At 34.2% G+C, this 57671-nt stretch carries 45 protein-coding genes, 5 tRNA genes, 1 other RNA gene and 2 pseudogenes (1 of these 53 running past the window's edge); 21 read left to right on the top strand and 32 right to left on the bottom strand.

What is annotated here, in order from left to right; genetic code table 11:
* From nusG to I130_RS08120, 19 genes are all read right to left on the bottom strand, one after another.
* A protein-coding gene (gene nusG / locus I130_RS08210) for a transcription termination/antitermination protein NusG (RefSeq protein ID WP_034921420.1) crosses the window boundary here: on the bottom strand, positions 1-181 show its start. Its footprint begins 371 nt before the window's first position; the window shows 181 of its 552 coding nt (coding positions 1-181); the start codon lies at positions 179-181; its stop codon lies beyond the left edge, outside the window.
* An 11-nt stretch (positions 182-192) separates the two neighbouring features.
* The gene (gene secE, locus I130_RS08205) at positions 193-390 is read right to left on the bottom strand and encodes a preprotein translocase subunit SecE (protein ID WP_026839340.1); all 198 of its coding nucleotides are present in this window, start codon (positions 388-390) and stop codon (positions 193-195) included.
* Positions 391-524: 134 nt separating this feature from the next.
* Positions 525-597: transfer RNA gene (locus I130_RS08200), tRNA-Trp, on the bottom strand.
* A 59-nt stretch (positions 598-656) separates the two neighbouring features.
* Positions 657-1844: an elongation factor Tu gene (gene tuf / locus I130_RS08195; protein ID WP_026839341.1), complete on the bottom strand. Its 1188-nt coding sequence runs from the start codon at positions 1842-1844 to the stop codon at positions 657-659.
* 58 nt (positions 1845-1902) lie between these two features.
* A tRNA-Thr gene (locus I130_RS08190) sits at positions 1903-1974 on the bottom strand.
* Positions 1975-2170: 196 nt separating this feature from the next.
* A tRNA-Gly gene (locus I130_RS08185) sits at positions 2171-2243 on the bottom strand.
* 55 nt (positions 2244-2298) lie between these two features.
* A tRNA-Tyr gene (locus I130_RS08180) sits at positions 2299-2380 on the bottom strand.
* A gap of 235 nt (positions 2381-2615) precedes the next feature.
* Positions 2616-2689 (bottom strand) — tRNA-Thr (locus I130_RS08175).
* 100 nt (positions 2690-2789) lie between these two features.
* Complete coding sequence (gene hpf / locus I130_RS08170; protein WP_034921417.1) at positions 2790-3092, bottom strand: ribosome hibernation-promoting factor, HPF/YfiA family; 303 nt, start codon at positions 3090-3092, stop codon at positions 2790-2792.
* A gap of 35 nt (positions 3093-3127) precedes the next feature.
* Positions 3128-4015: a tyrosine-type recombinase/integrase gene (locus I130_RS08165; protein WP_034921414.1), complete on the bottom strand. Its 888-nt coding sequence runs from the start codon at positions 4013-4015 to the stop codon at positions 3128-3130.
* A 78-nt stretch (positions 4016-4093) separates the two neighbouring features.
* Positions 4094-5482: an alpha-amylase gene (locus I130_RS08160; protein WP_034921411.1), complete on the bottom strand. Its 1389-nt coding sequence runs from the start codon at positions 5480-5482 to the stop codon at positions 4094-4096.
* Between the two features lie 334 nt (positions 5483-5816).
* A complete protein-coding gene (gene rpsU, locus I130_RS08155; protein ID WP_010229578.1) occupies positions 5817-6011 on the bottom strand; it encodes a 30S ribosomal protein S21 in 195 nt (64 codons plus the stop codon).
* A gap of 108 nt (positions 6012-6119) precedes the next feature.
* Positions 6120-7289 (bottom strand): acyl-CoA dehydrogenase family protein, encoded by a 1170-nt coding sequence (locus I130_RS08150; RefSeq protein ID WP_034921408.1) that lies wholly within the window; start codon positions 7287-7289, stop codon positions 6120-6122.
* 140 nt (positions 7290-7429) lie between these two features.
* The gene (locus I130_RS08145; protein ID WP_034921405.1) at positions 7430-8302 is read right to left on the bottom strand and encodes a ComEA family DNA-binding protein; all 873 of its coding nucleotides are present in this window, start codon (positions 8300-8302) and stop codon (positions 7430-7432) included.
* A 140-nt stretch (positions 8303-8442) separates the two neighbouring features.
* A complete protein-coding gene (locus I130_RS08140) occupies positions 8443-10068 on the bottom strand; it encodes an alanine/glycine:cation symporter family protein (RefSeq protein WP_034921401.1) in 1626 nt (541 codons plus the stop codon).
* Between the two features lie 105 nt (positions 10069-10173).
* Positions 10174-11184, bottom strand: a complete 1011-nt coding sequence (locus tag I130_RS08135; RefSeq protein WP_034921399.1) for a potassium channel family protein — start codon at positions 11182-11184, stop codon at positions 10174-10176.
* The gene (locus tag I130_RS16800) at positions 11181-11411 is read right to left on the bottom strand and encodes a PspC family transcriptional regulator (protein WP_034921396.1); all 231 of its coding nucleotides are present in this window, start codon (positions 11409-11411) and stop codon (positions 11181-11183) included. Before I130_RS16800 ends, I130_RS08135 begins: the two co-directional genes overlap by 4 nt.
* Before the next feature lie 21 nt (positions 11412-11432).
* Positions 11433-12734, bottom strand: a complete 1302-nt coding sequence (locus tag I130_RS08125; RefSeq protein WP_316928454.1) for a DUF2851 family protein — start codon at positions 12732-12734, stop codon at positions 11433-11435.
* 49 nt (positions 12735-12783) lie between these two features.
* Entirely contained in the window at positions 12784-13500 is a 717-nt protein-coding gene (locus I130_RS08120) for an SGNH/GDSL hydrolase family protein (protein WP_034921390.1), read from the bottom strand.
* A 104-nt stretch (positions 13501-13604) separates the two neighbouring features.
* Between I130_RS08120 and I130_RS08115 the strand changes: the two genes are divergently transcribed.
* Positions 13605-14168, top strand: coding sequence for a hypothetical protein (locus tag I130_RS08115; RefSeq protein ID WP_034921694.1), 564 nt, complete (start codon positions 13605-13607; stop codon positions 14166-14168).
* A gap of 178 nt (positions 14169-14346) precedes the next feature.
* Here the strand turns inward: I130_RS08115 and I130_RS08110 are convergent.
* Both I130_RS08110 and I130_RS08105 read right to left on the bottom strand, forming a co-directional pair.
* Positions 14347-15324 (bottom strand): annotated as a pseudogene (locus tag I130_RS08110) (PLP-dependent cysteine synthase family protein); the annotation flags it as partial.
* A gap of 86 nt (positions 15325-15410) precedes the next feature.
* Positions 15411-16646: an ABC transporter permease gene (locus I130_RS08105; protein WP_034921383.1), complete on the bottom strand. Its 1236-nt coding sequence runs from the start codon at positions 16644-16646 to the stop codon at positions 15411-15413.
* Positions 16647-16655: 9 nt separating this feature from the next.
* On the opposite strand from I130_RS08105, the gene I130_RS08100 reads away from it, so the two are divergent.
* Positions 16656-17921 (top strand): exo-beta-N-acetylmuramidase NamZ domain-containing protein, encoded by a 1266-nt coding sequence (locus I130_RS08100; protein ID WP_034921380.1) that lies wholly within the window; start codon positions 16656-16658, stop codon positions 17919-17921.
* Between the two features lie 74 nt (positions 17922-17995).
* Here I130_RS08100 and I130_RS08095 read toward each other — a convergent pair whose 3' ends face one another.
* Positions 17996-18493: a YkgJ family cysteine cluster protein gene (locus I130_RS08095; RefSeq protein ID WP_034921377.1), complete on the bottom strand. Its 498-nt coding sequence runs from the start codon at positions 18491-18493 to the stop codon at positions 17996-17998.
* 12 nt (positions 18494-18505) lie between these two features.
* Here I130_RS08095 and I130_RS08090 point away from each other — a divergent pair, with 12 nt between their 5' ends.
* Together I130_RS08090 and I130_RS08085 are read left to right on the top strand one after the other, a co-directional pair.
* Positions 18506-19243: a class I SAM-dependent methyltransferase gene (locus I130_RS08090; protein ID WP_034921373.1), complete on the top strand. Its 738-nt coding sequence runs from the start codon at positions 18506-18508 to the stop codon at positions 19241-19243.
* A gap of 88 nt (positions 19244-19331) precedes the next feature.
* Positions 19332-20108: a hypothetical protein gene (locus I130_RS08085; RefSeq protein ID WP_034921369.1), complete on the top strand. Its 777-nt coding sequence runs from the start codon at positions 19332-19334 to the stop codon at positions 20106-20108.
* 221 nt (positions 20109-20329) lie between these two features.
* Here the strand turns inward: I130_RS08085 and I130_RS08080 are convergent, their stop codons facing one another.
* The 4 genes from I130_RS08080 to I130_RS08065 form a co-directional block, all read right to left on the bottom strand.
* Positions 20330-21961, bottom strand: coding sequence for an amidohydrolase (locus I130_RS08080; protein WP_034921365.1), 1632 nt, complete (start codon positions 21959-21961; stop codon positions 20330-20332).
* A gap of 174 nt (positions 21962-22135) precedes the next feature.
* Entirely contained in the window at positions 22136-23260 is a 1125-nt protein-coding gene (locus tag I130_RS08075) for a hypothetical protein (protein ID WP_034921362.1), read from the bottom strand.
* Between the two features lie 227 nt (positions 23261-23487).
* A complete protein-coding gene (locus I130_RS08070; RefSeq protein WP_034921360.1) occupies positions 23488-25218 on the bottom strand; it encodes a TonB-dependent receptor domain-containing protein in 1731 nt (576 codons plus the stop codon).
* Between the two features lie 31 nt (positions 25219-25249).
* The gene (locus I130_RS08065) at positions 25250-28270 is read right to left on the bottom strand and encodes a tetratricopeptide repeat protein (protein WP_034921358.1); all 3021 of its coding nucleotides are present in this window, start codon (positions 28268-28270) and stop codon (positions 25250-25252) included.
* A gap of 161 nt (positions 28271-28431) precedes the next feature.
* Here I130_RS08065 and I130_RS08060 point away from each other — a divergent pair, with 161 nt between their 5' ends.
* Positions 28432-29115, top strand: a complete 684-nt coding sequence (locus I130_RS08060; protein WP_034921356.1) for a cell division ATP-binding protein FtsE — start codon at positions 28432-28434, stop codon at positions 29113-29115.
* Between the two features lie 676 nt (positions 29116-29791).
* Here the strand turns inward: I130_RS08060 and typA are convergent.
* Positions 29792-31591 (bottom strand): translational GTPase TypA, encoded by a 1800-nt coding sequence (typA, locus tag I130_RS08055; protein ID WP_034921353.1) that lies wholly within the window; start codon positions 31589-31591, stop codon positions 29792-29794.
* 353 nt (positions 31592-31944) lie between these two features.
* On the opposite strand from typA, the gene kdsA reads away from it, so the two are divergent.
* From kdsA to I130_RS08030, 5 genes are all read left to right on the top strand, one after another.
* Positions 31945-32763 carry a 3-deoxy-8-phosphooctulonate synthase gene (gene kdsA, locus I130_RS08050; RefSeq protein ID WP_034921351.1) on the top strand — a complete coding sequence of 273 codons (819 nt, stop codon included), beginning with the start codon at positions 31945-31947 and terminating at the stop codon, positions 32761-32763.
* A gap of 230 nt (positions 32764-32993) precedes the next feature.
* Positions 32994-34145, top strand: a complete 1152-nt coding sequence (locus tag I130_RS08045) for a hypothetical protein (protein WP_034921693.1) — start codon at positions 32994-32996, stop codon at positions 34143-34145.
* A 69-nt stretch (positions 34146-34214) separates the two neighbouring features.
* Positions 34215-35840 carry a BCCT family transporter gene (locus I130_RS08040; protein ID WP_034921348.1) on the top strand — a complete coding sequence of 542 codons (1626 nt, stop codon included), beginning with the start codon at positions 34215-34217 and terminating at the stop codon, positions 35838-35840.
* Between the two features lie 6 nt (positions 35841-35846).
* Entirely contained in the window at positions 35847-36704 is an 858-nt protein-coding gene (locus I130_RS08035) for a universal stress protein (RefSeq protein ID WP_034921346.1), read from the top strand.
* Positions 36705-37087: 383 nt separating this feature from the next.
* Positions 37088-38404 carry a mechanosensitive ion channel gene (locus I130_RS08030; RefSeq protein WP_034921345.1) on the top strand — a complete coding sequence of 439 codons (1317 nt, stop codon included), beginning with the start codon at positions 37088-37090 and terminating at the stop codon, positions 38402-38404.
* Between the two features lie 68 nt (positions 38405-38472).
* Here the strand turns inward: I130_RS08030 and I130_RS08025 are convergent, their stop codons facing one another.
* Complete coding sequence (locus I130_RS08025; protein ID WP_198012041.1) at positions 38473-39678, bottom strand: NAD(P)-dependent oxidoreductase; 1206 nt, start codon at positions 39676-39678, stop codon at positions 38473-38475.
* Between the two features lie 186 nt (positions 39679-39864).
* Between I130_RS08025 and ssrA the strand changes: the two genes are divergently transcribed.
* Together ssrA and I130_RS08020 are read left to right on the top strand one after the other, a co-directional pair.
* Positions 39865-40266, top strand: a transfer-messenger RNA (tmRNA) gene (gene ssrA / locus I130_RS16440).
* Between the two features lie 257 nt (positions 40267-40523).
* Positions 40524-41783, top strand: a complete 1260-nt coding sequence (locus tag I130_RS08020) for a site-specific integrase (RefSeq protein ID WP_034921689.1) — start codon at positions 40524-40526, stop codon at positions 41781-41783.
* 444 nt (positions 41784-42227) lie between these two features.
* On the opposite strand, the gene I130_RS08015 is transcribed toward I130_RS08020, so the two are convergent.
* Positions 42228-42557: a BfmA/BtgA family mobilization protein gene (locus I130_RS08015; RefSeq protein ID WP_034921343.1), complete on the bottom strand. Its 330-nt coding sequence runs from the start codon at positions 42555-42557 to the stop codon at positions 42228-42230.
* A 932-nt stretch (positions 42558-43489) separates the two neighbouring features.
* Here I130_RS08015 and I130_RS08010 point away from each other — a divergent pair.
* Positions 43490-44575 carry a Fic family protein gene (locus I130_RS08010; RefSeq protein ID WP_034921341.1) on the top strand — a complete coding sequence of 362 codons (1086 nt, stop codon included), beginning with the start codon at positions 43490-43492 and terminating at the stop codon, positions 44573-44575.
* A gap of 402 nt (positions 44576-44977) precedes the next feature.
* Here the strand turns inward: I130_RS08010 and I130_RS08005 are convergent, their stop codons facing one another.
* Both I130_RS08005 and I130_RS08000 read right to left on the bottom strand, forming a co-directional pair.
* A complete protein-coding gene (locus tag I130_RS08005) occupies positions 44978-45676 on the bottom strand; it encodes a hypothetical protein (RefSeq protein WP_034921339.1) in 699 nt (232 codons plus the stop codon).
* 87 nt (positions 45677-45763) lie between these two features.
* On the bottom strand, positions 45764-45973 hold the full coding sequence (locus tag I130_RS08000; RefSeq protein WP_034921337.1) for a hypothetical protein: 210 nt from the start codon (positions 45971-45973) through the stop codon (positions 45764-45766).
* Between the two features lie 189 nt (positions 45974-46162).
* Here I130_RS08000 and I130_RS16890 point away from each other — a divergent pair, with 189 nt between their 5' ends.
* The 6 genes from I130_RS16890 to I130_RS07975 all read left to right on the top strand — a co-directional run bounded on the left by I130_RS16890 (position 46163) and on the right by I130_RS07975 (position 54517).
* Positions 46163-46285: a hypothetical protein gene (locus I130_RS16890; protein ID WP_262489273.1), complete on the top strand. Its 123-nt coding sequence runs from the start codon at positions 46163-46165 to the stop codon at positions 46283-46285.
* 538 nt (positions 46286-46823) lie between these two features.
* A complete protein-coding gene (locus I130_RS07995) occupies positions 46824-49940 on the top strand; it encodes a SusC/RagA family TonB-linked outer membrane protein (RefSeq protein WP_051119659.1) in 3117 nt (1038 codons plus the stop codon).
* 4 nt (positions 49941-49944) lie between these two features.
* Positions 49945-51384: a SusD/RagB family nutrient-binding outer membrane lipoprotein gene (locus I130_RS07990; protein ID WP_083932885.1), complete on the top strand. Its 1440-nt coding sequence runs from the start codon at positions 49945-49947 to the stop codon at positions 51382-51384.
* Positions 51385-51401: 17 nt separating this feature from the next.
* Entirely contained in the window at positions 51402-52976 is a 1575-nt protein-coding gene (locus tag I130_RS07985) for a calcineurin-like phosphoesterase C-terminal domain-containing protein (RefSeq protein WP_034921336.1), read from the top strand.
* 75 nt (positions 52977-53051) lie between these two features.
* Complete coding sequence (locus tag I130_RS07980) at positions 53052-53990, top strand: glycerophosphodiester phosphodiesterase family protein (protein ID WP_034921333.1); 939 nt, start codon at positions 53052-53054, stop codon at positions 53988-53990.
* Positions 53991-54118: 128 nt separating this feature from the next.
* Entirely contained in the window at positions 54119-54517 is a 399-nt protein-coding gene (locus I130_RS07975) for a hypothetical protein (RefSeq protein WP_034921331.1), read from the top strand.
* A 73-nt stretch (positions 54518-54590) separates the two neighbouring features.
* Here I130_RS07975 and I130_RS07970 read toward each other — a convergent pair whose 3' ends face one another.
* Positions 54591-55070 carry a phosphate signaling complex PhoU family protein gene (locus I130_RS07970; protein WP_157480552.1) on the bottom strand — a complete coding sequence of 160 codons (480 nt, stop codon included), beginning with the start codon at positions 55068-55070 and terminating at the stop codon, positions 54591-54593.
* Positions 55071-55843: 773 nt separating this feature from the next.
* Here I130_RS07970 and I130_RS07965 point away from each other — a divergent pair.
* Together I130_RS07965 and I130_RS07955 are read left to right on the top strand one after the other, a co-directional pair.
* Positions 55844-56821 (top strand): alpha/beta hydrolase, encoded by a 978-nt coding sequence (locus I130_RS07965; RefSeq protein ID WP_083932884.1) that lies wholly within the window; start codon positions 55844-55846, stop codon positions 56819-56821.
* Between the two features lie 635 nt (positions 56822-57456).
* A pseudogene (locus tag I130_RS07955) lies at positions 57457-57671 on the top strand (alanine--glyoxylate aminotransferase family protein); the annotation flags it as partial.

The following is a 57671-nucleotide window of genomic DNA, read 5'->3' as shown; positions in this document are numbered from 1 at the left end:
CTTTAGAAATTTTCTTACCATTTCTAATCTGAATCACCTTCTCTGTTGGAACCAGCACCTCACCAATAAAATCTTCTAAACCGTGATGAGAAATCTCTCTTTCAATATATTCCTTAACCTTATTTTCTTGACCACTTACGGCGCGAACCACGTACCATTTTTTATCCTTAACCTCTGCCATAGTCTTAAAATTTAAGATTTAATCCATTCAAAATATTGTTCAATAGCTGAACTAAAAACGGTGTCTACACCCCAAATAGCTAATGAGAAAATAATTGAAAAAACAGCTACAACTACTGTTAACTTTTGAGCCTCAGCCCAACTTGGCCATGTAACGTGATTTCTCAATTCGTTATAAGACTCTGAAATATAATTGACGATTCCTGCCATGGTTTTATTATCTATTTACACAAACTCTAATTATTCTTTCCTCAGGATAAATTCAAAAAAAAGAATTTAAATTATTATTATGTGATTATATATTTTAAAAAACAGTACCTATTCCGGGACTCTTAATTATCAAGCACGGGTTGAGAGACTCGAACTCACGACACCTGGTTTTGGAGACCAGTGCTCTACCAACTGAGCTAAACCCGTAAATATAAGTTTAGGTATCCAACTAAAAAGCAGGATACCTATAAACTTATGTGTGATTCTTAGTCTAAAATTTCTGTAACCTGACCAGCTCCAACAGTTCTACCACCTTCACGAATTGCAAAACGTAAACCTACGTTCATCGCGATAGTTTGTAACAACTCAACATGGATAGTTAAGTTATCTCCAGGCATAACCATCTCAACACCTTCTGGTAAGTTGATAGTTCCTGTAACATCAGTAGTACGAACGTAAAACTGAGGACGGTAGTTATTATGGAATGGAGTATGACGTCCACCTTCTTCTTTTTTCAAGATATAAACCTCTGCTTTAAACTTAGCGTGAGGAGTTACAGATCCTGGCTTAACAATTACCATTCCTCTAGAGATCATTGACTTCTCAATACCTCTTAAAAGAATACCTGCGTTATCTCCAGCTTCACCTCTGTTAAGGATTTGACGGAACATTTCAATACCAGTAATAGTAGATGTCAATTTCTGAGCACCCATACCAATAATTTCTACAGGATCTCCTGTATTAGCTATTCCAGTTTCAATTCTACCAGTTGCAACAGTACCACGACCAGTAATAGAGAATACATCTTCGATAGGCATTAAGAAAGGCTTTTCAACATCACGAACTGGAAGTTCGATCCAAGTATCCACAGCTTCCATTAATTCTAGAACTGTATTCACCCACTTCTCTTCACCGTTAAGTGCTCCTAAAGCAGAACCAGCAATTACAGGTCCATTATCCCCATCATATTCGTAGAAAGAAAGTAAATCTCTTACTTCCATTTCAACTAATTCTAATAATTCTTCATCATCAACCATATCCACTTTGTTCATGAATACAACAATTCTAGGAATACCAACCTGGCGTCCTAAAAGGATGTGCTCACGAGTTTGTGGCATTGGTCCATCAGTAGCCGCAACTACCAAGATAGCACCGTCCATTTGAGCAGCACCAGTAACCATGTTCTTCACGTAATCGGCGTGACCAGGACAATCTACGTGTGCGTAGTGACGCTCTTTTGTAGAGTATTCTACGTGTGAAGAGTTAATTGTAATACCTCTTTCTTTTTCTTCTGGAGCGTTGTCAATCTGATCAAAAGACATAGCTGCTGAATATCCAGCGTCAGCCATTACTTTAGTAATCGCTGCAGTTAAGGTAGTTTTTCCGTGATCTACGTGTCCTATCGTACCTATGTTTAAGTGCGGTTTGGAACGATCAAAAGTTTCCTTTGCCATAATTAATGATTATTTATTCTTAGTTATATATTAGTGTTCAATTTTAAACAAAATTAAGAGCCAACGACGAGAATTGAACTCGTGACCTCTTCCTTACCAAGGAAACGCTCTACCCCTGAGCTACGTCGGCAAAAAAGGCTATCCCCCACAAGCCTACGCCTGTTGGAGATAAAGAACAGTTTTTAAAACCGTTGTTGTCCTAGAGCTAGAAGTCACGCAAATGCTCGACATCTTTTTCTTAGAGAGAAATATCACGCTTTTCTGCGCAATGACATTCCACTTTGAGCGAAAGATCACGCTTTTCTGCGTGACTACACTCCACTTTGAGCGAAAGACCGGGTTCGAACCGGCGACATTCAGCTTGGAAGGCTGACGCTCTACCAACTGAGCTACTTTCGCAAAATTAAAACATCAACTTGATGTTTTGTTGGATCTATCACATTAAAGTGATTTGTGGGGAGAGCAGGATTCGAACCTGCGAAGACGTAGTCAGCAGATTTACAGTCTGCCCTCGTTGGCCGCTTGAGTATCTCCCCAATATTACTTTTTCAAAATTTCATAGAACCATTAAAATCTACACTTAAATGGTTTGCTTTTTGAAGGCGCAAATTTAATGAAATTTACTCCTTAAATCAAAACATTTATCAAGTTTTTCTGAAATAAAATAAAGCATACACTCTATTAGGCTCAGAATAAACTTTTTATCCTGAAAAATAAAATTTACAAACCCGTAAATTCTTATTTTCAATTTGTGATTTCAATTTTTCAAAGAGCCGATGGAGGGACTCGAACCCACGACCTGCTGATTACAAATCAGCTGCTCTAGCCAGCTGAGCTACATCGGCATTTTTACACTTTTAAAGCATAAAAAAGTCCGCTATTTCTAACGGACTGCAAATGTATACATTTTATTTATTTCACAAAAATAATTTGAAGAAAAATTTACTAAACATGAGCACTCAATTTTTCTTTCTTTTTTAATAGCTGACGTTGTAATGCGCTAATTGATTCATCTACACACTCTTCGAATTTTTTACACTTCTTTTTTACTATCACATCTCCTCCAGGAATACTTAATAAAATTTCTGTAATCTTATTTTCTTTCTCGCTTGTCTTTTGAACTTTTAAGAACACATCGGCATAAATTATCTTATCGTAGAAATGTTCCAATTTATCTAATCTGGTTTGAATGAAATCGATCAATTTCTGATCTGCATTAAAGTTTACTGATTGCACATTTACTTTCATCTCCTATAAAATTTAATTAAACAATAGTTTCTCGATCATTTTTTATTTTCGCGAGGATGAGAACTCCTGTACACCTTACTTAATTCTGCTATATTACTATGAGTATAGACTTGTGTAGACGCTAAACTGGAATGACCTAACAACTCTTTAACAGAGTTTAAATTTGCACCATGGCTTAATAAATGAGTCGCAAAGGAATGCCTCAATATATGCGGACTCTTTTTCACCTTGCTGGATGCTTCACTAAAGTAATTATTTATAATCCTATAAACAAGAGTTTCATATATTTTATCACCCTTCTCTGTTAGAAACAATTCAGTCGCGTTCCCAGAAAATAGTGACGCTCTAAAATCAAGGTATAAATTAAGTTGTTTTATTAATTCGGGCAATAAAGGAATATAACGCTCTTTTTTTCTTTTACCCAAAACTTTGATCATCCTGTTATCCAGATCTAAATCCTGCAGTCTTAAGCCTACTAGTTCGGAGCGCCGAACGCCAGTAGCATAAAACATTGTGACTATTGTAAGATCTCGAGATGTTTTAAAAGAATCTGGCTCTATACTAAGAATAACATCTGTTATTTCCTTTTCAGAAAAGGGGATTTGAACAGTTTTCTTTGTCTTAAGCGCCTTGTGACTGACTAATGGAGTTGCAACTAGCTGGTTTGTTTTAACCAAATATTTATAATAAGCTTTTAAGGAAGCTACTTTTCGATTTACACTTCTATTAGTGATTCCAGAATTCACTAAACTCACAACCCAGTTTCTAATTTGAGGATAGTTTACATAAATTAAATCTTTTTGATCGAACTCCTTAAAGATAAATTCTCTAAATGAGCACAGATCTGCTTCATACGCCATTACTGTATGCGGAGAAAATTTTTTCTCTAATTGAAGATATTCTATGAAGTGAGATATAGACATAAAAAAAACTGTTGGTAAACAAAGTTATAAAACTTTGACTCACCAACAGTTTTAGATCTATAAAGTAAATTTTACTGTTTATTTCGCAGACCAAATAGAATAACTTTTTGGTGGAACCTGAATTTGTACCCAACCATTACTTTGTGTATATGGCTCCCAATTAGAATTACCAGTGTAATCCTTTATTAAAGTATTATTCCACCCGGTAGATACCCAGCGTTGTAACCAAGAATTACTGTTATTTATATATACAATTAATCCTGGAGCCCCATTTCTTTTAGCTACATACTCATCTGTATCAGAATACAAAATTGAAGTAGAACCCCCTGCTTTATTATTATGAATCCAAACTAAATTATTCAGCTTATCCTTATCTAAATATTCCTCATAATCCTGATAAAAGAGGGTAGGATATCCCTCATGCGTTAATATATAAGCATAAGCCAAAAGTTTTCCGTTAATAATTTCATCGGTATCATGATTGGTCACAAAAGTCACAGCTCTCGTAGGACTTCGCTTCCAAAGCATGTCTCCGGTTTCCAGGATTGTTAGGTCATTACCTTCAAAGGCATCCTTCATTCTATAATAACAAGCAAAATCGAAAGCCGATGAATTTGCAGAATTAGCCCATCCTTCTAAAGTTGCTGCATTACCATCCCAGTATTCACCAACTGAAAATCCTCCAACTGCATTAATCCAATTATTAACTACCCATGGTTCGAATCCTTTTACATAGTCGAATCTCCATCCATCAAACCCCATTACTTCCTTATAGTATTTAGCTACAGAATTAGGATTATTCCACAACCAGTCTTGAACATATGTTTTATCATGACATAAATCTGCAAATCCTCCAAATGCGCCAGAATCATTTCCATGAAAATCGTTTGGATGAAAATCGTATTGAGTTCTATTAAATAATCCAGATGCAGGTATATAGTTAGTATATGTCTCTGTTCCAGTAAATATATTACTCTCTAAATCCCCACCGCTATTATGATTAATAACAATATCTGCAATAACACTTATATTATTTGCATGAGCCGTAGAAATTAAAGACTGTAATTCTGCTTTGGAACCAAATCTAGTTTCTGTCGAACCCATTTGGTTATATTCTCCAAAATCATAATAATCAAATGGATCATAACCCATAGAGAATGGGCCATTCTGAGCTTTGGATACTGGAGGAAGCCAAATAGCGTCTATTCCAACATTACTCCAGGCTGGAATTTTAGTGGCAACAGTTTCCCACCAAGTTCCACCTGCGGGAACATCCCAATAGAAAGCTTGCATCATAACTTTTGAACCAATGGTAACTTTAGAGTTGTTTTGAGTATCTGGGATATATTTTGAATCCTTCTCTAGTGCATTTTTATTGGTAACTGGAAAGTCCGAGAATTGCTCCTTCTCACAACTGGTAAAAAACATTAAAAAAGAAAGAATGTAAAATAATTTTGTGATTTTCATAATTTTGGGGTTTAATTTTCCTTAAATTATGATAAAAACCTCAGAATAGTTAAAAACTATATAAATTATCATTAACGAAAACGTTTTCGTGTTGAAAACTTTAATTTAATAGATATAGTATAAAAATAATTATTGGAAATAAGCTTAGAATTGATTGTTCCAAAATGAATAAAATTTAGACAAAAAAACTGTTGGTAAACAAAGTTATAAAACTTTGACTCACCAACAGTAGTTTATCTTGGATACCCTTTAACGGGTTCGATTTAGTTTTCTATTCAATAGAAAGAAGACTTATCGAAACTAGATTTTAGAAGTTTCACCTCTAAATTAATTTCTAGATTTCTTCCTTATCTCTTAAGTTCTGAATGTACTGAGCTTTTTGTAATTGGGCTCTATTCACAACAGAAGGCTTAGAAAATGCCTGTCTGCTTCTTAGCTGACGCATTGTTCCTGTTCTATCAAATTTACGTTTGAAACGCTTTAGCGCTCTATCGATATTCTCTCCGTCTTTAACTGGTATAATTAACATAGTATCACCTCCTTTCGTTAGAAATTAAAGCGCAAAGATAATTGATTTCATTAACCTTGCAACCTTTATTTAAATAATTTTATTTTATAAATATATAACTCGCTTTTACTAGTGAGCAGCAGGCTTATATTCTTTTTTGTCGATGACCATTTTAGCGATAATTTCTCTCAAAATTTCTGAAGTTCCACCTCCAATTGGCCCTAACCTACTATCTCTTAGCAATCGTGCCATTGGATATTCTTCCATATACCCATAACCACCTAATAATTGCAAACAATCGTAAATCACCTTATCTGCCATTTTTGTGGAAAGTAGTTTAGACATACTTGCTTCTTTAACTACATAAACTCCATCTATCATTCTTTTCACGATAGAATAATTAAATTCCTTACACATTTCTACTTCGCTTGCCATTTCTGCCACATTGTGCCTTAATGCCTGAAATTTATCTATAGTTTTTCCAAATGCCATGCGTTCACCCATATAATTGATAGCATAATCCAACGCAAATTCTGCTCGTGCATGAGCATTCACTCCCATAATTAACCTTTCAAAGGCGAAATGCTGCATTATATAATTGAAACCTTTGTCTTCATCCCCCATTAAATTTGCTACAGGAATCTCTACATTATCAAAAGCTATTTCAGCAGTATCTGATGCTCTCCAACCTAGCTTATCTAATTTAGTAGAAGAAATCCCAGGCGTATCTCTATCCATAAGAAAAATACTCATTCCTTTTCCCCCTTTATCTGGACTGGTCTTAGCAGCAACAACCAAATAGTCTGAATAAACCCCATTTGTAATAAAGGTCTTAGAACCATTGATCACATATTTATCTCCCTTTTTAACTGCAGTCGTTCTCATAGCTGCAACATCAGAACCTCCAAATGGTTCAGTAATACATAAACAACCTATTTTTTCTCCAGCAATACTCGGTTCTAAATAATTCTTTTTTATTTCCTCACTACCTTCAACATTTAAATGTGTCATTGCTAAATAAGAATGAGCCCACATTGCTGCAGCAAAACCTCCAGAATTAATCTTCTGTAGCTCTTCTAGAAATATAACAGTATAAAATAGATCTAACTCCAGTCCGCCATATTTTTCTGGATATGTTAATCCAAAATATCCCATCTCTCCAAACTTTTCCCATATAAAACGTTCTATGGTTCCAGTCTTTTCCCATTTCTCTATATGAGGAACTACTTCTTTTTTCAAAAATTCTTGAAAACTCTTTCTAAAAAGTTCGTGCTCTTCGGTAAAATACATGCTATTCATAAAGTATAATTCTAAATATTAGGGTAAATATAAAACTAAAGATAAGGTAAAGTCGGTATTTATTCTTCGGAAATATATCTCAACAAACTCATAGGAAATCACAATGCACACTAATTAAATTCTTACCTAATTCCGAATTCCTATTCTAAGGTCAAATATAACGCTATTCTATCAATTTTTTCTGAAGGAAAACCCTTAATTTTTGCCAATTCTTCAAATGTAGCTATTCTTTCATGGAGCAATCTATAATTAACGATCTCTCTAGCCAACTCATAATCTAGATATGGAACCGACGCTATTTCTAAAACAGACGCTTGATTAATATTATAAATAAACCTTTCGGGTTTTGTAATTACAGAAAAATTATTCAATAGTTCTTTTCTTGCTTCAAGATTTAAACCATAAATATCCTTTAACTGAATATCTGAAAAGAAACCCCCTATTTTGGATCTATATTTTATGATCCTAGTTGCTAAAATCTCTCCAATTCCTTTAACCCCAACTAGCTCATCCAATGTTGCTACATTTAGATCCTTTAAAATTAAGGAAGCAGAGGATGTGTTAAAGTCCGATTTCCTATTCTTAGAAGCATTTTTAACCCAATCTGGAAATTTGAAATAGGGAGAAATTTTATTTAGAAGACTATCTGAAACCAAAGTGACTTTTTGAAATTCTTCTGGAGAATTCACCCATTTATTTGTCTTCCTAAATTGAAGCAACCTATCTATTTCTTCTACAGACATTCCTAGAGTATAACCTTTATAATCTGTAATTAAATTGGGATTGAAAGGATAGATTTTAAACTCAGCATCAGCAAGAGTAACATGTTTTAAGGAGTCTATTTGTTTCTGAAAATGAGCTATTCTGATTGAATCTTCCTCCGGAATCTTATTCTCAGTATTAAAATCTACAAAAAAATAGATCCACTGAAATATAACAATCAGCAACACTAGTAAAAGGATCCCATTCCTTTGACTTTTACTAAATATAAAATACGAACTCAAATCACTCATGCTTAATGCTTTCTACTTAAATAGAAGTATTAAATTAAGTCATTTTTTTAGAAGTATCATTTAATTGAAATAATACCAACGATAAACCCCACATTTCTATTAAAAGTAATGTGGGGTTTATATTCTAAATATTTTATTAATTACATCTTTTTCTGAAGATCATCTGCTCCATCTTCTATAGCTTCCGTTTTAATCTTAATAGCCTTTAAATACTTTGTAAGTTCTTTCTTAATCACAGGAGTTAAAAACAATACCCCAATAATATTTGGAACCACCATTGCAAAAATCATAGCATCAGAAAAATCTATTACTGCACCTAAACTAATAGAAGCACCAATTACTACAAACACTAAAAACAATGCCTTGTAAACTAGATCTGTCACTTTCCCTTTTCCGAATAAGTAAACCCAACCTTGCATTCCGTAATAGGACCAAGAGATCATCGTAGAAAATGCAAATAGAATTACCGCTATCGTCAGAACTATAGAGAAATGAGGTATTACAGAATCAAATGCAACAGCAGTAAGCTCTACACCTTCTGTAATTGGCACTCCGTATGTCATGAATCCACCTTCTAGGTTTGTTATAATAATTACTAAAGCAGTCATTGTACATATAATTACAGTATCTACAAAAGGCTCTAATAAGGCTACAATCCCTTCACTCGCTGGATATTTAGTTCTAACTGCAGAGTGAGCAATTGCGGCAGATCCAACACCTGCTTCGTTAGAAAAGGCTCCACGACGAATTCCTTGTATCATAACTCCAACTAATCCACCTGCGATACCTAAACCAGAAAATGCACCTTCATATATTAAAGCAAAGGCATCATCTATTAAATGCCAGTTAGCTGCTAAAATTATAAGCGAAGCAAGAACATATATTCCAGCCATAAATGGCACTACTTTCTCTGTAACACTTGCAATTCTTTTAATTCCGCCAATAATTACTACAGCTACTAAACCTGCCATAACTAGACCGAAATAAAAGCCTGCATTACCTCCAGTCAATTCAAAAAGCTGAACAAATTGTGCAGCAGCTTGATTGGCCTGAAACATATTTCCTCCACCAAATGATCCACCAATAACAAAAACAGCGAATACAACGGCTAAAACTTTTCCTATTTTTCCAAATCCTTTTTCTTTAAGTCCTTTACTTAGGTAGTACATTGGACCTCCGTACACAGTACCATCTTCTCCAACATCTCTATATTTAACACCTAGCGTACACTCTGCAAATTTTGAAGCCATTCCTAAAAATCCGGCTAAGATCATCCAGAAAGTTGCTCCTGGTCCTCCGATAGAAAGAGCTACAGCAACACCTGCGATGTTACCTAATCCAACTGTTGCAGATAAAGCAGCAGTTAAGGCCTGAAAGTGCGAAACCTCTCCATCTGCACCATCATCCCTTATTGTTTCAATAATATTTTCACCTTCATTTGGTGTAACATCACCGTATAAGGTGCTTGCACCATGCTTTTCTATATCTTCATATTGACCTCTCACAACCCTAAACGCAGTGATAAATCCAGTGACATTAATAAACTTAAAATAAACAGTAAGATACAAAGCACCACCAACCAATACTATAAGCACCCACGGAATTTGAAAAGTTTCTGAAAAGGGAATTTCGTAGAAAATAAGATCTACAAACCAGCTGGTATATGCACGAAAATTCTCGTCTATTGCCTCTGATGTAGTTTGTTCCTGAGCGAAAGTTAGTAATGGAGTAATGATTGCAAATAAGGAAAATAAAATTTTCTTCATTATTACTTAGAGTTTATGAATTTAAAGGTTGAAAAAATTGAGATGGCAAGATGAATAAAAATTTCAGTATTTCAAATTTTTACTCGTTAAAATGTTAAATAATTACTAAACGTGGTATAGTTGCTTCAACTTATCTATTTGATTCGGTCTGCCAATCAAGATTAGTTTCGAATTCTTTTTTAAGACCATTGCAGGTTCTGGATTTACAATATACTCTCCCTCTGGAGATTTATATCCAATAATAGAGCATCCTGTATTCTTACGAAGATCTAAATCCATAATAGCTAATTCCTTGCCATCTGTACATATTTTCTCGAAAGGAACCTGTTCAACATTTATACTATCATGCTCCCCAGAAACCGAGAGGTTATCTAAAAACTCTACTAAATCTGGAACCACGACTAAAGATGCCATATGGTCTCCCCCTATCTTATCTGGCATGATCACATTATCTGCTCCAGCCAATTTTAATTTCTGATAGCTGGATTCCTCTGTAGCCCGACTAATAATTTTAAGTTTCGGATTTATTTGTCTTGCAGAAAGCACTATAAAAAGATTATCTGCATCCCTTGGTAAGGCACAAATTAATGTGCTTGCATTTCTAATTCCCGCTTTTATAAGCACCTCATCTTCACTTGCATTTCCATGAATAAACAACAAATGATCTTCAGAATATTTATCTACAATCTCTTCGTTAAGTTCTATAATTACAAAAGGCTGTTTGTAGGCCATTAATTTTTGAATAGCTTGTTTTCCATTTCTTCCGTAACCACAAACCACAACATGATTTTTCATTGTCTTTACTTTTTTCTGAACTCGTTTCTCCCTTAAGTTCCCAATATTATTTTTGCTGAAAATATGCTCTGTGATCACTGAAAAGGCATATCCTAAGATAAATACACTGGACAAGATAAGCACCGAAGTAAACATTTTTTCTGCAGGATCAAGAGGTCTAACCTCACCATAACCCACGGTAGCAACGGTAATTACGGTCATATAGATCGCGTCTATCCAAGTGTAATCTGAAAGATATTTAAAACCGAAAACGCCCGAAAGAAACACTATGAATACAAGAGCTAATGCACCATAAACTTTAGAATTTATTAGATATCTCATAGATCAAAAACCGAAGTCCGTTTAGTATAGACCAGATCTTTTAATTTAAGCCAAAAGGCAAACGTTAGATAAAATGCAAATCCTAATCCTAGGGTTGCGAAGGAAAGATAGATAAAAAATAGCCTAATCGTCTTTGCACGAATACCAAGTTTATCTGCTAATCGTGAAGAAACATAAAAGCCGTTTCTCTCAAAATAATGCCTAATAGAATATACAAGTTTTAACACATTTCAAATATAACTATTATTCTATACCAATCCCTGTATAAGTTTTACCCCAAGCACACATTTTAAACATGCATTTTTATCACAATATTCGCTTTTGAGCTGAACTAATGCTTGAGAATGACATGAATTAGTGGCCGTATGAGATCTCAACCCATTAAAATTATCTACAATAGAATTTTTTTCGTGCTTTATTTGTGTGATTATATTAAGAGCTTCAGAAGTATCCTTCTCTCCAGTCTCCTTTAGGTAGCAATACTTAAATGGAACGATTGTATTTATAATTAAAAGATCTATTAAACTTTGAGTAAGCTTCTTTTTACGTTCCTTATGATCTTTTTTGAAAGTATAATGAGTTTCCCAAAATTCTGAGGTAGCAGAACTAAAAAGTTTATAAATTTCTTCTTTACTTCTACTATCAATTATCCTTGAAAATAATTTTGGAACATTTGTGTATAGCTGCGCTAATTGCGAGAGCCTGATAGTTGGGAAATTATCTGGTCTCAATCTAAAATATTGAGGGAGTATTACAGACGAATTATCCAGAATGAATTTTTTCTTCAGAAATTGATATTCATCTTTTAAAGAAGCGAAATAAGCTTGATCTATATTTTCATTGAGTAGTCCAGCCTGACCGTAAATTAAAGCTTCCATTTTAAAAGAGTTATTCCTAACTTTTTGAATCACTTTAAAATGGATACTGTTAGCAATGCTTTCAAAAGAATCTGCATTTATTTTAAGCCCAAAATTCCTAAATAGCAGTATAAAAAGTACTTCTTCCCAATTGTTCTCTGTAGATTTCAGCATTTCCATAATCCTGATAGACTTTTTCTCTAGCCTTTCAAAATAAACACGCTCTAACCAATTATTCATTGTGAAATCATCGAAAAGATGAAAATCCTTTTCGCAATTGATCCATTTTCTTGACCCATTCAACAGTAAAGATTTATACTTATTTAGAGAATCAGGATGCACTAGATTCTTTAATTCTAAAGTGGGGATAGCAGAATTGTCTTTTCTAAAGATTTCCACATCATCTTCCCAAACTACATGCAATATTACATTATCGTAATTAGGATCTGTTTCATGCCTATGAAGATACCAGTCTGAAGATTTTAAATGAATTTCCACATTACCGGCCCAAACTTGCTGATCTATTTCAATCTTAGCATTAAAAAAATCGGGACCAGAGTTATAATTATGAATTCCGAAATTTAATATGGATATCTCTGAGTTATTGGTAGTTTTAGATTTACCAAAATCAAATTTTTTAAATTTCCAGATATAATGTAGAAAATCTTCTTGCATCAAATAAATGTAAAACATTTACATTTATCTTATTGATGCTTAATCTGTTAAAAATTAAGAATAGTAATTAATTTTGCAATTTTTCCAATACCTCATCAAAAAATAAATCTACCCAAAGAGCATACATTTTCCCACTTGGATGTAGTCCATCATTTGCTACGAGAGATCTATCAGATTTTGCTTTTTTTGAAATCGGAGTAATATTATAAAAAGAGAGATCAAATTGATTGGCGACTTTTTCTAGAATAATATTAAATTCTATAATTTCTCTACCTATTTCTTCAGCATTAGAGGCTCCAAATGGAGTAGCTCCATAATCTGGAATACTAACTACAAACACACCCTCTTTACCCGTTTTCGAAGCAGCTATTGCTTCTGTAAAAATAGTATTGAGATCTTCTTCATAATCCTCCAATGATTTATTCTGATATTGATTATTTACTCCAATTAGAACAGATACAAGATCGTATTTTTCATTACCAAGATTAGCATCAATTGCATTTAGCAAATTATCTGTGGTCCAACCAGTTTTAGCAATAATTCGTGGCGCATTTATTTCTTCTCCTTTGTTTCTTAACTGTTTAACAAGTTGCACAGGCCAACGCATATCTTGAGAAACGCTTTCCCCAATGGTGTAAGAATCACCAAGAGCCAAATAGCTTAAATTATTCGGGCTATTTTGAATCTCATTTTCTTCACTTTCTTCAGGTTTTAAAGCTTCAGAAGAGCTGCTACAACTCATCATTAAAAACAGTAAGCCAAATACAATTAAAATTGATCTCATAAGATTTTAATTTACAGTGAAAAGTAATTTATTTATGAATGCTGGCAATCCATTTTAATAAACTTATAAGAGTTCAAATTATTATATTTAGAAAAATTTATTTTATGAAATACATTTATCTTCTATTGCTATTTCTCCTTGCTGAAAATATTCATGCGCAAGAAAAAAATTCAGCCCAAATATTTTGGAATAATTTAAAGCAACACTGCGGAAAAGCATTTCAAGGCACGCTAGATGATTCTATAAAAAATGATAGTTTTTCTGGAAAAAAACTAATCATGTATGTTTGGGAATGTGATGATAGAACCATTAAAATCCCGTTCTATGTGGGAGCGAATAAATCCCGTACTTGGGTTTTGACTCTAGAAGGAGATAGAATAAAATTGAAGCATGATCATAGACACGAAGACGGGAGTGAAGACTCTATTACGCAATATGGAGGTTTAAGTACAAATTCTGGTTTAAAGGGGATTCAGTTTTTCCCCGCAGATAAAGAAACTGCTAAACTAATCCCTGCAGCAGCAACCAATGTATGGTGGATGACATTATCTGAAGACACATTTTCTTATAACCTAAAGAGATTAGGAAGCGATAGAGCACAATTTACCGTTAGTTTCGATCTTAATAAACCAATCGGAATTCCTGGTACTCCATGGGGAGCAGAGTAATTGAAATAAAAAAAAGCCTGACAAGTTTAAAAATCTGTCGTCCTGAATTTACTTCAGAATCTCAACTAATTCGAGATTAACTCTACTAGAAGGGAAACTATTCCGATAGTTATTGGAATAGCTGGACGTAAAAGATTTAAACTTTTCAGGCTCCCTAATGTTTCTAAAAATTGGTCTATTCTATATATCCCATTTTCTTCATCCATTCGTCATTAAACATTTTGCCTACATATCTACTTCCATGATCATGGAATAAAACTACAACTACATCATCTTTCTTAAAATGCTCTTTTAACTGAAGAAGACCTTTTACAGCAGCTCCAGCACTATTTCCAAGGAACATTCCTTCTTCTTTTGCCAATCTACGTGTATAGACTGCGGCATCTTTATCGGTTACTTTCGTGAAACCATCTATTAATGAAAAATCCACATTTTCAGGAAGAATATCTTCCCCAATTCCTTCAGTAACATAAGAATATATTTCATTCTCGTCGAAGATCCCAGTTTCATGATATTTTTTAAATACAGATCCATAAGTATCTATTCCCCAGATCTTGATGTTTGGATTTTGCTCTTTTAAATATTTTGCAACACCAGAAATGGTTCCACCAGTCCCTACTCCAACCACAAAATGTGTAATTTTACCATCTGTTTGTTTCCAAATTTCTGGACCTGTACTTTCATAATGAGCTTGTGCATTAGACGGATTATCATATTGATTTACATACCAAGAATTTGGAGTTTCGGCAGCTAAACGCTTTGAGGTTGAATAATAAGATCTTGGATCTGTTGGGTCTACATCTGTTGGACACACAACAACTTCACTTCCAACAGCTCTAAGAATATCCATCTTTTCCTTGCTCTGCTTATCACTTAGCACGCAAATCATTTTATAACCCTTGATAATTGCAACAAGTGCCAATCCCATTCCTGTATTCCCGGATGTTCCTTCTATTATAGTTCCTCCTGGTTGAAGTTTTCCACTAGCTTCAGCATCTTCGATCATTTTAACTGCCATTCTATCCTTTGCAGAATTCCCCGGGTTAAAAGTTTCATATTTCGCTAGCACTAATGCATCGATCTCTGCAGTAAGCTTATTCATTTTCACCAATGGCGTATTCCCAATGGTTCCTAATATATTTTCAGCGTATTCCATATTTTATTTTTGAAGGCGCAAAGGTACTCTTCAAAATATCACTTTGCAAGGTTTTAAGGAAATCTGTAAATCACTTCTTTCAAAAGCTAGTCAAATTTCATTGCTTTTACAGGTGAGATCTTTGTGATTATTATGGAAGGGATCAATAACATAAGAAGACATAAGATCAAAGTCCCAATATTAACACCTAGAATATATTCCCAACCAATATATACAGGAACTTCTGTCACATAATAGGTTTCTGGATTTAATGGGAACAGTTTAAAATACTTCTGAATGAAAAGCAGGCCTAGTCCTATAAGGTTTCCCCAGAACAAGCCTAATAGAATTAAATAGGATGCATTATACAAAAAGATCTTTCTAATACTCCAATCACTACCTCCAAGTGCCTTTAATATCCCAATCATCTGTGTGCGTTCGAGAATTAGAACTAGGAGTGCAGTAATCATATTTATTCCAGCAACTAAGATCATTATACCTATAATGAGTGCAATATTAAAATCGAATAAAGAAAGCCATTCGAAAATAGAGGCATACTTCTGCTTTATCGTTTGAGTATCTAGAAAAGAATTGGTATTATCATAAACCTCGGCGCCCTTTGCATCTAGATCATTAAAATCTTCTATAAAAACTTCAAATCCTCCTACCTGATTTTTTTTCCAGCCATTTATTCGCTGAATATGTCTAATATCTGATAACATATAAAGTTCATCAAACTCTTTAAATCCTGAATTATAGATTCCTTTAATTATAAAAGCTCTTAGCAATGGTGGTTTGCTGGCATCTTCTCTAAGAAAATAGGTGATAATTTTATCGCCAACTTTAAAACCTAATCTATTTGAGATATATTGAGAAATAAGGACATCTTCATTTAGCTTATCTGTATAATCTGGCAATTCTCCTGCTACCAAAAAATCGGTAAAGTTTTCCCATTTAAAATCTGCCCCGACTCCTTTTACCACAACCCCTTCAAAATCGGTTTCAGTTCTAATTATACCAGCCTTTGTCGCAACTGCCTGAACATGTGTAATACCATCAACAGATTTAAATTCTGGATAAAAATCCTGCTCAAGGGAAACAGGCATTAATGACACTTGAGAACTATTATTATCGTAACTCTGAATGGTGATATGACCATTAAAAGTCGCTATTTTTTCACGTATTTTGACCTGAAGTCCCATTCCTGTAGCAAAAGAAACCAGCATCATGATCACGCCAATAGCTATTGCTGAAATTGCAATTTTTATAATCGGTGCAGAAATACTACTTTTATACTTCTTTGCCCTTATAAGCCGTTTGGCTATAAAAAATTCGAAATTCAAGATAAATTCATGGTTTATAGATTCTTCAAAAATACATTTTTATTCGTTCTTATGCTTACAGTTTCCTGCGGAAGGAGTTCAGGGCAAATCAACTCAGAAAACACGGATAGTACTAAGGAAAAAGATTCCATTATTTCTGCTGAAACTAACTCGGCGAAATTAGTTCTTGGAGCCAATAACATGGAAGTTTACCTCCCGCTTCTAAAAAACAAAAAAATTGGAATTGTTGGAAATCAAAGTAGTTTGATCCTGAAAAATTCAACAGAAAATGAAAATTCAACTTACACTCACGTGGTTGATTCTTTGGTTTCTTTAAATCTCGATGTTTTACGAATTTTTTCGCCAGAACATGGTTTTCGTGGTACTGCAGATGCGGGAGAAACGATTAAAGACGGTAAAGATTTAAAAACCGGACTTCCAATTATTTCGCTTTACGGAGACAATAAAAAACCAAAGCCAGAGCAATTAAAGGATATTGATGTTCTAATTTTTGATCTCCAAGATGTAGGCGCCAGATTCTATACCTACATTTCATCTTTACACTATGTGATGGAAGCTAGTGCAGAAAATAATATTCAACTTATTATTCTGGATAGACCTAATCCTAATGGAGATTATATTGATGGCCCAATTTTAAATCCAGCTCATAGTAGTTTTGTAGGAATGCATCCAATTCCAGTGGTTCATGGATTAACCATGGGTGAATATGCAAAGATGATTAACGGCGAGAAATGGTTGAAAAATGGAATTCAGTGTGACCTACAAGTTATTAAAATGGAGAATTATACACATGATCTTAATTATGATCTTCCTGTAAAACCCTCACCAAATTTACCCAATTCCAAAGCTATTAATTTATACCCTAGTTTATGCTTTTTTGAAGGCACAAATGTGAATGCAGGAAGAGGAACCAACAAACAATTTCAAGTTTATGGTTCTCCTTTTTTAAACAAGGAAAGCTTTAACTACTCTTATACACCACAATCTTTAGATGGAGCTAAAAACCCGAAACATTTAGGAAAACTTTGTTATGGAGAAGACCTTAGCAATATTCATAGTCTTAATGAGATCAATTTAAAATGGCTCATTAACGCATATGAGAATACTGAAGATCAGAAAAATTTCTTTAATTCATTTTTCACGAAACTTGCTGGTGGCACAGAATTGCAAAAGCAAATTGAAACAGGAATGACATCAGAAGAAATTAAAGCTACCTGGCAAGAAGGTCTATCAACATTTAAAAACAAAAGAGAAAAGTATTTACTTTATAACTAATATTTAAAAAATGTCACGGATTTTCGAATGCTTTATTAAATCTTCACTCCTTTAAAAATTTAAAAAACTCCGCTCTATTTTAATTTGATCCTTCTCTTCATCTCCTCTACAATATTATAAGCGGCAGGGCATATAGCGGTATTATTTAAGGTAATGTTTGATATTTTATGAAAATCTTTTCTATCGGTATGTGGATATTCTCTGCAAGCTTTTGGACGTACTTCATAAATAGAACAATAATTATCTTCACCTAAGAAAGTACAGGGAACCTGTTGTAATACATGATCATTATCCTCATCTACCCTTAAGTAAGTTTCAATAAATTGAACTGGTTTTTGGCGGAAATGCTTTGCGATTCGTTCTATATCTTTATTGGTAAATAAAGGACCTGTTGTTTTACAACAATTAGCACAGCTAAGACAATCTGTGCGCTTAAACTCTTCTTCATGCAATTCTTGCATTTGTAAGTCCAAATGTTTTGGCGGCTTTTTACGCAGTTTTGCAAAGAACTTTTTATTCTCGTTATGCTTATCTTTGGCCTTTTTCGGGAGATCTTTCAAAATTTCTTCCATAAGCACAAAGATATGAAGAAGCAAGTAAGCAACAAGGCTGCAATAGATGTGTTTGGTAAGGCTATCTCAGCATATTATCAGCAGCAAGATGAAACCCCAATCTTGGTGCACTCTCCAGATTTTGATGATGATGAGATCTTAGTCCCATATTTATTTCGAAATTTCAAAGAGATGCCACCCTTAGAACAAGCTGCCTTAGAAAAGGCTTCAGGAAGAATTCTTGATGTTGGATGCGGCGCTGGAAGCCATGCTTTATTTCTTCAGAAAGACAAAAATTTAGAGGTCACCGCTATAGATATTTCTGAGGGTGCATTGGAAATTTGCAAAGCGCGAGGAATTAAGGACGCAAGGAAGATTGACTATTTCAATTTAGAAAATGAAAAATTTGACACTATTCTTTTATTAATGAATGGTACAGGAATTATTGGAAAATTGGAAAATCTAGATCGTTTTTTTCAACATTCAAAAAGCCTTCTTTCTAAGAATGGTCAGATTATAATTGACTCCTCAGACCTTAGTTATCTATTTGATCCAGATGAAGATGGTGGAATTTGGATAGATCCAGATGCTCCTTATTATGGAGAATTAGAGTTCAGTATTAGTTATAAAGGAGAACGATCTAGCGAATTTTCTTGGTTATACTTAGACTATAGCAGCTTAGCACTTGCTGCAGAAGGAAATAATTTTAGCTGTGAACTTTTAAAGAAAGGCGAACATTATGATTATTTGGCAATTTTAAAACCTTTATAGGCAGAAGCACGTAAATATTTGGAAGCCTTGTTATCTTAGTTAGGCTAATTATAATTAAATTTAAATAATTCTTTATTCAAAATATATCATGAAGATCCAAAAAATAGTACTGCCGATTATTGCTCTTCTTTTAATAGTTGCATGTTCCAAAGACTCAACAAATACAGATAACGAAACGCCACGGGTTGATAAAAGCGCAAATTTAAGATCTTTAGGAGCTTCTGCAAATGATCTTTTAAGCGATGCTAAATTCACCTCATTAACTATTGAGATAGTCTATGTGACAGGATTTAAGCCGACAGATGCTGCTATTAATAATTTAAAGCAATTCTTACAAAAACACACATATAAGCCAGATGGGGTGAATGTTAACATTCGAGCGGTAGCAAGCTCTAATTTAGCTCCTTTTTCTATTGAAGAAATTGCCAAATTAGAGGCAGATGAGCGTTCAATTTATAATGCGGGTGATGAAATCGCTGTATTTATTTATGTAGCTGATGGAAGCAATGAAAATGATGAAGATGGGAAAGTAGTATTGGGTTCTGCCTTTAGAAATACATCTGTAGTTCTCTACGGTAAAACTTTAGAGAAAATAGCAAGTAATTCTAGTTCTGTATCTAAAAGCGATGTAGAAACTGCTGTTCTTAATCATGAATTTGGTCATTTATTCGGGTTAGTAAATGTAGGATCACCTATGCAAGTAGACCATTTAGACCCAGAAAACGCTGCGCATTGCAATGTAAATGCCTGTTTAATGGCATCTAATATAGAATTTGGATCAAGTATTATAGACATGGTTGAAAATAGAATCCCAGAACTAGACGATCTTTGTGTGAACGACCTTGTTGCCAATGGTGGTAGATAATTAAGATTGCACGAACATCAAGAAATAATATATTAAGTAGTATTCTTTCCGAAATACTTATTTTAATAATTTCAATTCAGGATAACATCATTGTTATTATGAATTTCAAAATGTTGTTAGACTAAACCTTTCGAGGCTCAAAAATTGTCATCTAATTTATGACTCAAACAAGCCTTGTCTAACAAGCACTATACATTATCTGCAAATTGAATATTAGAAAATTAATACACTTTTTCTCCATTCACATATGTTTTTAATACCTTGATATTCGGAATTTCATTCTCATTCACTTCCATTATATTCTTATCGAGGATTATGAAATCGGCAAATTTACCTGTCTCAATACTTCCTTTTTCACCTTCCTCAAAATTGCTATACGCTGCCCAAATAGTCATTCCTTTCAAGGTTTCCTCTCTAGATAGTGCCTGTTCCATTCTATAACCAGCCTCTGGATAGTTTTTGAGATCTTTTCTAGCTGTAGAAGCATAAAATGTATAAAAAGGACTTACTTCTTCTACTGGAAAATCTGTTCCCAAGGCAATGATTTCAGCCTGATCTAGTAGTTTCTTAAAAGCATAGGCACCCTTAATTCTTTTGGCTCCTAGCCTATCTTCTGCCCAATACATATCACTGGTGGCATGAGTTGGCTGTACCGATGGTATTATGTTTTTGCTGAAGTATTTAAAGTCTGCGGAATCTATTACCTGAGCATGTTCTACTCTCCATCTTCGATCTTTCTTTCCCTTTAATAATTCATCATAAGTTTCGAGCACTAATCTGTTAGCAGAATCTCCGATGGCATGAGTATTCATTTGAAATTTGGAATCTGCTATTCTTTGTGCTGTTTTCTTAAACTCTGCCACTGGAGATAACAATGCACCATAATGTCCTTCAAGATCTGAATATGGTTCTTTCAAGGCAGCTCCTCTAGATCCTAATGCACCATCACCATAAAACTTCACAGAACGCACGTTTAATCTATCTGTTTTAACAGGCTCCTTTCCAAGGTAAAAATCGAGGTTTTCCTTTGTATTACTTACCATCGCATAGATACGAGTCTTTAAACTCCCAGCCTTTTGTAAACTGTCTATTAGCTGAATTGTTTTTTTATCTATTCCAGCATCCACCACAGTAGTTAATCCATAACTAAATGAGATTTTTTGAGCATCCATTAACGCCTGAATCTGCTCCTTTTTTGAAGGTTCTTCAACAGAATCGTAAACAAGACTCATAGGGTTATCTATTAGAATTCCTGTAAGCTTTCCATTCTTAACTTCAATAGCACCACCTTCAGCTTTAGTCTTTAAAGTAATTCCTGCCTTATCTAAAGCTGCTTGATTTACTAATAAAGCATGACCATCTATTCTGGTAATCGCAACGGGAGTATCAGGGAATAAACTATCTAATTTCTCCTTGGAAGGAAATTCCTTTACTTCCCAATCATTCTGATCCCAACCTCTACCAGTTATAAAATTCACATTTCGCTCTTTCTGAAATGCAATTATTCTATCCAAAACTTCATCAAAACTATTGGTTCCTGTTAAATCTACTTTTTGTTGCTGTAATCCCATTCTATAGAAATGAGCATGCGCATCTATTAGCCCAGGAAGAATAGTTTTCCCCTCTGCATCCAATTTTTCTTTAAAATCATATTTTTCCTGAAGTGCTTCAGCAGTTCCTGTTTCTAGAAATTTGCCGTCTATAACTACGAAAGCTTCAACCTTGGAAAAAGTGGAATCTACAGTATAAATATTTCCATTATAAACCAGCAGGTCCGCTTGCTTTTTTACTTCAGAATTACAAGAGATAAGAAGAATGAGCAAGATTCCTAAAAATGATAGTTTGTTAAGCATATTTAATATTTTTCATAAAAATAGCCAATGTGATTTAATTAAGCTCAATTTATAATGAAGGTTTCCGTAGAAATATCTTTTCAAACGAGCATATATTCCCAACTCATAAAATATAAATGCAAAAAAAGATCGAGATTAAAAATCCCGATCTTTTAAATTGTATGAATATGGGAGTTATCTTAAACCAACCGCTTCTAAAATAGCCTCTCTAATACTTGGGTTAGCGGCAGCTGCTAAAGCAATAGAAATAGTAAGCCCGATAATTGCATAAGCAAAATCTTTAAATATCATCTTACCGGCTTTCTTACGATGTTTCTTCCCTTTTTTAGTTCTTGCAAGGCTAATCGCGATCTCACGACCTCCAATAATACCTAAGAACAACCAGGTTGTACTCATAGGCACGGTGCTTATGAAAAGCTTATAGATAAGCAGAATAACATAGGTTAAATCTACTAGAGTAGCTGCACGAATATCGGAGATCCTAGATTTTTCACTTACAACTTTCTGTATTTTATCTCCTCGTAAATAAAACAGCAATCCAAGTCCGGCAAAAATGGTAGTTGCAAAGATTATAAACTGAGTAAGAGTTTGTTGTCTAGGTAAATACACAGCGATATTGGCACCGTCTTGCATAACCCAAACTGCCCATAAAGATCCACTTACAATCCACTGTGCAACACTCCATCCTTTATGGAACTTTCTGCTTTTAAAGAACGTCTTTATTAAATTATAGGAAAAATACCAAACGGCAAAAGATAAAATAAATGCCATAGCGTAACCCGACAAACTCTTCATCACTACAGATGTTATCCCTGATGTATCTGCACTAAATACAGATAATATTAGGAACGTAGTAGAAACAGGCATTCTTAATCTAGTAAGGATCAATAATACCAAAGGAGCTATAATCTGGAAAAAACTAAAATTTTCTGGATGAGGGTATTTTGTTGTTCCATCGGGTTTTAAAAGTCTTTGAAAGGTCACATCCCCATCAAAATAAACCCAGCTAAAGATAACTGTAGCTAGAAAAATCCCTCCAATATAAAGCCATAATACCCACCATCTCCTGGTTTTATTACTTTCTATAAAAGTACCTAAAGACTGGATACTATCATTTGCAACTGTTGCGTAAGCCGCAAAAAAGAAACCAAGCCACATTGCCGCTTGGCTGTTGCCGGTGAAGATTCCAGCTAAAACAATTCCAATAATTATTAGCGCTAAGAATGCCTTTTCCTGAATCATAAAATCCAAAATATTCAGATAAGGGCGGGATCTATCGCTTCTCTTAAACTTATTCATCTAGCTAGGGTATTTGTGTTTAATAGGATAAAATATTATTGAATGTGTTTTATTTTCTGCTTTATGGGGTTCAAAAATAAACTTTTTAAATTAATAAGGAATTATTAAATCGGACAAAGGTATAAATCGATAGTTCAAATGACTAACACCCTACATAATAACAAATTACAAAAATAAAAAAAGGGCTATTCTTAAAGAATAGCCCTTTTAATGTGATTAATTATCTGCTAATTATAATCGAATTTATAAGTTGCACCAGCCATTACCTGAATCCCTTGAACCGGAAAATTAGACCAACGTTGGTAGTTATCTCCTAATAAATTATTACCCTTTGCAAAAATAGAAAGTTGATCATTAAATCTATATCCAACATTTGCGTTTAAATCTGTAAATCCATCTAAAGTAATTGTTCTACCTCCTAATGCACCACCCTGGTTTATTATTTCTTCTCTATCTTTTCTTTCTCCTGTATAAAAGAAGTTAGCACCAGCAAACCATTTTTCATTTATCTGATAATCCATTAATAAAGATGCTTTCATTTCTGGCAAGTTCCATGCTTCAGATTCAAATTCAGAATTATAGCTGAAGAAAGAACCGTTTAATCCTAATTTAAAATCCCTATTCACATCTACATTGATCTCTCCAGAGAATGATAACGTATTTACATCATCGTATACAACTCCAAATGAATTTCCGTAGGCATAATCCTCTGAACTAGATGTATTACTCAAATTTGCCAGATATAATGCTTTATTGATTTCTGAAGTATATCCTCCTTTAAGATTATAACCAATGCTATTAGTGAGTTTACCTTTTGCACCCACATAGGCATCAAAAGATTTATCTGTAGGTGTGATATTTAAGGTTGGAGAAACGTATGGATTCTGTTGCGCATACTTATAATAAGTATTCTGAGTTAAACCTCCTTCTAATCCTGCATAAGGGATAAAATAGTCTCCAGCTAATCTATAGCTTGCAGTTACTTGTGGATAAATATAGAAACTATTATCGCTATTTTCTGTATCTAATCCATACACGAAAGATGCCCCTAAATTTAAGGTAAGATCATCCCTTAAAATCAATAAGCTTGGAGTAATCCCAAAGATCATTTGTGAATACTTCAACTCATTTGGATCGTTATATCCTTTATCGAATTTCCCGCTTAATACATCTGCAAAAACTTTCGTGCTTATTAATTCATCTGCAATGTTGACTTCAAAAGCTCCATCGGCTTTAAAATTATGTTCAGCAGAATCATAAGAATCTCCAAAATATCTATAGTTCGCCGAAGCCTTATTTAGGAATGAATCATACAATTCTAATTCTCCGCCAAGATTTCCTGAAAAATAATTTTGCTGAGGATCTATTGAGTTAATTCGTTCATTTGTCAATCTTGTTTGCTCAGGTAATCCATACCAATTGAACAATTGATGCTGCAATCCCAGCTCTGTATTCCAAGAACTATTCTTGTTTCTGGAACTGTAGTTCAAATTAAGTTCCGTGTCATAAAACTCATCATTCAATCTCACATCTTCTATTCCGCCTTGAGACGAATTATGAGTAAGGTACACGCCAAAATTATCGCTTTTACTAATTTCTAAATTGCTATAAAACTCAGCCAAAACATTAGAATAGGTACCAAATCCAAGCGTAATATAATTATCGTATAATTTTATTCTTTTATCCTTTTCAACTTTCGTTGCCCGTCCTTTTGAAGGTGTGAAGGTGGAAGCTACAGGCACAGAGAAAATACTGTATTTAATAGGTTTCTTTTCTAAACTTACAGAATCACCTAAAACCGGAGTTTCCTTAATTTTAAAAGCATCGTTCACAGATGGGGTATAAGGTTTCACAATGATCACCGTTTCGTTACCCAAAGGTTTATCCTGAGCCACTAAAATTCCGGTAAATAAAAATGACAATAAAAACAGACTTCTTTTAATTAAAGGGGTTTGCATATTGAGGTACTTAAATGTTAGTTTGATAATATTAATTTCTAGTGTCTACAGATGCGTTGGTTTTAGCTTCCATCGCTTTAATTTTACTCAGTTCAGTTTGTGCTTCCTTAACAACATCTGGATATTCCTTAAAATTCTTAATTACGTTATCCAAAATAAATGTGGCTTGGTAAGCATCTTTCAAAGCATAAAAATTCTTAGCCATCACTACTAATCCTTTTGCTCCATAGAATTTATAGCCAGAATAATCTTTTGCTAATTTCTGAACAGATTCATTAGAAGCTTTAAAGTTTGAAGCTTTATTTTTAAAATATGCATCATAATAAAGTGCTTCTGCAGCTAATTCTCCAGTTGCGATTTTAAGTACTTCAGCATAAGCATTTTTCGCCTTATTTTCATCTCCTGTACTAAATGCAGATCTGGCAATGATAACCTGTGCATCAGATTTCACGTTGTTTTCTATAGAAGAATTTTTAAGAACTTTTTCAGCATAAGAAACCGCTTTGCCATAATCTTTAAGTTCATAAAAAGATTTCATAAGATTAGACTGCGCGTAAATTACATTCTGATCAAAATCTGCTTCATTTTCTAATCGTTGAAGTAATGGCAAAGCATCTTGATAGTTCCTTTTCTCTAAGTAGATTTGAGATAATCTCGCCAAGGATTGCTCAGAAAACTCACTTCTTGGTTTGTTTACCACAAACTTGTAATTAGAAATAGATTTATCTTTTTGATCGTCTCTAAAATAAAGCTGAGCTAGATAGAAATTACTTTTTAAAGAATTTAACCCGTTTGGAAAAGTTTGAAGATATTTCTCGAATCCGGTTTTGGCAGCAGCTGTATTATTATTTAAGTATTGCTTTTCTGCAGCTTCAAAAGTAGTATTGTCAAGATCTGCATCTGTAACTTCAACAAAATCTACATTTCTTACCCAAGCAGCATATTCATCTGTCTTCCCAAGGTCTATATATATTAACCTGGCAGTTGTTACCGCTTGCAAGGATTCTGGTGTATTTGGAAAATCTGAAACTACTTTCTTAAAACGTTCCAAAGCCTTATTTGCCTGGTCTCCATTAAAATAAATAAGACCTTGCTTTAACATAGCCTGAGGCACAAAAGCACTTCCCGGCACATCACGAATTAATTTATTATAACTTTCAATTCCTTTTGCAGTATTATTCATAGCTACATAAGTATTCCCTAATTCGAACATCGCATCATCTCTATAAGAAGAGCGTGGATATTTATTTGCGAAACTACTTAACTCTTGAACCTTGTCTTCGTTTCTATTTACAAAACCATAACTAATAGCTTTTTGATAAGCCGCATAATCTGTATTTCCAAGATTCATGTCTATAGCCTTTGTATAAGCTTCCATTGCAGGCCAGTATTTACTGGTAACAAAATAGGTGTCTCCTAATCTAGTGTAAGCATCATTTCTTCTAGCCTTATCCTTTTCAGAATTATTGGCGTATCTATTAAAGAAATCTATCGCTTTTCCATATTCCTTTTGTTTAAAATATGCGTAGGCAATATTATAATCCAGATTATTTTTTTCAGCTAAACCTGCACTGCCACTCATAGAACTAAACTCCTGATAACCTCTTAATGCTTCCTGCATTCTATTAAGGTTGAAATCGCTCTCTGCTTTCCAAAAAACTGCTTTTGCAGAGATTTCCGGATTCACTCTGTTTTTTAATGCTTTTTCAAAATTGATACTTGCATTTCTATAATCGTCATTCTCATATAATTCAAGTCCGTAGAAATAAGCCACTTTTTGATAAGCTCCTTTATCGCTGAAATTTTTATTGGTTTCCAACAGTTCCATCGCTTTTTCGTAATTTTTAGAAGTGATGAAAGAATCTATTAGCAAAGTCTCCATTTCAGATTTTACTGATGTATTTGGATATTTATTTAAGTAATTGATGATCACTTCAGAAGGACTCATATAACTATTCCCAACCTCGTAACTCAATTTAGCATAATTTAAAAACGCATCCTCTTGCAATTTGGCATCAAAGTCCATCTCGCTTGCATTCTTAAAGGCATTAAGTGCTTCCTGTTTTTTACCCGAACTCAAATAAGACTGTGCCAAATGATAATACGCATTTTGAGCAATACTGTTATCGCCATCAATAATTTTATTGAATTCTGAAATTGCACTTTCATAATCACCTTGCTTGTAATAAGCATAGCCCAATTGGTAATAATCTGTATTCGTCCATTTTCCACGTAGCCCTTTATATTCTTTTAAATAAGGAATGGCTTCTGCATATTTCTCAAGGTTGAAGTAACTTTCTCCAATAATTTTATTAAGCTGAGAGATCTCTCCTCTATCTGCGGTTGGCAGTTGTTCTAACCCTAAAGCGATCGCTTTTTCGAAATTTCCAAGTTTAAAATTCATATCACTCTGGAAATAAGAAAGGTTTTCAGAATATCTGTCTTCTCCTTTTACTTCTTCAAATAGTGTATTAGCCTGCTCATAATCATCACCTTCATAAGCCATATATCCTAAGTAATACTTGGCTTGAGAACCATATTCCTTAGAATCACGAACTTTATTTAAGTAAGTCGCCGCTTCTTCAAAATTATTAGAAGCGAAATAAGCGTAACCATTGTTAAAATAGTAGCGTTCCTTATCTGCCCTGCTCATTCCTTTCTCATCCACCTTATCATACCATTTCCTGGCATAAGAATATTTCGCGGTTTGAAAGTAATAATCTGCAACGTCTATAAATGCGGTATTTCTTTTTGTAGAAGTTGGATAACGCTCTACGAAATCTTCCATTAATTTATCTGCTCCAGGTTGTCCAAGTCTTACGGCAGCATTTGCAATGTAATAAGCACAGTCTGAAACTATTTTTTCGTCTTCGGCTTCATCTTTCACTTCATCAAACAAAGTTTGGGCTGGTAAAAACTGCTCATTATTATAAAGTTCTAAGGCTTTATTGAACTTTACCAGATCGTTTGTATTAATTGCAGATTGCTGTGCAAATAGGGAAGAAAAAAATAAGAAGAAACCAACAAAAAGGGATGCGGAATATCGTGTCATTAATTTTTTTTTAGGTTGATGAATCAAAGATACTTAAACACTTATTTCATAACGCAACATCGATGTGATAATTATGTTAATATGAAAAAAAGTGTTTTGACGCTTTCTTAAAACTGTATATTTACCAATAATTTTAACCTACATAACCACAATCATACCATATGTCTAACATTGTCCTAGAATTAAAAAATGCAGCAATCTATCAGCGAGAGAGTTTAATTTTATCTGAAGTAGATGTAACCATTCACAAAGGGGATTTTGTATATCTAATTGGGAAGACGGGAACGGGGAAAAGTAGTTTTATGAAGACGCTATATGGCGATCTTCCACTTACAGAGGGTGAAGGTAGTATTGTAGATTATAATCTTCGCACTTTAAAAGAAAAGGACATCCCGTTTCTTAGAAGAAAATTAGGAGTTGTATTTCAGGACTTTAAGTTGCTTAATGATAGAAATATTCGTGAGAATCTAAATTTTGTTTTGAAAGCTACAGGCTGGAAGGAAAAACAATCTATGGAACGCAGAATAGATGAGGTTTTAGATAAGGTAGGAATGAAAACCAAAGGTTTTAAATTCCCTTATCAACTATCTGGAGGAGAACAACAGAGAATTGCTATTGCCCGTGCTCTTTTAAATGATCCTGAATTAATTCTTGCAGATGAACCTACAGGAAACTTAGATCCACAAACCTCTGTAGAAGTTATGGAAGTATTACAGGAAATAAGCAAGAATGGAAATACCTTTTTAATGGCTACCCATGATTACGCCTTATTACTGAAGTATCCTTCCAAAACATTAAAGTGTGATGGAGAACGTGTTTTTGAGGTGGTACAGAAGTCATTGTAAAATCCGCCAAGCCGAACTTTTTTCAACTTCTATTTATTTCTTATATCCTGAAATTAATCCTGGATGACAAATGTTTCAGTGTCATTTCGAATGAGCTTTTTTTTTGCGATTGAGAAATCTCAATGAAACTATATTTTTTTAGAGATTCCTCCTTTGTCGGAATGACAAAAGTATAAATGTCATTCTGAAATAAACGAAGTGGATTGAAGAATCTCAGTTAATAAGAAATCCCTCTCCCGATAGCGATGGTAACTGAATAAAAATACTAGTCAATTCAATATACAAGAATAATTACAGCAATCTATGGAAATTAAAAAAACAGGTTTCACTTTAATTGGTGTGTCCCTGATAATACTATTAGGTGTTATTCTAAAATTCTACCCTAACTATAACTGGGTATTTTATCTCATCGTATTTTTAATTATTGCTATCATCGTTGCTACAATTATTGTCATTCAGAAGTATAACAAATCCAAATAAAAGTTTTTAATTGAATGCTTGAAGAATTTCTGATAACAAAGAATTCTTACTTTTCCAAGATCCTGAAATAAATTCAGGATGACGCACTATAATAAAATCCTTCGGCAAATTAAGGATGACATTCCTCTAAAAATTCTATAAAACAAAAAATCCCGAACTTTTCAGTTCGGGATTTTAATATAAACACTTTTCAGTATTAGTTTATTTTATTTCTCTTACGCTCATTTTCTGAAAGATAGATCTTACGTAAACGAATATGTTTTGGAGTAACCTCTACATACTCATCTTTCTGAATGTATTCTAAAGCTTCTTCTAAAGAGAATTTTATTGCCGGAACAATTTTCGCCTTATCATCTGCTCCAGAAGAACGTACGTTAGACATTTTCTTAGTCTTAGTAATATTCACAGCCATATCATCCTGACGAGAATTCTCACCAATAACCTGACCTTCATAGATATCTTCTCCTGGATCTACAAAGAACTTACCTCTATCTTGTAATTTATCAATAGAATAAGGAATTGCTTTTCCTCTTTCCATAGAAACTAAAGATCCATTCTGACGCTCTGGAATACCACCTTTTAACGGCTGGTATTCTTTAAAACGGTGAGACATAATTGCTTCACCTGCAGTTGCAGTAAGCAAGTTGTTTCTTAAACCAATAATTCCACGAGATGGGATCATGAATTGGATAGTCATACGGTCACCTTTAGCTTCCATACTTGTCATCTCTCCTTTTCTCATAGATACCATTTCCACAGCTTTCCCAGAAACAACTTCCGGAAGATCTATAGTCATTTCTTCTACTGGTTCACATTTAACACCATCAATTTCTTTGATAATAACTTGTGGCTGACCAATTTGAAGTTCATAACCTTCTCTTCTCATTGTTTCAATAAGAACAGACAAGTGAAGTACTCCACGACCAAATACCATAAATTTATCGGCACTATCTGTAGGTTCAACTTTTAATGCAAGGTTCTTTTCAAGTTCCTTAGCCAAACGTTCTCTAATATGTCTAGATGTTACAAATTTACCGTCTTGTCCAAAGAATGGAGAATCGTTAATTGTAAAAAGCATACTCATGGTAGGCTCATCTATCGCGATCGTTTTTAACCCTTCAGGATTTTCAAGATCGGCAACAGTATCACCAATTTCAAATCCTTCAAGTCCAACAATAGCACAAATATCTCCTGCCTCAACTTCGTCTATCTTTCTTCTTCCTAAACCTTCAAAAGTATGAAGCTCCTTAATCTTGGTTTTCTTGATGCTTCCATCACGCTTAACCAAAGATACAGACATACCTTCTTTTAACTTTCCTCTTTGTAATCTTCCAATTGCAATTCGTCCTGTAAAAGATGAAAAATCTAAAGAAGTGATCAACATTTGAGTTGTTCCTTCTTCAATTACTGGAGATTTAATATGTTCTAAAACCATATCTAACAATGGTTCGATATTATCAGTTTGATCTTTCCAATCGTCACTCATCCAGTTGTTCTTAGCAGAACCGTAAACTGTTGGAAAATCTAGTTGCCATTCTTCAGCTCCTAATTCAAACATCAAGTCGAAAACTTTCTCATGAACTTCATCTGGAGTACAGTTCTCTTTATCAACTTTATTAATAACAACACAAGGCTTAAGACCTAGGTCGATCGCTTTCTGAAGTACAAATCTCGTTTGTGGCATTGGCCCTTCAAAAGCATCTACTAATAGAAGAACTCCATCTGCCATATTTAATACTCGCTCTACCTCTCCACCAAAATCGGCGTGACCAGGAGTATCAATAATATTAATTTTTGTGTCTTTGTATACTACAGAAACGTTTTTAGAAGTAATTGTAATACCACGTTCTCTTTCGAGATCATTGTTATCTAAGATAAGATCGCCAGTATTTTCGTTATCACGAAAAAGTTGACAATGGTACATAATTTTATCAACCAGGGTAGTTTTCCCGTGATCAACGTGTGCGATAATCGCAATATTTTTAGTAGCTTTCATAATAAACGCCTCATTTTTAAGGCTGCAAAGGTACTCCTATTTTTATCGAAAATACTATAGTTAACAAATATTCTTAAATTAAAAGGCAATATACTAATATTCTAATCTGCTGCTTTTTAGAAAACTCAAGCTTCTTACTGAAAGAATCAAGTAAGAAAACAGTCTTTCATAGATTCTAATACATAAAAGTGCTGATTCTAATTTTACTAGAATTTTCAAATTTAGCTTCTTGCTGAATCCAGCTCAAAAATTATTTGATTTCAACAATAACTTTTGCAGCATCTCGGAATTCCTGGCTTATATGAAGTGCATTAAATTTCTATATCATTATCTTTGCGCTCTAATTATGCATCATGAAACTAGATAAAATTCCACAATTACAATATATCAACTCTAACAACTTCTTTTTACTTGCTGGCCCTTGCGCTATTGAAAGCGAAGAAATGGCCCTAAGAATTGCCGAAAAAGTGATGGAAATCACTAACAAATTAGAAATTCCATATATTTTTAAAGGCTCCTTCAAAAAAGCGAATAGAAGTAGAATAGACAGTTTTACAGGAATTGGTGATGAAAAAGCTTTAAAGATCTTAAGAAAGGTTTCTGAAACTTTTAAAGTTCCCACGGTAACAGATATTCATGAAATCTCCGATGCCGCAATGGCAGCAGAATATGTAGATATTCTTCAGATTCCGGCTTTTCTTGTTAGACAAACAGATCTTGTTGTTGCAGCTGCCAATACTGGCAAAGTGGTGAATTTAAAGAAGGGACAATTTATGAGCCCGGAAAGCATGAAACATGCGGTAACTAAGGTGACCGATTGTAATAATGAACAAGTAATGATCACCGATCGAGGAACTATGTTCGGTTATCAGGACATGATTGTAGATTTTAGAGGAATTCCAACCATGAGAGAATTTGCTCCTACAGTTTTAGATGTTACACATTCTTTACAACAACCTAATCAAACTAGCGGAGTAACTGGAGGAAGACCAGATATGATAGAAACAATTGCTCGTGCGGGGATAGTGAACAATGTAGATGGATTATTTATTGAAACTCATTTTGATCCTGCCAATGCAAAAAGCGATGGTGCTAATATGTTGGATCTTAAATATCTCGAAACATTACTTACAAACCTTACTGCAATTAGAAAAACTATAAACTCACTTTAAATTAATTCTTTATTATTAAAAAACTCTTACTACAAGTACAAGTAGGAGTTTTTCTATTTTATATATCTAAGTAACCGATAAATAATTAGTTACATCTAATAATCCTACAAGTTTTGTTTGTTATAGGTTTCCCAAAGGTACTCATAAAACTTAATTGAATTTGTATATTACCAAACTTGGGATTTTCCCCTTACAATCCAAAAAATTTAGCTAACCTTTTAATTCCCTACATGATAGATAAGATTACTCATTTCATTTTTTCAAAAAAACTTTTCTTTCTTCTAATAGCATTTTCTGTTGCATTACCCGCGGCTTCACAGGACACCCCAGAATTAAAGCTGGGAGGAGCCCTTCGGTTTAATTATAATCTCTCCTCCTGGAAAGACGGACAGAAAAAACGTGGTGGTGATTTTGGATATGATATGTTTAGAGTAAATGCTGAAGCTGCATATAAAGGAATATTTCTTAATGCTGAATATCGGTTATATTCAGACGGGTTCGGAGGTGGATTCTTAAAACAAGGTTGGCTAGGTTACAAATTCAATGAATTAGATCAAATTCATATTGGCCTCACCCAAGTCCCTTTCGGAATTCAACAATATAACTCACATAATTGGTTCTTCAATCTCACCTATTATGTGGGAATGGAAGATGACCACGATATGGGTATAAAATATATGCATACTGGAGAAAAATTTGAATACCAAATCGCGTTTTTTAAGAATGCAGAGGAACTTAAATTTGGAAACAATACAGAAACTTCTCCTAATAGATACTCTTATGATATTACAGGCAGGAACAAAGAAATTAATCAGGTCAATGGAAAATTCATCTATAAATTTGGAGATGAAGCAGCGCATAGACTGGGTTTTTCTGCTGAATACGGGAAACTTTACAATCTCGACACTGAAGAACTTGGTGCTCATTCTGCTATTGCAGCTCATTATGAGTTTACCAAGGGAAAATGGAATGCAAAAGCTCAATTTATTGCTGCTTCCCATGATCCTGAAAATGCTGAAGGAGAATCTAGAGATATAGTGATTATGGCTGCCTACGGTGCGCCTTATCAAGTTGCAGCACATTTTAATATGTATTCCTTAGCAATATCTAGAAATATTCCGGTTGAATGGGGACCAATTTCCAACTTGCAATTTTATAATGATTTTGGATACATGCAAAAGAAAACCCGTGGTTTTGAAGACTCTTATATGAACGTAACTGGAGTACTTGTAAGTGCAGGAAATGTTTATACTTATGTAGATTATGCAGCAGGATATAATCATTCCTGGTTGGGCGGAAATTTTGTAGACGATTTCTCTAGCGGAAACCCAGATGCGAAATGGGAAGCGAGATTCAATATTAATATCGGTTATTATTTCTAATAACAATCTTTGATTTATACTAGAAAATTCTAAAAGAATTAATTCCCTATCAATTAAAAAACCAGTTATATGGCTAAGAAAATTATAAGAAGTGATGAAAGAAAATCCATTTTTGGATTAGAAGTGAATGGCCCTGTATTTTTCACCTCAGCAATAATCATCATATTAATAATCACCTTAACACTTCTTTTTAAAGAAAGAGCAGAGGGATATTTTACCGCCACTCAGGAATTTGTTGCAAACAAAGCTGGATGGTTCTTTATACTAAGTGTGAATATATTTTTAATATTCATGATCTATCTCGCTTTTAGCAAATTCGGGCAATTAAGAATTGGCGGACAATCAGCCAAACCAGAATTTAAAACTATGTCATGGTTCGCGATGCTTTTTAGTGCGGGAATGGGAATTGGTTTACTGTTCTGGAGTATTTCTGAACCTGTCTATCATTTCTTAAGTCCACCAATGGCTGAAGGTGGCTCTGCGGAAGCAGCTAAAGAAGCAATGAAATTCACTTTTTTACATTGGGGATTTCATGCATGGGCGGTGTACGCATTAGTTGGCCTTTCGTTGGCATATTTTACTTATTCCCGCGGTCTTCCCCTTACTATAAGATCTATATTTTATCCATTTTTAGGAGATAGAATCTACGGCAAAATTGGAGATGCTATAGATATATTCGCTGTACTAGCTACTTTATTTGGACTTGCCACGTCCTTAGGAATGGGGGTACAACAAATTGCAGCAGGATTAAATCACCTTTTTGGAGTAGATAGCGGAGTGCAAACTCAAATTCTTCTAATTGCTGGAATAACCTTAGTCGCTACTATTTCGGTTGTTTTGGGAGTAGATAAAGGGGTGAGAGTTTTGAGTGAATGGAATATGAGAATAGCGGTATTCTTTCTTCTGATAGTTTTAATCTTAGGACCAACGATCTTTATTTTTAAATCCTTCGTGCAAAATACAGGTAATTATTTATCTGGTTTTCTAGAAATTGCAACCTGGACAGAAAGTTATACTGGTTCTAATTGGCAAAATGCTTGGACCGTTTTTTACTGGGGATGGTGGATTGCCTGGTCGCCTTTTGTAGGAATGTTTATTGCACGTATTTCTAAAGGACGAACCGTGCGTGAATTTATCTTAGGAGTTTTATTAGTGCCCTCTCTAGTGACTTTTTTCTGGATCTCTGCATTTGGAAGTACCGCAATACATGAGGCGCTTCTTGGAAACGACACTATTGTAAATGCAGTGAATGATAATGTTGCCACTGCGCTATTTGTCTTTTTGGAAGATTATCCTTTCGCATTTATCCTTAATATTATAGCAATAATCTTAATTGCAGGGTTTTTTGTTACCTCTTCAGATTCTGGATCTTTGGTGGTAGATAATCTAACTTCTGGCGGAAAAATAGATGCACCTGTGGGTCAAAGAATCTTTTGGGCTCTTGCTGAAGGTGGTATCGCTTCGGTTCTTTTAATAGGGGGTGGCTTACAAGCACTTCAAACAGCCACTATTGTAACCGGATTGCCCTTTGCAATCATCTTAATAGTTATGTGCTTTTCACTCTATAAAGGATTAAGCGAAGACATGAAGAAACTACAAAAACGGGAATCCCAGAAAGAACTTGAGAATTATGAAGAAATAGTTTCCGAAATCGTAAAGAAAAGAAATACCAATCAGCCAAACACCTTAAAATAGTTCGCTATGTACAATATAAAAAACATTTTAGTTGCGCTCGACTTATCCGATATTGATGATACTTTAATAAACTATGCTTCATTTATTGCTGAAAGCCTTAAAGTAGAAAAGGTGTATTTTGTTCATAATATAAAGAAGTATGAGATATCAGCATTATTTGAAGAACAACTGAAAGATTTAAATCTAGATGATTTAATTGGAGATGAATTAAATGAAAAGGTAGAAAAGAAATTTAAGGCTCCTGTAGAATGGGAAGTGCTTATTTCTGAAGATCCTTATTCAGAATCTCTAATAAATTATATTGTTAATAAATACGAGATTCAACTAGCAATTATTGGAAACAAGAATAAAGTGAGAGGCACTGGAGTAGTAAGTGGAAAATTACTTAGAATGCTTAAATGTAATATTCTATCTATTCCAAAAAACGCGAAACCTGAAATCACAAACATTTGGGCAGGAGCAGATTTTTCGAGCGCTTCCAAAAAAGTATTTGAACTCACAGAAATATTACAGAACAGCACCAATGCAAATGCAAAAGCGGTGCACGTTTATAATATGCCTATTCAATTCTCACCTTATATACCTAAAGAAAATCTCGATATTAAAATTGAAAAACATTTAAGGGAGCGGTATGAAAAATTCATTAAAAAACTCCATTTAAAAAGAGAATTAGAACTTGAGATCATTCCAGGAAAGGACACTGGAGTTGCTGAAAAATTACAAATAAAGGCACAAACTTCTAAAGTGGATTTAATAATTCTAGGAGATAAAGGCGGAAATACTTTTTCGTCACTACTTGTTGGTAGCGTAACCGAAGAACTTTTTAATCAAGATCTTGAGGTACCATTATGGATTACCAAGTAAAATAACATACTTCATATAAAAAGCTTGTACCTATAGGTTACAAGCTTTTTTTTAAGAGCTAATTTTATTGGTCATATAATTTTTATGGTTTATATAGTATTTAATTTAATCTGCCAACTTAGTAATTTAGATCCTATGCACTCTTAAATTGACAAGATTAGCATATGGCAAGGATCAGCTTTAAGCCGATTTGAAATTATAACAAAGGATTTCTTCAAATAGGCGAATTAAGTTAATAAATTACTGAATTCAATACTTATTAACACTTATCACACAGTTATTACCATATTATAAGTAAAACACATAAATTGATGTTAACTAGTATGATAAAAGCTCCTTGATTTCTTAATTTCATAATCTAACCTTTAATATTTAGATTATAAATGGAAAATCAACTAGAAAATTTCGCCAATCAGGTATCTAACTTTTTACCTGATCTTTTAGGAGCAATCCTTGTGCTTCTTGTAGGATGGCTTATTGCAAAAGGAATTAAAGCCTTAGTAGTTAGACTACTTAAAAAAACCAATTGGGATGAACGTGTTTTTGGCCGCGCAGATGTAGCAGACACCAATGTATTTTTAGGAAATATTTTTTATTATCTAATTATGATCATCGTGATTCTAATTGTCCTAGAAATACTAGGAATAGATCAAGTACTCACTCCTTTAGAAAACATGGTAGATGAGTTTCTTTCTTTTGTCCCAAATATCATAGGTGCTATTCTAATAGGATTTATTGGATATATCTTAGCTAAGTTTGTTTCCAATTTAGTGAGTATTGGAGGAAGCTTCTTGGATAGAATGGTAGATAAAACGGGCTTTAAGGATACAGATAAACTTATAAATATCCTTAAAAAAGTAGTTTTTATAATCATCTTTATCCCCTTCTTGATACAAGCTTTTAATGCACTTCAATTAGATGCTATTTCTGAACCAGCGAATAATATTCTTTACGGTTTCACTGAAATGCTTGGTGAGATAATAATTGCAGCCTTAATTCTTACTTTATTTATTTGGGGAGGAAAATTCCTTGCAGATTTCTTGGAAGATCTTTTTAAAAGCTTAGGTCTAGATACTCTTGCCGAAAAGATTCAAATTCAAAATATGATTGGAGCCAATCAATCTCTATCTAAAATTGTAGCAAACCTTATTTATTTCTTCTTGGTTTTCTTTGGGGTTATTACCGCAGTAGAAATTTTAGGATTAGATAGATTAACAGAGATCTTAAATCAGATCCTTGAAGTAACTGGACAAATTATATTCGGACTTATAATCCTTGCAATAGGAAATTACATATCTGTAATGATCTATAATACAATGACAAAGTCTAGTAACAATAAATTTATCGCTAGTATTGTAAGGTATGCTTCTTTAGCACTGTTTATAGCTATTGCGTTAAGAACCATGGGAATTGCAAATGAAATAGTAGAACTTGCTTTCGGACTTATTCTTGGAGCACTTGCGGTTGCTTTTGCATTAAGCTATGGATTAGGTGGTAGAGAAGCCGCTGGGGAACACTTTAGAGAGGTAATTCAAAAGTTTAAGGAAGATAAATCTGCGGAACCTATTTCAAGAAACCAAGTGAATCCTTCCAAACCTCAACACGACATTAACGATCCTGCTAATCCTAATAAACCAAATCCAGATATTAGTGATTCTAATAATAGAAGAGATCCAAATGACCCAACACTTAATTTATAAACATTAAGTAATTATCTAAAAAGCCCGCAACTAATTGCGGGCTTTTTTTATTAAGTGTTATTCAAATTTTATTTACCGTCTACATAATCCTGAAGGTATCTAAATCGCTCTGTTAATTCGCCTTCTTTCGTCATTCTTGCACGCTTTAAGATCCCATCGTTATCTCCATTGAAAAATGCAGGAATTACATTTTTCATAAACATTTCTCCAAATCCTTCACTCGCATCTTTAGGCAATTCGCATGGTAAATTATCCACTGCCATAACAGTAATAGCACCTTCCTTTCTAAAATCTACCTCTCCCCCTGTTTTAGGATCATATCCATAGATAGGATCTGCAATTGTAGAAGGTCTTATAGTGCTAGCAATAGGAATACCAATATCACAAGACACATCTGCAATGAGCTTTATTTTGAAGTCAGGAGAATTGGCTTGCTCCTGAGTAAAAAAGACCGGAGCTCCATCTCCATAGAAATGACCGGCAATAAAAACATCACTAACAGCTGCAAATCTCATGAAATTAGATCTGTATTCTTCAGGATGCTTATAGAAATGTCTATTTGTAGTATTCTTTCCGCTGTTATGAATATTATAATCGCGTACATCTATCAAACAATAAACAGGCTCTAGGAATTCATTCTCCAAGTATTCTGAAACAGGTACTTGTTTGATTTGTAAATGATCTAATATTTCTTTGGCACCATGGGCTACTTTTCCTGAACCTGTAAGAAGTATTTTTAGATTTGGAACTTTTATCTTATCTAGTTCTTTTAGAACAGATTTTAGATCTGGCAAAACCTCAACCTTGGGCAGATTATATAATTGATCTCTTATTCCTAATGCTCTAAAACAATTATAAGCACCAACTAAACCAGCATATCTACCAAAACCTATTAATCTATGGCCATTCTCCTTTACTATTACTTCGTGGTCTAATAATTCAATATTATCCTTTAAGATAGCCTTTAAAAGATCTCTATTATAAGGTTGTTTCTTTATAGTATGAGAAAAGAAAAAGTATTTTTTATTAGGTAACAAATTTGCGATTGGCACCTCTTTAACTCCAAGTAAAACATCACAATCTGTAATGTCTTGAGACACTATAAATCCTGCTTCTTCATACTCCGAATCTTTAAAGATCCTGATATCTGATGATTCAATTTTAAAACTTGCCTCTGGAAATTTCTGAACGATCTCTTTAAGTTTATTTGGAGAAAAAACCACTCTTCTATCTGGCGGAGTTTTACGCTCTTTGATCAAAGCAAATTTTATCATATGTTGGAATATCTTTTGTAGTTTATTACATGTGTTCCAAAGATATAAATTTTAATCTGTATCTTTGCAGCCGCGTTAGGGATAGAAGTGAAAATCCCAGTTTAATTTTTTTTGAAATTATACTGGATTGAAGCGGATAGCCCAGTCCCGCAGATGCGGGAAACGCACAAAAGTTCATTATTTTATGGGGTCGACTTGGATTTGACAGCGAGTCTAATTGGATGGTAAGCACGTCGAGCGCTGGGATATAGCTCGTAAATCTCATATTTCACACTTTTTTAAACGGCGAGAATAACTACGCCTTGGCTGCATAATCCGAATTACAGTAGGATTATCTTTATCCCTACCAGGTAGGGAGCCGAGATGCCTCGTGAAAGCCTTGATTTACGGCGTTCACAGCAGAGGTATCGACAAAGTAAATATAGGAATTGCAGGGTCTTGATGTAATTCCGAAGCTCAATTGAGAATACGTGTAAGGTTGGTGGTTTTCGGCCGGTCTTGCATCGACAACTAATTGAAAACTAAGCGTGAAGAAAGCTATGTTAATTGCTTGTTTGGACGAGGGTTCGAAACCCTCCGACTCCACTTTTTACTTAATAATCGGTATCAAAAACCCCGGAATCCTAGGATTTACGGGGTTTTTCATTTTTATTGATACCGTTTAATATCATATAAATGCCCACTAAGCGAGACCAATACGGTGACCTATTTTATTTTTAAAAAATAGGTCTCGCTAAGCTCACAAAATGCTGTTTTTCAATTCCTTAGGGAAAGTTAAAGTTTTCATTCGTATTCTCTTTTTAGCTACTTTCAGTAACCAATCGAGACCTAAATTTTTTAAAATTATGAAAACTGATTTTCACACCCACTTTCACACCGTTAATAAAAAGATAGATAAACGCGGCTTATTGCCAATATATCTAAGGCTTACCGTCAACAGAAAAAGAAAGGAACACAGTATTTCCCGTAGAATCCAATCCGAATTTTGGAATGTGAAAATGGAAAAAGTGATGGGCAATAATGCTATTGAAAAAGAAATCAATACCCACATCAACAATATTCGCCACAAGCTTAATAAAATTCATCAGGTATTATCAGATAATGAAGAACCTATTACCGCTTCCAGAATGATAAAAGAATTGAAAGGCGAGACCAAACAACAATCCAAAATGACTTTAGAGATCTTTAAGGAACATAATGAACAAATGGATCGGCTTTCCGGTAAAAGTATTTCTAAAAGCACCGCAAAACGTTATTGGACATGTTATAATCACGTCGAGCAATTTTTAAATGAAAGATATAAAGCTGATGATTATCGAATGAAAGATATAGACCATCAGTTCATCACAAAATTCGAATATTTTTTAAAAACCAAAAGAGAGTGTAATCATAATTCAGCATTGAAATATGTGAACAATTTTAAAAAGATCATTCGTATTGCCTTAGCAAATCAGTGGATGGATCGAGATCCTTTTTACAATTACAAAGTTCAGTTTGATGCGGTGGAACGCGAATACCTAAATGAAGAAGAAGTCCAGAAATTAATTGATAAGGACCTTCATTTAGATCGTTTAAAACTGGTCAGAGACATGTTTGTCTTCAGTTGTTACACTGGGCTCGCTTATTCTGACGTGAAGAAACTTAGCAGCGCAGATATCACAAAAGGAATCGACGGCGATAACTGGATACGCATTAAGAGAACAAAAACGAAATCTTTAAGTAGCATTCCCCTACTTCCTATAGCTGAAAAAATAATTGAACAATATAAAGACCATCCCGAAGTAAAAGCTGGAAGTTGCGTACTACCAGTTTTAAGTAATCAGAAATCCAATGCTTTTTTAAAAGAAATCGCTGTAATGTGCGGAATATCCAAACCGCTTAATACTCATCTTGCCAGACACACCTTTGCAACTACCATTACTCTTACTAATGGAGTTCCTATAGAATCTGTTAGCAAAATGCTTGGACACAAAGATTTGAGAACAACACAACATTATGCAAAAATCGTAGATCGAAAAATCAGTGATGATATGAATGAACTGAAAATAAAATTAGCGGAAAAAGCAGAAAAAAACATTACCAATAAAAAGAATGCCAAAAAGTAAAAATTAGCTCATGTTAATCATTTAATTTGAAACTATTTGAATTCAATTAGTAGTCCCATCAGTTGTACCCTATTTGGACTGGCAATGGTACGCTACTGTCCCATGTGTGTACAAGTCCTGTACCGGCACCGTCCCATCAGTGGACAAGCACTGGTATCTAAATATAAACTATATAAAACAAATAAACATATAAAACCGAAGGGCAGGCAGGCCATTATTTTTTTATTTATTTGGTAAACTGAAAAAAGTATGGAATGAGTTAGTTAAAGATGTCATTTTTAAAGCAATTTTTAGCTCAAAATTTAAAGCTTTTCTTCTTCAACCCGTATTTGTACTTTAGAAAAGAAAAACTCGCTTAAAAAGCCTTAAATTTCCGTTTGCAAATGGTTAATCCATTTCGTGAAATTTAGTCTGTTTTGTAGTGTTTTACAAATTTTTAAAACTTTAATTATTTTGTTTTTTCTCAAGAATTAATGGCTTTTTACTTTCTTCCCATTTAAACAACCGATCCAACATTTGTTTGGTTGGTATGGTTTGCTCCGCTTCCATTTTTCTCAAGATACTTTCTACTGCATCCATTCTTTTATTTATCAGCACTTTCAAACTCTGAACGGAATCATCAAATGGCACAAAGGGATTGATACGATACTTCTCAAAAAAGTCCAGAATAGCTTCCATTGTTTCGGTGTAATTGGTATCATTCTGTATGGCATATTTTTTAAACCGTTCCACGGTTTGGGCATGAAAATTAATTCTTGAAAATCTCTTACTCATGGTCATTATTTTAGGAAATTAGGATAACTCATACCAGTGTTTATAGTATTAGGCGGACTGTTTCTCTAATTTTGTCGCAAAAATGAAAACATACCTAAATTATTTTATCGTCACAATTAACTGATTATTAGGTATTTGCATACAAAAATGAGTGTTATAACATCGCGTAGCGTGTTACCCTCTTGCTACTCATTTTTATTCGCTATCGCTCTTTTAATGAGAACCTTAAAAACTGCAAACAATCTAAAAACTCACTTAAAAACGTCAATTTTCAAGCCATATTATTTGTGGTATTTTGCAGCTATTTGGAATATTAAAATCCAACATTTACTTTTTATATCTTGAGCGTTTTCCTTTCCAGAAAAGGAAAATAACATTGTTATAAACTTCATTAACGTTATCAAAATTCTATAAAGTCTGCATATCTAATTTACTTCCTATAGAGCCCTCGCTGTTACCTTTCCAATAGCTGATTTTAAAAATTCAGAATTAATAAAGGACTTATAAATAACAACGTGGTTTATGCAGTCCGTTTAATTTTGAATTTTTTATTTTATATTGGAAAGGTACCGAGAGACTTTGAAGAGAATAAGTTTCAGATAATATTGATCACTAAATATTGAAAATATAAATTTCCAATGCAGCAGGATCTAGCGAACTCAATTGCAAAATCAAGACGAAAAAAGAATCTTCCTTCTACCCTATTGCATCAAAATAGAAATTGATACTTAAATGGTTCATCAGGATTTTGGAATTGGGTTCAAGACATTTTAGTGAAGCGCTTTTCCCGAAATGTAGTGGAGTGGAAATGTGCTGGAGCGGGTTTCAAGTTTCAACAAAGGTAATATTTACTCCTATCATCCAAACGAAGGTAAATTTTAGCTATATTTACCCTTGTTTAGGGAACGAAAGTAAATTTTACTCTTATACTAATGACAAATTTTAATAGAAGTAAGCCATATAATAATTTACCCTTACTACCACCAGATGGTATATTAGAAACCACCAAAGTGCTTCGAAAAACAATCGAAGCCAGTAGAGCATTAGCACAATTGAATGGTATGCTCATCAGCTTACCTAATCCAACATTGTTTCTAGATACTATCCATTTACAAGAAGCCAAAGCGAGTTCTGAAATAGAAAATATAATCACAACAAATGACGATTTGTATAAAGCTATTGTTGCAGATAAAAAATATAACAACTCCGCTACAAAGGAGGTTATAAGTTATAAAGAGGCATTATGGCAAGGCTTAGAGTCTATTGAAAAAAGACCTTTTATCACTACCAATTTGTGTATTGAGATTGTACAAAGTATAAAGAAAAACACAGCTGGTATAAGAACTACGCCTGGCACTACTCTTAAAAACACAGAAGGGGAAATCATATATACTCCGCCTTCGGGAGAAACCATTCTGAGAGATAAATTAGCTAATCTTGAAAAATTTATCAATGAAAGAGATACCATTGATCCATTAATAAAAATGGCTTTAATCCACTATCAGTTTGAAGCGATACATCCATTTACTGATGGAAATGGGCGAACAGGACGTATTCTACTTCTCCTCTATTTAAAAATTGAAAAACTTTTAGATATTCCTGCAATATATCTAAGTGAATATATCATTAAAAATAAAAAAGAATACTACAATAAATTACGTAATGTAACCGAAAAGGGAGATTGGGAAGAATGGATCTTATATATGCTAGAAATGATCTTATTTACAGCAAATAAGGGATTAACTTTATTAAATCAAGTAAATCAATTGATGATAACCTTTACTGAAGAAGTAAAGTCGGATCTACCAAAAGTTTATTCTAAAGATTTAATAGAAATACTCTTTAAACTTCCCTACACAAAACGTCAGTATTTAATAGACGCTGATTTAGGAACCCCAAAAACTGTAGGAAATTATTTAAATGAATTAGAAGGAGCGGGATTCTTAACCTCAGAAAAGGTTGGAAAAGAAAAACTGTATCTTAATTTTAGGTTGATGGAGGTGTTAGAAAATTCTTAAGTAGTCGGTTTTATAGATGACACGGATACATTGTAAACTTAGTCGAAATAAAAATACTGAAACAAATTCCAGAAATACCGAGATTTTGCTTGGAGATTCATATCAGATTACGCTGTTCTTATAAGCAGTTGCAGACACGTACATCTACTAGGTGTTAGCCGCTCCTTAACCGCGATCATCAACTAAATAGTAAAAATATTAAATTCTCATCTAAATTACTTATCAAAATTTAACTAGCATGTAATTAATTTAAAAAGTAGATTATCATGGCTATCAAAATAGAATTTACCAGAGAAGAATTATATCAATTAGTTTGGGAAAAACCTATTACCTATTTCACGGAAAACTATTTGGGTTTTTAATGTAGTTTTATATATATACTACTAATAATTGATAATAATATTAAGGTAAAAGTATTGGACCCAAAAGAAAATACCATACAGCAATACCCACAATACCTCCCAAGCAACCTGACATTATAAATACGGATTGATATTTTTTAGGGATATAGTAAAATAGTATATAAGTAGCTACAGCAAATCCAATCAAAGCAAGGCCAATAGGAACTACGCTAGGGTGTAAACCGAAGTATTCTGAAATGTATCTCTCATCACCCCCGAAATAATTACCTTCTTTAAAAACCATTTCATACAAAAAGGAATGAAATAAAACATAAATTTCACGAAGCCAGAATAAAGATAGAAAAACTGAGATCCAGTCGATTGAACTAAAACCACTCTTTTTAATTTTTTTCGATCGTGTTGAAATCAATAATAAGCCAAAAAAACCAGTAAGTATTGTCTGTAATGGGCCACCTAAGGTAACTAGGAAACTATCATAATTTAATTTCTCTAATTTTCTTTCGAACAACTCCTTCTCCTCAAAATATTTACCAGCTTCAATTTCAATTTTATTTTGAATATAAATACTATCCAATTCATTATTCAATTTGGAACTATCATAGTCAATACTAGCGAAATGTAAGGTAGTTTTATATCCTAATAGTTCAGCTACAAACAGATGACCTAATTCATGGGTGTGTGTTCCAATTATAACAAATAGAATGAAAGCGAAAACAAATTTTAAAAATTTTCTAACCATTTATTGTTGTCTAATTGTAATCACATTTTAAGAATAGAAAAGTTATGGAAGCTTTTTCGAACTTCCATAACTCAATATTGATTTTTTTTAATTGTATTTCGGATTGCTTAATTGAGTTTCTATATCAGAAATGTTTTTATTTCTGATATAGAATGTTCTATCCTGTATATCCTCAATAACACCTCGATATAAAGTACTGAAAGATATATCAGCTGAGTACTGGATCATATCAGCTACTCCATCATATTTGGCACCAGTTAAAAAGTAACTTGCATTATTGTCAAAATAAGCATACATCCCTTCACTGATTACTGGAGTTTGTGTGGTAATCTTGGCTAATAATGTAAAATTTATAGTTTCTACAAAGTGACTAGAAGTAGCGTAATAAGAAGAAACGGAATTAAGAAGTTAGCCGGCCTGAAAATACTTGTGCTTTTGAAGAAAGGGAGAACCTACGGCCTATCCTAATTCTAAATTCCGTAAAGGATGCAACGGAAAATGGTAACAGCGACGGCACTGCGGGAAGTAAATGAATTGAATGCAAGGAAAAATATTCAGAAGCAAGAAAAAGAAGGGAAAAATGGAAAACGCTCCGGATACAATAAGTAAATAGTTTTTATTAAAATAGTTAAGGTATTAAGGCATAAAAATTTAACTATAGCTTAAACTTTGTACCCCATCCTTTATGTTAAGGTTATGAGATTTTATTTTGAGGAGGAAATACCTCAATTATATAATAATATTCTATCAAAACAGCGCTAAAAACCCTGGAAAACCCCTTTATTCCTGGATTTAATGTTTACTTAAACCATTCTTAAAGTAAGAAAAGGAAGGTACTCCATTGTAATCCCTTTTATTTGTAAAAGCATTTTAAAATTAAAATCTACGATTACAAAGAACCTACAGCATAATTAAAACCCCTACATATAAGATTAGATCTCTAGCCATGAATTAGCCAAAAAAACAGCCCATTCTGTTGCACCAGAATGGGCTTAGCCAAAACTTAGACTAAAAAAATTAATTTTATAGCCAAATTGTAATGAATACTAACATACAATTTTTAATCAGATTTTTATTAAAAAAGCAGGTGTTTATAATCTGCTTTCTTTTAAGCTTACCTCAGGCATATGCGTTTAAAATAAACGAGATGAATCCAATTTCCTTCCAAAATAATCAGCAGGTTGTTCGGGGAAGAGTCTTAGATGGAGAAGGACTGCCACTTCCAGGAGCTACGGTAGTTATAAAGGGAACAAATAATGGTACCCAAACAAATTTCGATGGAGAATTTAGTCTTTCTGTTACAAGTCAAGCTCCAGTTCTGGAAATTTCCTTTATGGGCTTTGAAACCAGGGAAATTGCAGTAAAAAATGAAGATTTTATTGAAGTACAACTAAACGAAAATCTTAATTCTCTGAATGAGGTTGTCGTTACAGCCTTAGGAATAAAAAGAGAAGAAAAAAGATTAGGTTTCTCACAGGAAACTGTTGCCGCTGAGAATCTTTCCCAGACGGTTCCCAATAACTGGTCCGCAGGTTTAAAAGGAAAAGTATCCGGTTTAAATATTGTTTCAACCGGTTCAGGTCCAATCAATTCGCAACAAATAACATTGCGTGGTAATAATTCACTAAATCCTAATGGTAACTACGCACTTATTGTAGTTGATGGGGTACCAATCAATACTGAAATGACTACTTCAGGATCTTCCAGTGCATATATGGGAGGCGATTCGCCTGTAGATTTCGGAAATGGAATTTCAGACCTTAATCTTGAAGATATAGAAAGTGTTTCGGTTTTAAAAGGGCCGGGAGCTACCGCACTTTATGGGAGTCGGGCCGCAAATGGCGCATTGATAATTACCACCAAAACCGGTACAGATCAAAAAAGTTTAGGAATTTCATATAATACCAGTACCACCCTAGATGTGATCCAACGTTGGCCGGATTTTCAATATGAATATGGACAGGGAACGGGTAAATCTTTTAATGATGCCGGTGAACCCTACTATTCATATGGAGGTTCTGAAGACGGAAATAGTACCGGTGGAACCAGTAGTGCCTGGGGGCCTCGTTTTGATGGACAATATTACTTTCAATATGATCCAGAAGTTGGCGGGCAGTCCCTTGAGCGCCAGTTATGGAGACCTAATAAGGATAACCGAAAGGATTACTGGCGTACTGGTTTTACCACTAATAATAACGTGACCCTTCAGGGGGGTGGTGAGAATGGTTCGATGCGGGTTTCCGTTGGGCATCAGCTCAACGAATGGATTATGCCTAATACAGGTTTTGAACGTATTACCGCTTCAGTGAACGCCAGGTATAAAGTTTCTGAAAACATAGAGGTGGGATCAACCTTAAATTATAATAATAGAAGTAGCGATAACCTTCCTGGAACCGGTTACAATAATGGATCTATTGCATACTTTATGATATTCCAGAATCCAAATGTAAATCTTGATTGGTTGAGACCTATTTGGCAGGATGGACAGGAAAATCTTCAGCAAATTCAACCTTTTAGCTCTTATATTGATAATCCATATTTAATTGCCTACGAAGCCACAAATCCATTGGCCAGTAATCAATTGGTAGGAAGTATTTTTTCTAATGTTCAACTGGCACCAAAATTAAATTTGATGTTGAGAACATCCTTAAACACTTACTTTCAGGATAGGGAACAAAGACGTCCCTATAGCATTAACAGATATTCCCGTGGATATTATAAAACACAGGATATTTGGAAACAGGAAGTTAACGCTGATTTCCTGCTAACTTATGAAGATGAAATCAGCAAAAACATTTCTTATTCAATTTCAGGAGGTGGAAATGCAATGGATTATCAATACCGACGGACCGATGCATCAGTAGATGGGTTGGTAGTACCAAATGTTTACAAACTTGCAAATGGAGTTAATAATCCAATCGTTAATACTTATGATAGAAATAAAAAGATAAACAGTTTTTATGGTTTGGCATCTTTTTCATTTAAAGATAGAGTTTTTCTAGACCTAACAGGTCGAAATGACTGGTCAAGTACTCTGCCTACCCAAAACAATTCATTCTTTTACCCTTCAGTAAATACAAGTATAATTCTTTCTGAAATTTTTAATTTCTCAGGCCCTGTAGATTATTTGAAATATCGATTCTCTTATGCTCAGGTTGGGAACGATACTGATCCTTATAGAACAAGCAAATATTATAGCCAGAATGCATTCCCCAGCTCAGCGGTGGTGCCTACCAATCTATACAATGCCAATTTTAAGCCGGAAATCACAACCAGTTATGAAACAGGAGTGGAAGCCCGACTTCTTAATAACAGGATTAACCTTGATGCGACGGTCTATCAAACCTCCACTAAAAACCAGATTATTTCGGTACCATTAGATATTACCACAGGATACAGTTCGGGAGTATTAAATTCTGGAGAGGTCAGAAATCGCGGAATAGAACTAGCAGTAAATGCAAAGATCATCAATACTGATAAATTTAAATGGACAACTAATCTCACTTGGGCAAGAAATTGGAATAAAGTGTTAGAACTGGCCGATGGTATAGATGGGCAACAGGAAATAGGTTCAGGAGGACAGGCACGAATCATTGCCAAAGTTGGCGGTACTGCAACTGCGATATATGGAGCAGGATTCGTCCGTTCTCCTGAAGGAGAAATAGTTTATGATGATGGAGGTCTGCCGGCTTATCCAGATGATATTATGTATATAGGGGATGCTAGTCCGGATTGGCGAGGAGGTTTACAAAATAATTTTAATTATAAGAATATTTCCCTAAACGTTTTACTTGATGGTCAATATGGGGGAATTATTTACTCTCAAACTCACCATAAATTGGTACAGCAGGGAAAATTGAAATCCACTTTTAGAGGCAGGGAAGAAGGTGTGATCGTAGGAGAAGGTGTAGTTCTAAACGAGGATGGTTCTTTCTCGCCAAATACTACTGAAGCCATCACACCGGATTGGTATAATCGTTTTTACAGAAGGGCCAATGTAGAATCCAATTCATTTGACGCGTCCTATTTAAAACTGAGGGAAGTGAGTTTACAATATAAATTCCCGAAGCAGTGGTTTCAAAATAGCAGCATCCAGAATATAAATGTTTCTCTGTTTGGTAGAAATCTGGCAGTATTCTCAGATTTTCCAATATACGATCCTGAAACAGCTGCTTTAAATGGCGATACCATTTTACCCGGAGTGGAGATGGGGCAAATGCCTTCTCCAACAACCTATGGATTTAATTTACAAGTGAATTTATAATAAAATGAAAATGAAAAATTTAAAATATCTAAGTACTGCTATTTTAGCAAGCTTTCTATTTTTTGCCTGTACTTCTAATTTCGAAGAAATTAACGAAGACCCCAATCGAATATCAGCAATAAGTCCGGGAACCCTAATTAATCCAATTATTTACGGATTAGCAACACATAATGCCAACCGCAGCTCAAGCATCACTTTTGATCTTATGCAGGTTTCATTACCGTTTCCAAGTGTGTCTGGAGGATTGCACCGCTATGACGTAAGTCCTAATATAGGAAATTCATCCTGGTACAATTATTATCGATGGTTGAATAATATTAACGAGATGAGAACTGCTGCGGAAGAAGCCGGGGATGTAAATTATGAAGCAATTGCACTAACATTAGACGCTTGGGTATATTCTAATTTAACCGATATTTTTGGCCCCGTTCCTATGACCGAGGCAGTGCAGGGAGAAAGTGGAAATCTTTATCCAGCTTTTGATTCACAGCCTTTTATTTATGAAACCATTCTGGCAAATCTGGAACGTGCAAATGAGCTTTATGATACTGAGGTTACTATGCCATATGCTGAAGATATCCTTTTTCAAAACGATGTTAGTAAATGGCAAAAGTTTACTAATTCCTTACGGATGCGATTATTGTTAAGAGTTTCAGGACAGGTAGAATTAAATACCTTTCAGCAATTAACCACAATGATCAACAATCCGACTTCGTATCCGGTTTTTGAGAATACAGAAGAGTCTGCAATTTTACAGGTTACCGGGGTGACTCCCAACGTATCACCCTGGGGTAGGCCCCAGGATTTCAGGTTAAGTGTAAAGTTAACAGAGTTTTTTGTAGATAACTTAAATGAGCTTGAAGACCCAAGAAGATCTGTTATAGGTACTATGGCTACTGATTTGGATAACAATCCAATCGGCTACAAAGGAATTCCCAGTGCATACGAGGGTCCGGAGTCTCAATTTGAATTTAATGCATCTACCTTTAATATAGAACAGGTAGAAAATCCTATGCAAATATTTTTGCTCACCTATGCTGAGGTTGAGTTTATAAAAGCGGAGTTGGCACAAAAAGGCTACACAGGAGATGCTGAAACCCATTATTTAAATGGAGTAAATGCTGCAATAGAACAAATGGAGACAGAAGTTCCTGAAGATTATTTTGAAAATGAACTGGCTCAGTATAACGGGACACTAGAGCGAATTATGCTTCAAAAATATTTCGCACTTTACTTTACTGATTATCAACAGTGGTTTGAATATAGAAGAACAGGCTTGCCTGAATTACCTAAAACTGATGCTATGGTAAATGATGCCAAAATGCCGGTTAGATTTCCTTATCCTCAGGACATCCAGGTTAATAACCGGGAAAATTACCTGGAAGCAGTTGAAATGCTTGGTGGGAGTGATAATATAAACACCAAAGTTTGGTGGGATAATTAGTAAATAAAAAAACAATAATGAAGAAAATACTTGCATTTACTATACTTGGTTTACTAAGCCTGAATCTTTCTTCCCAGGAAAAAGCCTGGGGTTATGTTTATGAGGATAGCAATCAAAATGGAAAAAAGGACCGCCGAGAAAATGGAATTTCGGAAATTGCTGTTACAAATGGAATTGAGGTTGTTCTCACAAATCAGGAAGGAAAATACGAATTACAGGTTGGTAAAGATAATATAATAGCAATCATAAAACCTTCAGGATACAATATCGGTAAAAATGAAGATAACCTGCCGCAATTCTTCTATATTTATAAACCAGGGGGATCACCCGAATTAAAATTTAAAGGTATCTCCCCCACTGGCAATTTGCCGAAGTCGGTTAATTTTGCTTTAATTCCTTCTGAAGAAAAAGAAGATTTTACTGCCCTTATTTTTGGTGATCCACAGCCGTATACTCAACAAGAAGTAGATTTTTTTGCTGAGGGAATTGTAGCTGAAGTTGAAGGAATAGAAAATGTTCCTTTTGGATTAAGCCTAGGCGATTTGGTGGGGAATGATCTGGACCTATTTAATCCGTATATAAAAGCTGTGAAAAGAGTTGGTATTCCCTGGTATAATTTGTTGGGAAATCACGATATAAATTTTGATGTTGAAAAAGATTCCCTATCAGATGAAACCTATGAAGCCCATTTTGGTCCTGCCAATTATGCATTCAATTATGGGAAGGTACATTTTCTGGTTTTGGATGATGTATTATATCCAGATCCCAGAGATGGGGAAAGTTACTGGGGAGGTTTTCGGGAAGATCAACTTCAGTTTATAGAAAACGACTTAAAAAATGTTCCTAAAGATCATTTGGTAGTTATAGCAATGCATATTCCATTAAGCGAACCCGGTGATGTAGATACTTTTCGTGATGAAGACAGAGAAAGGCTATTTGAGCTTTTAAAAGATTTCCCCAACACACTTTCACTTTCTGCCCATACCCATATCCAACGGCAGGATTTCTTCGGAAAAGAAGAAGGATGGCATCAGAATAGACCACATCATCATTACAATGTTGGTACAACATCCGGAGATTGGTATTCAGGAAAATTAGATGAAGCCAATGTTCCGGTTTCCACTATGAGAGATGGAACTCCAAAAGGCTATGCATTTATTAATTTCACCGGGAATAATTACAATATAGATTATAAAGTTGCAGGGAAACCGGCAGATTATCAAATGGAAGTTTTTGTTCCAAAAGTAGTTGCCAAAGGCAGAAGAACTAAGGCAGGAATCTATGCTAATTTCTTTATGGGAACCGAAGGTGATGAAGTAATGTACCGGATAGATGAGGGGGAATGGAAAGAGATGGATTATGTTGTGGAGCCTGATCCTTCTTATGTGGAAATGGTTTACGAATGGGATACAACAGAGGAACTTATGTCCGGAAGGAGATCTTCCAACCCTATAAATAGCGAGCATTTATGGCGTGGTAATATCCCGACGAACCTGCCAACGGGAGAACATTCTATTGAAATAAAAGCCAAAGATATGTTTGGAAAGGTTCATACGGCGACCAGCAGCTATAGACTGGAAGAAGCAAAATAAATCCATTTTCATTTTTTAAGGCCTGCTTCAGTATTTTTGCTAAGCAGGCTTTAATTATTAATCAAAATTTACAGCATGAAAACATTACCAATAACCCTCACTTGTTTATTATTTACTGGATTATATTCCTGTAAATCAGATTTAGAAAAAAATGATTTAGGGACCAATGAAGTTTCTCTTACTTCTATTGTACAGGTTCAGGGACATAGAGGAGATCGGGGAAATTTTCCTGAAAACAGCATTCCAGCATTCATTAGTGCTGTGAAAAAAGGGGTGGATGTTTTAGAATTGGATGTAGTTATTTCAAAAGACAAACAGGTAGTAGTTTCTCATGAACCCTATATGTCCTCCCTGTTTGTTAATAACCCATCCGGCGATTCCATAAAAAAAACAGATGAGCGTTCCTACAATTTATATGAAATGAACTATGACAGTATCCGGCGGTTTGATGTAGGATCAAGGGGTAACTTTCTTTTTCCTGACCAACAAAAAATCAAGACCTATAAACCCTTACTTTCTGAAGTTATTGACAGCGTAGAGACATTCATTGCCGCTGAAGGCCTGCCACCAGTGAAATACAATATTGAATTAAAGTCGGTTGAAGCTGACTACGGTAAATATCAGCCTCAGCCTGAAGAATTCGGAAACCTGGTAATGGAAATTATTGAAGAAAAAGGCATTTCAGATAAGATTTATATTCAATCCTTTGACCCTAACATCCTTAATTTGATGAATGAAGAATATCCTGAAACTAATCTTGCATACCTCGTGTACCGTGAAGGTATTGATCAAAATTTATCCGTTTTACAATTCATCCCTGAAATCTATAGTCCAAATTTTAACCAAGTAATAGATGAGCAGTTTGTGGATTCAATCAATTATATGGAAATGGAATTAATTCCGTGGACAGTTAATGAAAAAGAGGACATCCGGAAAATGATAGATCTTAATGTAGACGGTATTATATCTGATTATCCTGAAAAGGTAATTGAAATGAGAAAGAATGTTGACTAAAAGTCAAAAGCTATTTGGTCGCAGCTGAAATTATGAACAGTGATTTTATATTTTCATAATATACATGTAATACCGCTTTCCCCCCTATTTTATAAATTTACATCAGTAAAATAAATAAGGATTAAGCAATGAAATTGAACAGGATTAACCTACAAATCTTAGATAAAATCAGTATTAAAAAACTGTTTTTTCAGGAAGCTCCAGCACCATTATTTCTGAAGGGTTTTTCAAAGGAGAATAATAGTTTATTGCAAACTAAGAATGTTGTTCTTTCCGGTGAATTTTTCCCAATAAATTATAAAGACAATTTGAATAAGTGGGAAGCGAATTTACAGCCTGAAATAACACCTGAAACAGAGTATTTATTATGCGGAAAATATCCCGACTGGGTGTTGGTTGAAGAAGCACGACATTACGGGATAAAAGTAATATTTACCGACAAAGCAGGAGAACTATTCAGTAGAATTGCTACAAAACTGATTAATAGTAAAACTGCATTAACTATTGAGGAGCCGCTAGGGGTTTAAATTTTATCATTCGGAAGGGCATCGAATAGGAAAAAAGGCAGTGGAGATTATACCAATAATTTGGAATTGGAATTTATACAGCCTCTCTAAAAAAGATGATTTTCTGAGCAATATTGGTAATTAGGTCTCCTACTCTTTCAACGTTTTCGATAACACTCAAAAGCAACAAAGATTGTTCGATAATATCTCCTTCATTTTTGAGTAAATAAGATATAATAGAATTGGTGTTGTAACTAATTTCATTTTCTTTTCGTTCTTTCTTAAACACCTTATGGGCCCGCTGGCTATCTTTGTCAAGGTAGACGTCCCGAATATCCTCTAACATAGAGATAACAAAAGAAAACATTTCATTCAGTCGAAGTGTCTTCAATAGTTTCATATCGGGAGCTAAGTCGAACTCCACCGTAATTCTGGAAATACCTAAAGCGTAGTCATTAATATATTTCAGTTCATATATTATTTTGCCAAGAGCCATTATAAATCGTAGATCATCCCCCATCCGTCTTTGTAAAGTCAAAAACTCCTCATACTCATGCTCAATAGTCAAATTCAAAAGCCTCGAAATCTTAATGATTACGAGAAATCTACTTATGTGCACTCTTTCCAATGTGTAAAGACAAATAGATTTTCTTTACACATTTTACTTTTGTGTAAAGGAATACCTAAAAACTTCAAATATCCGCCCTGAAGACATGGTTAAATCCGATCAGTATATAGAACCATCCGCAATATAATTTGACGCGTTTTGCTTCCTTTTAAACTCATTAAGACAATTCAAACGTTAAACTTTGTTAAAGCGAGACCAATTCGGTGACCAATAAAATCAGAACTCTGCTTATGGCTTATAAATGCTGGAAAGTTGAAACTATCGTCGTTCCCTCCGACTCCACTATGAAGCGCAGCTATGCTGCGGATTAAAAAAATAAAAATCTGCCAGATATTTTCACCTGAGCAGATTTTTTGTTTTTAAAGACGCCCGGACCGAAGGAACGGTTAAGCATAGATGTATTTCCTAATAGGGAGCACAAGGGTTCTAAAAACCCTCCGCGTACACTATGAAGCGTAGCTCTGTGTGGATTAAAATACAAAAATCTGCTAGGTATTTTTACCTGAGCAGATTTTTTGTTTTAAGACGCAAAGACCATGGGAACTTTTGGCATAGCGTATTACGGGGGAGATATTGTAACCAATTCTTCAGAAATCAATATCATATTGATTATTATTTTTGTAACCTTTACTGCTATGTTTTTTATTACTTCAACTAAAAATTTATAAATTCTAAAAAAATCAGAAAAAATCTTTCACAGCAGTAACAGATTAAATCAAATGCAAGAAAATAGATCTATGGGCGGGTTTAAAGAATACACTCCTGATATTCTTGGTGATGGGTTTGGAAAGTTAAATCTGAAACTTTCCCATGATTACGAAGGGGAGGTAATTGCTACGTTAGTACGACGAGTTACTGATATAAAATCAGAGAAAGCAATCCTGTGTATTCATGGTTTTAACGATTATTTCTTTCAGAAAGAATTGGCTTTGAGGTTCAATCAGCAAGGATATAATTTTTATGCGCTGGATCTGAGAAAGTATGGCAGATCCTATTTGAAGCATCAAAAATTTAATAATGTACGTTCCATTTTAGAATATGATGAAGAATTAGACCTTGCCTTAAAGATTATTAAATCTGAAACCATCAACAAGGTAATTTTACTGGGGCATTCCACGGGAGGCTTAATTACCACAAATTATGCTGTCAATCACCCAGATAGCAATTTGTTTCATGGATTGATTTGTAACAGCCCTTTTTATGAATTCAATTTAAATAAGTTTGAAAGATCAGTAGGCATCCCATTACTTTCTTTTATTGGTAACTATTTACCAAACATTCCTATTTCAGGCGGGTTTACAAAACTATATGGATATAGTCTGCATAAAGAAAAATATGGAGAATGGATTTATTCGCTTATTTGGAAACCATATGAAATTCCGAATGTAAATCTGGGATTTATTAGAGCAATAAAAAGAGCACAATTAAATATTCGAAAAAAATCCATTATAAAAGTTCCAGCATTGGTGATGCATAGCGATAATTCTGTTTACGAAAAATCCTGGTCTGATAAATTCAAATCTGGAGATGCTGTTTTGAAGGTGGATCAAATTAAAGAAAATGCCCAAAAATTAAATGGCGAAGTAAGTATTCTGGAGATCGAAAACGGTATGCATGATCTGATTCTTTCAAAAAAGACAGTAAGAGAAAATGTCTACACCCAAATATTTACATGGCTTGAGAAAGGCTTTGCTTAACTTTTATAAATAGGAAAAAATACATCAATAATTTTTAGCTCATGCAACTCCCTAATTAGATTTATGAAAATTCAAATAGCCCTTAGAATAATTATTAAGTAAATTAAATTGTCTAATCTGTATTAGACGGTTTATCTACGATCAGTTTAATTTTTTTGTTCCTGTCTTCCTTTTCCAAAATGATAGGTGGTGATTGTCTTACTTTACAATCTTTAATTGCACAATGCTCACAAGTTACCCCCACTTTAATGGATAGAATTTTTGGATTAACCAGAAAATTAAGTTTGCGCTGTAACTGCTTATTTATAAGCAAACCATCACTTATACTCCTATAACTATTTTCTTTAAAAGGATCTTTGGTTGCAGATGCTAAAATCAGATATTTCCCTCCATCATCCTTATAATCGGAGATCTAAATATCAAAAATATGATCTTTTTCATTCTTACTTATCTCCTCTAAAACACGCATAGAAACCCATCTTCTGCAATAATGCTCGTTGGTTTTATTAGCGTGATAATCATACATACTTTTCCCTTAAATTAGCAAACCTAATATTGGAGAAATAGATATTAGCCTTAAATTTGAAGGTGTTAATTGTTAGCAAACTTAATTTGAAGAAATAAATAGAGGATAAATGAAAGGCAGAAAATTACTAATGATTCCTGGCCCTATTGAATTTGAACCAGAAGTTTTACAAGCAATGGGCATGGCAACTACTAGTCATGTATCTCCAGATTTTATAGAGGTTTTTGGCAATAGTCTTGAGTTAATGAGAGAGGTTTGGATGTCCCCAAAAGGACAAGCTTTTATTGTGGCAGGAACTGGCACTCTAGCCATGGATATGGCAGG

This window comes from Gillisia sp. CAL575 (assembly GCF_000403785.1).
GTDB lineage: Bacteria > Bacteroidota > Bacteroidia > Flavobacteriales > Flavobacteriaceae > Gillisia.
Note: the sequence above shows the minus strand (reverse complement) of the source record. Positions and strands in the feature narration are given on the sequence as shown.

What these genes read in the sequence shown, in the direction of transcription:
- secE (WP_026839340.1), bottom strand. Translation starts at nt 390, where the DNA reads ATGGCAGGAATCGTCAATTATATTTCAGAGTCTTATAACGAATTGAGA.
- tuf (WP_026839341.1), bottom strand. Translation starts at nt 1,844, where the DNA reads ATGGCAAAGGAAACTTTTGATCGTTCCAAACCGCACTTAAACATAGGT.
- hpf (WP_034921417.1), bottom strand. Translation starts at nt 3,092, where the DNA reads ATGAAAGTAAATGTGCAATCAGTAAACTTTAATGCAGATCAGAAATTG.
- I130_RS08165 (WP_034921414.1), bottom strand. Translation starts at nt 4,015, where the DNA reads ATGTCTATATCTCACTTCATAGAATATCTTCAATTAGAGAAAAAATTT.
- I130_RS08160 (WP_034921411.1), bottom strand. Translation starts at nt 5,482, where the DNA reads ATGAAAATCACAAAATTATTTTACATTCTTTCTTTTTTAATGTTTTTT.
- rpsU (WP_010229578.1), bottom strand. Translation starts at nt 6,011, where the DNA reads ATGTTAATTATACCAGTTAAAGACGGAGAGAATATCGATAGAGCGCTA.
- I130_RS08150 (WP_034921408.1), bottom strand. Translation starts at nt 7,289, where the DNA reads ATGAATAGCATGTATTTTACCGAAGAGCACGAACTTTTTAGAAAGAGT.
- I130_RS08145 (WP_034921405.1), bottom strand. Translation starts at nt 8,302, where the DNA reads ATGAGTGATTTGAGTTCGTATTTTATATTTAGTAAAAGTCAAAGGAAT.
- I130_RS08140 (WP_034921401.1), bottom strand. Translation starts at nt 10,068, where the DNA reads ATGAAGAAAATTTTATTTTCCTTATTTGCAATCATTACTCCATTACTA.
- I130_RS08135 (WP_034921399.1), bottom strand. Translation starts at nt 11,184, where the DNA reads ATGAGATATCTAATAAATTCTAAAGTTTATGGTGCATTAGCTCTTGTA.
- I130_RS08125 (WP_316928454.1), bottom strand. Translation starts at nt 12,734, where the DNA reads ATGTTTTACATTTATTTGATGCAAGAAGATTTTCTACATTATATCTGG.
- I130_RS08120 (WP_034921390.1), bottom strand. Translation starts at nt 13,500, where the DNA reads ATGAGATCAATTTTAATTGTATTTGGCTTACTGTTTTTAATGATGAGT.
- I130_RS08115 (WP_034921694.1), top strand. Translation starts at nt 13,605, where the DNA reads ATGAAATACATTTATCTTCTATTGCTATTTCTCCTTGCTGAAAATATT.
- I130_RS08100 (WP_034921380.1), top strand. Translation starts at nt 16,656, where the DNA reads ATGGTTTATAGATTCTTCAAAAATACATTTTTATTCGTTCTTATGCTT.
- I130_RS08095 (WP_034921377.1), bottom strand. Translation starts at nt 18,493, where the DNA reads ATGGAAGAAATTTTGAAAGATCTCCCGAAAAAGGCCAAAGATAAGCAT.
- I130_RS08090 (WP_034921373.1), top strand. Translation starts at nt 18,506, where the DNA reads ATGAAGAAGCAAGTAAGCAACAAGGCTGCAATAGATGTGTTTGGTAAG.
- I130_RS08085 (WP_034921369.1), top strand. Translation starts at nt 19,332, where the DNA reads ATGAAGATCCAAAAAATAGTACTGCCGATTATTGCTCTTCTTTTAATA.
- I130_RS08080 (WP_034921365.1), bottom strand. Translation starts at nt 21,961, where the DNA reads ATGCTTAACAAACTATCATTTTTAGGAATCTTGCTCATTCTTCTTATC.
- I130_RS08075 (WP_034921362.1), bottom strand. Translation starts at nt 23,260, where the DNA reads ATGAATAAGTTTAAGAGAAGCGATAGATCCCGCCCTTATCTGAATATT.
- I130_RS08070 (WP_034921360.1), bottom strand. Translation starts at nt 25,218, where the DNA reads ATGCAAACCCCTTTAATTAAAAGAAGTCTGTTTTTATTGTCATTTTTA.
- I130_RS08065 (WP_034921358.1), bottom strand. Translation starts at nt 28,270, where the DNA reads ATGACACGATATTCCGCATCCCTTTTTGTTGGTTTCTTCTTATTTTTT.
- I130_RS08060 (WP_034921356.1), top strand. Translation starts at nt 28,432, where the DNA reads ATGTCTAACATTGTCCTAGAATTAAAAAATGCAGCAATCTATCAGCGA.
- typA (WP_034921353.1), bottom strand. Translation starts at nt 31,591, where the DNA reads ATGAAAGCTACTAAAAATATTGCGATTATCGCACACGTTGATCACGGG.
- kdsA (WP_034921351.1), top strand. Translation starts at nt 31,945, where the DNA reads ATGAAACTAGATAAAATTCCACAATTACAATATATCAACTCTAACAAC.
- I130_RS08045 (WP_034921693.1), top strand. Translation starts at nt 32,994, where the DNA reads ATGATAGATAAGATTACTCATTTCATTTTTTCAAAAAAACTTTTCTTT.
- I130_RS08040 (WP_034921348.1), top strand. Translation starts at nt 34,215, where the DNA reads ATGGCTAAGAAAATTATAAGAAGTGATGAAAGAAAATCCATTTTTGGA.
- I130_RS08035 (WP_034921346.1), top strand. Translation starts at nt 35,847, where the DNA reads ATGTACAATATAAAAAACATTTTAGTTGCGCTCGACTTATCCGATATT.
- I130_RS08030 (WP_034921345.1), top strand. Translation starts at nt 37,088, where the DNA reads ATGGAAAATCAACTAGAAAATTTCGCCAATCAGGTATCTAACTTTTTA.
- I130_RS08025 (WP_198012041.1), bottom strand. Translation starts at nt 39,678, where the DNA reads ATGATAAAATTTGCTTTGATCAAAGAGCGTAAAACTCCGCCAGATAGA.
- I130_RS08020 (WP_034921689.1), top strand. Translation starts at nt 40,524, where the DNA reads ATGAAAACTGATTTTCACACCCACTTTCACACCGTTAATAAAAAGATA.
- I130_RS08015 (WP_034921343.1), bottom strand. Translation starts at nt 42,557, where the DNA reads ATGAGTAAGAGATTTTCAAGAATTAATTTTCATGCCCAAACCGTGGAA.
- I130_RS08010 (WP_034921341.1), top strand. Translation starts at nt 43,490, where the DNA reads ATGACAAATTTTAATAGAAGTAAGCCATATAATAATTTACCCTTACTA.
- I130_RS08005 (WP_034921339.1), bottom strand. Translation starts at nt 45,676, where the DNA reads ATGGTTAGAAAATTTTTAAAATTTGTTTTCGCTTTCATTCTATTTGTT.
- I130_RS08000 (WP_034921337.1), bottom strand. Translation starts at nt 45,973, where the DNA reads ATGTATGCTTATTTTGACAATAATGCAAGTTACTTTTTAACTGGTGCC.
- I130_RS16890 (WP_262489273.1), top strand. Translation starts at nt 46,163, where the DNA reads ATGCAACGGAAAATGGTAACAGCGACGGCACTGCGGGAAGTAAATGAA.
- I130_RS07995 (WP_051119659.1), top strand. Translation starts at nt 46,824, where the DNA reads ATGAATCCAATTTCCTTCCAAAATAATCAGCAGGTTGTTCGGGGAAGA.
- I130_RS07990 (WP_083932885.1), top strand. Translation starts at nt 49,945, where the DNA reads ATGAAAATGAAAAATTTAAAATATCTAAGTACTGCTATTTTAGCAAGC.
- I130_RS07985 (WP_034921336.1), top strand. Translation starts at nt 51,402, where the DNA reads ATGAAGAAAATACTTGCATTTACTATACTTGGTTTACTAAGCCTGAAT.
- I130_RS07980 (WP_034921333.1), top strand. Translation starts at nt 53,052, where the DNA reads ATGAAAACATTACCAATAACCCTCACTTGTTTATTATTTACTGGATTA.
- I130_RS07975 (WP_034921331.1), top strand. Translation starts at nt 54,119, where the DNA reads ATGAAATTGAACAGGATTAACCTACAAATCTTAGATAAAATCAGTATT.
- I130_RS07965 (WP_083932884.1), top strand. Translation starts at nt 55,844, where the DNA reads ATGCAAGAAAATAGATCTATGGGCGGGTTTAAAGAATACACTCCTGAT.